Raw genomic sequence first — 55,183 nt, 5'->3', positions numbered from 1 at the left:
AGCCCCATCATCGCGCCGTAGTGACGCGGCTCGCGCTTCAGCGCCTCGCCGATGTCGAGCATCGAGCGGATCGGATCGCCGGCGAGGAAGAGCGCGCTGGCGCGCTGGTTCCAGCCCTCGGCCCAGTCGGGTTCGAGGCTGACGACGCGGTCGAGCAGTTCGATCGCGATCTCGGTCTGCTTCTGGCGCAGCGCCGTCTGGGCGCGGGTCATCAGCAGGTCGGCCGTATCTGAGCCCGAGCGGGCCCAGCGGCGCTGGATCAGGTTGGCGATGCCCTTGGCCTCCTCCGCGGTCTTGGCGGCGGCGAGGCGCTCGAACAGCCGGTCGAGCGTGGCGGCGGGCGAACGCGGCGCGGCGGGCGCGGGCGTCGCCGGGTTGTCGTCCCTGTCGGCGGGCGGAACGATACCCTGGCGCGGCGGCGGGGCGTCCTGCGCGTAAGCAGGGCTCAGCCCCTGCACCGCCGAGGCGGCCAGCGCGAGCGCGACGACTCTCGAAAGGAAGCGTGCGGTCATCATGCCGCAAGAGTGTCACGCGCCGCCCGCCGGCGTCAATTCACGGGGAGGCGAGCGCTTGACGCAAAAAGGCGGGCGCGCCCGAAAGCGCCCCGCCTGACGGACAAGTTCCGGACCGGGTTCCGCGCCGACCGCAAGGCCGGCGCGAAAAACCTCAGCCCTGGCGCGCCTTGAAGCGCTTCTGGACCTTGTTGATGATGTAGACGCGGCCCTTGCGGCGCACGAGCTGGTTGTCGCGATGGCGCGCGCGCAGCGACTTCAGCGAATTGCGGATCTTCATGGTCGTCAACTCCATCGATCCGCATTCCGGCGAATCGGTCGAAAATGTGCCGCCGCGATGCCGACCGGACTCCGGGCCTCATCACCCACGCGAATGGTGCGGTCGGTGCGATGCCGGCTGTATACGGATTTTTGCGCGGATCGCAAGGGCGACGCGCCGTTCGCAGGCCGTATTCGCGGCACGCCGCCCCGCTTCGTCCAGCCGTCCAGCGCTCCCGCGCGGCGTGAGAGGGAACCTGACGCGTCTCGACACGTTGTCCCGCCACACACTTATCGGGGATAGCATCATGAAACTCGTCACCTTCGGCCTTCTCGCGGCTTCCGCCCTGGCGCTCGGCGCCTGCGGCAACACCACCGAGCAGCGCATCGGCGGCGCGGCCGTCGGCGCGGGAACGGGCGCGGTCGTCGCCGGTCCGGTCGGGGCCGTGGTCGGCGGAGCGGCCGGCGCCGTGACCGCGCCGACCGTCGTCCGCGAGACGCGCCGCGCCACGCGCTGACCCGGCCGAACCCACGGCAGACAAAAGAAAAGGCCACCCGCGAGGGTGGCCTTTTCGCGTCCGGTCTCCCGGAGAAATGGTGGGCGCGACAGGGATCGAACCTGTGACCCCTACGATGTCAACGTAGTGCTCTCCCGCTGAGCTACGCGCCCCTTTGCCCTATCGTGCGAGCCGATCCGGCAGACGGAACCGGCCGTGAGCCCGAAGGCCAGCGACCAGGTTGCGAGGTGAGCGGCTATAGCCGCTCGGGACCTGGCATGCAAGGTGGTTTCGGCGGAGCGCTTGCGCGGTTCGCGGGATCAGGCCGCCAGCAGCTTCTCGACCTCGTTCACGAGTTCGCGCAGGTGGAAGGGCTTGGAGAGCACCTTGGCGTCCTTGGGCGTCTGCGAATCGGGATTCAGCGCCACGGCGGCGAAGCCCGTGATGAACATCACCTTGATGTCGGGGTCGAGCTCGGTGGCGCGGCGCGCCAGCTCGATGCCGTCCATCTCGGGCATGACGATGTCGGTCAGGAGCAGCTCGAACGGCTCCTCGCGCAGCCGGTTATAGGCCGAGAGCCCGTTGTCGAAGGAGGCCACGTCGTAGCCCGCGTTCTGCAGGGCCTTGACCAGGAAGCGGCGCATGTCGTTGTCGTCTTCGGCGAGAAGTATCTTCGTCATGGGCCTGCTGTGTCCGTCCCGAAAGGCCTGTCACAAGGCCGCGCCCGCCCCCGAGGGCAGCCACGGCCATTCGTCGAATCGCGCCGTGGCGCGCAGTGCGGCGGCAGGGTTATCGGCCCGCCCGCCGGCATGGAACAAAGTCGTTCTATAAGGCACCATCATGGTAAACAATGGATGAATCGCATCATGGTTTCCGGCTGGCGCCGGTAACGCTTCTACAGCGCCGGTTTGTGTGCTTTCCTGCCATGACATGAGCGTGCCACCCGGCTTTTCCCCGCCCGATCCGCTGAGCGTCGTCGCCGAGGTCGAGCGGCCCTTCACGCTGCATCAGCCCATGCTGCAGATCGTGCCGGTGGCGGTCGACGTGCCCCATGCCGGCCGGCGCTATCCGCGCGCCTTCGTCGAGGCGGCCCGGCTGCCGCTGCAGGCGCTGCGCCGCTCCGAGGACGCCTATGTCGACCGGCTGTTTTCGGCCTGCGTCGATCTCGGCGCGCCCTTGCTCGTCGCCGAGTTCCCGCGCGCCTTCCTCGATGTCAATCGCGAGCCCTACGAGCTCGATCCCCGCATGTTCGACGGGCGGCTGCCGGCCTTCGCCAACACGCGTTCGATGCGGGTTGCAGGCGGGCTCGGCACGATCCCGCGCATCGTCGGCGACGCGCACGAGATCTATTTCGGCCGCATCCCGGTCGAGGAGGCGCTGGCGCGCATCGACGCCCTGTACCGGCCCTATCACGCCGGCCTGCGCGGCCTGATCCAGCGCACGCAGGCCTCCTTCGGCACCTGCATCCTCGTCGACGCGCATTCGATGCCCTCGACCGGGCTCGATCGCGACGGGCTCGCCAAGGCCGACGTCATCCTGGGGGACCGCTTCGGCACCAGCGCCGCGGGCTACGTCATCGATATCGCCGAGGAGGCGTTCCGCCGGCTCGGCCTGACCGTGACGCGCAACCGCCCCTACGCGGGCGGCTTCATCACCGAGCATTACGGCGCGCCGACATCGGGCGTGCACGCCATTCAGATCGAGATCAACCGCGCGCTCTACATGAACGAGGCGACGCTCGCGCCGCATTCCGGCTTCGCCGAGCTGGAGCAGGCGGTCGGACGCGCGATGGCGGACTGCTTCGCGCGCTGGAGCGGCTGGATCGAGGAATGGCGCGAGGCGGCGGAATAGCGGCCCGTCCGGCGCAAGCCGACATTTCCTTGCCGACGCAACCAAAAAAAGGGCCGCGCACTTGCGTGGCGGCCCAAGTCTAGGGAGGAAACGCCCAAGGAGGGCAACGAAGGCTTGAGGTCATCTCCCCTTCGCACTGCACAATGTAAATGTGCAGCGCAAAAACGCAAGGGGATTCGTCGCAAATCTTATGGGGTATGCACGCCGCGCAAGCCTCGGCGCGAAAAGCGGCGTTACGCCTTGTTATCCGGCAGGCCGGCGCGCAACAACGCGGATCGCGACAGGGCGCTTCCGATCTGGAATGCTGCGCAGCGAAAGCGACCGGGGAGACTGGTATATGAGCGTCGTGGATTTCGCCGCCTTCGTCGCGGAACTGGCGACCGAGTCGGGCAAGGCGATCCTGCCCTTCTTCCGGGCGCATCACACCGCCGACGACAAGTCGCATGGCGGCGTGTTCGATCCGGTCACCGAGGGGGACAGGGCCGGCGAGGCGATCATGCGCCACCTGATCCAGCGCCAGTTTCCCGAACATGGCGTGCTCGGCGAGGAGTTCGGCGCGGAGAACACGCAGGCCGAATATGTCTGGGTGCTCGATCCGATCGACGGCACCCGCGCCTTCATCTCGGGCCTGCCGGTCTGGGGCACGCTGATCGGGCTCATGCGCGACGGCGTGCCGGTCTACGGCATGATGCACCAGCCCTTCACCGGCGAGCGCTTTTCGGGCGACGGGCGGCAGGCGCGGTATGAGGGGCCGGGCGGTTCCAAGACCCTGCGCACCCGCGATAACGTCGACCTCGCGGCCGCGACGCTGATGACGACGTCGCCAGCCCTGTTCAAGGGCGCGGAGGCCAAGGCCTATGCCGGCGTCGAAAGCAAGGTGCGGATGGCCCGCTATGGCTGCGACTGCTACGCCTATTGCATGCTGGCGGCCGGCCATGTCGATCTGGTGATCGAGTCGGGGCTGAACCCCTACGACATCGTCGCGCTGATTCCGATCATCGAGGGCGCGGGCGGGATCGTCACCTCATGGGACGGCGGCAGCGCCGCCGGAGGCGGCACGATCCTCGCCGCCGGCAGCAAGGCGCTGCATCAGGCCGCGCTCGGGCTTCTCGCCGGCTGAGCCCGCGGGGCGGTTGTCCTCGCCGGGCACGAAGGCGTCGAACGCCGCCCAGAACTGGTTCCGGATCGCGTCGCTCTCCATCAGGATCTCGTGGCGCGCGCTGGCCAGCACCAGCGCCTGGCCGGTCTTGAGCCGGGCGGCGAAGCGCTCGATCGCCGGCGTCGAGACGACCGGATCCTGACCGGCTGCGATGATCAGGGTCGGCACGCGAACGTCGGTCGCGGCCGAAGGCGCGTTCAGCCGCGCCATAAGCTGGAAGGCGGTGCGGGCCCAGCCGATTGTCGGATCGCCGATCGACAGGTGCCGCGCCTCCGACGAGAGCAGGCTGTTGCGGGCATAGCGCACGGCGTCGCCGGTCAGGCGGTTGCCCTCGAAGGGCCGCGTCGCCAGCGCCGTCTCGCCGCCGCCCGGCACGAAGCTCTTGCCGAGCCCGAGCCAGAACAGGAGGCTCGCCAACCGGCGCGCGGCGTCGGGCTTCTCGACGATGGTGAGGCCGATCATCGGCGCGAGGGCGACCAGGCGCGAGACCGGCAGGGCGTCGCGACGGGCCGCGTCGAGGCAGACCGCCGCGCCCATCGAATGGGCCAGCACGAAATAGGGACCGGGCAGGGTCTCGCGCATCCGCGCCATCGCGAGCGCGAGGTCGGCCTCGTAGTGCCTGAGCCAGCCGACATGGCCTTTGCGGTCGCGCCGTACGAATCGCTGCGAGCCGCCCTGGCCGCGCCAGTCGAAGGCCATGACGTGAAAGCCGCGCCGGCGCAGGTCGGCGACGGTTTCGCTGTAGCGTTCGATGAACTCGGCCCTGCCCTGCACCAGCGCGACCGTGCCGCGCACGGGCCGCACCGTCGGACGCCAGCTGGCGAAACGCAGCCGCGCGCCGTCGCGCGTCGCCGCGAACCAGGCCTTGCCATGGCCCGGCAGGGGATAGCCTGGATGGGCGAAGAGTTCGGCTTCGGCCAGGATCTGGGCCATGGCGGACTTTCGAATCGGGCGCCGGCCACGTGGTGGCGCGAGGTTGTTATGCCTCTCGGAAAGACCTCTTGAAAAGCCGAAAACCGGCTCCCAACTGATGTCTGCGCAGGCCGGAGACCGGCTGCGCAGGACTGAACCGGGCTCGCGCTCATTCCGAGGCGGGCTGGACCACATTGTCGCTTCTCTGGAGGACACCATGCGTCATTTCGATCTTTCCCCGCTCTATCGCTCGACCGTCGGCTTCGACCGGCTGTTCTCGCTGCTCGACCAGGCCACCGCCGCCGAGGCGGCCCCGAGTTATCCGCCCTACAACATCGAGCGCACGGCCGAGAACGCCTATCGCATCACCATCGCGGTCGCGGGCTTCGGCGAGGCCGACCTTGCCATCGAGAGCAAGGAGAACACGCTCAGCGTGAAGGGCGAGAAGCAGGCCAGCGACCAGGCCGAGAAGCGTGAGGTCCTGCATCAGGGCATCGCCGCGCGCGCCTTCGAGCGCCGCTTCCAGCTCGCCGACTATGTGCAGGTCACCGGCGCCAGCCTCGAGAACGGGCTGCTCCATATCGACCTCGTGCGCGAGATCCCCGAGGCCAAGAAGCCGCGCCAGATCGCGATCGGCGGCAGCAAGGCCAAGGTGCTCGAAGCCAAGGTCGAGACCGCCAGGGCCGCGTAGGCGCCACGGCGCGGTCGCCCGACATGCCGAGGGCGTCTCCGGAAACGGAGACGCCCTTTTCGCGTTTGCAGCCGCCTGAAAGGCTCAATCCATCGGCGCGACCGGCACCTCCGGCGTCGCCGGCTTCGGGTTGGCGGTCGACATGTCCTGGCTCTGCACCGGAGGCAGCTGCACGGCCGGCGGGGCGACGATGGCGGGCTGTTCGGCCGTCGCCAGCGGCGGCTTGCGCTCCTGCCCCTCGGCGCCGCGCACATCCCGCGGATTGACCAGGGCCGGCTTGCCGGCGTCGGTCGGACCGGGCGTCGGCGCGGCCGGCCGCGCGGGGGCCTCGGGAACGGTCGTCGCGGGCGCGCTGGCCGAGGCCGGCGGCCTTTCGACAGGCCTTTGCGGCTCGGGCGGGCGGGCGGGCGTCGTCGAGACGGGTGGAACGACGGTCGCGGGCGCGCTGGCCTGGCCCGGTGGTTTCAGGGCGGCCGGGCGTTCGGGCGGACGCGGCACGATGCGCTGGGCCGGCGCCTGTTCGGGCTCGCCCGGATCGACGCGCGCGACGCGCGGCGTCGGCTGGCGGCCGGTTCCCCGCAGGACGATCCGGTCGACCAGCGCGCCGCTATAGCTGTCGAAGATCAGCCGGACGCGGGCGCCGTCGGGCCTGCGGCCGTCGACGATGGTCGAGCCCTGCGTGCGCACCGTCCGCTCGATCTCGGCGAGCCCGTAGTCGCGGGCCGAGACGCGGGCGACGCGGCGGGGCGGGCGCGGCGCGTCATAGTAGTAGTCGCGATAGCCGTAGCCATAGGCCGGGCCGTAGCCATAGCCGTCATCGTCGTAGATGTAATACTGCGCCGCGGCCGGGCCGGCGGCGCCCGTCAAGGCGCCGGCGCAAGCCAGGCCGATCAGCGCGGTGCGCGTCTGACGTTTCGCGAGGGTCTCGAGAATCGAAACAAGCTGCATGGCGTCATCCTCTGGGAGACTGATCCGTGCTTCAGTCTTCGTTAGGGATTGCGGCGTGCGTGGGGCGCAAATCGGGGCGCAATTCAGCGAGCGGCGCCTGCGATGAGCGCGACGAGCCTTTCGACATCGGAGCCTTGAGTCGCAAACGACAGCACGAACCGCCCGATGATCTCGCCCCCCGCGAGGGCCGAGCCCATCGGGAGCGCCCTGTCCGACCAGGCGAGGTAGCCGACGCCGGCCACTGCCAGCCGCTGCTGCAGGTCCGGCGACAAGACCAGAAACACTTCGTTCGCCTGGCAGGGCCAGGCGAGACGGGCGCTCCCATGGCCTTCGACCGCGTCCGCCAGACGCCGCGCCAGCCCGTTCGCGCGGCGGGCGAGATCGAGCCAATGGCCGCCGCCGAGCAATCCCTCGAACTGCGCTCCGATCAGCCGGCCCTTGGACAGGGTATGGCCGGCGCGCTTGCGCCGCCATTTCATCTCGCCGGCCTGCGCCGGATCGAAGAAGACCACGGCCTCGGCCGCCCAGGCGCCGTTCTTGGTGCCGCCGAACGAAAGCACATCGACGCCGGCCTTCCAGGTGACCTCGGCCGGCGTGCAGCCCAGCGTCACCAGCGCGTTGGCGAAGCGCGCGCCGTCCATGTGCAGCTTGAGGCCGCGCGGCGTCGCCGCCTCCTTCAGCGCCCGGACCTCGGCGGGGGTGTAGATCGTGCCGCATTCGGTCGCCTGCGTGATCGAGATCGCCTGGGGCTGGACCTGGTGCAGAGCGCCCTCGCGGAAGCGGGCGAGAACCTGCGTGACGGCTTCGGGCGAAATCTTGTTGCCCTCGCCCGGCAGTCCGATCAGCTTCGCCCCGTCGCTGAAGAATTCCGGCGCGCCGCATTCGTCGTCGGCGACATGGCTCTCCTCATGCGTGATCACCGCGCCCCAGGGCCGCGTCAGGCTCGCCAGCGCCAACGCGTTCGCCGCCGTGCCGCTGGCCACGAGGAAGACCGCGACCTCGCGCTCGAAAATGTCCGCGAACAGCGCCTCGACGCGTTTCGTCCAGGCGTCGGCTCCATAGGCGGAAGCGTTGCCGTCATTGGCCGCGGCGATCGCCGCCATCACCGGCGCGCTGGCGCCGGCGGTGTTGTCGCTGATGAAGTTCATGAAGCCAGCGATAGCGGGCGGCGGCGGCCCCGCCAAGCGGCTCTCCGCGCATGGCGGGCCTGTCCGCGATCTGCCAAAGGCGTCCGACACATCACGTGCGATGGCGGCAAGATGTATGCGCAACGAGGATGTCGCCATGCGTGAAATGTCGGCAAACCGCGCGACATCGCAATTTCATTCCAAAATCATCCGAAATCGCCTCTTGTGCCCAGATTGGAATTCTGGCAAATTTATCGCAATAGGACAGTGATGCTGTCCTATTTTCAACCGCGCCGGCCGCGGACCTGCACAGGGTCCCGGCCGGTCGCTTGCGACGGAGCGGACCGATGACGAGGGGGATGGCCGGCAACGCCAAAACCGATCGCACGCGCGCCGCCCGCGAAGCGGCGGCTTAGACGGGCGCGGCAGGGCGAGAAGCCTTAAAGCGCCTGCGGAGGACGCGGGCGCCCCCCAACACAGCGCAAGCACCTCCAGCGAGACGAACGGCCGGGTTGGCCCCGTCCTTGCTGTCGATCCCGGTCGGATCGATGGCGGGCCCGCCCACCGCCAGACGAGTGGACTCGAGGGCCCGTGTCGGCGGAAGCTGTCGCGGACCTGCAAGCGGGGTTTGACGATGAGCGAGATCAGCAAGTCGAGCGCGGCGGCGGCTTTCCCGGCGGTGCGCGATCCGGCGATGCCGGGCCGGCAGGGCCTCTACGACCCGTCCTATGAGAAGGATTCCTGCGGCGTCGGCTTCATCGCCGACATGAAGAACCGCAAGACCCATGCGATCGTCGCGCAGGGGCTGCGGATCCTGCACAATCTCGACCATCGCGGCGCCGTCGGGGCCGATCCCAAGCTCGGCGACGGCTGCGGCATCCTCACCCAGATCCCGCACCGCTTCTTCGTCGAGGAATGCGCCAGGATCGGCATCGACCTGCCCGAACCCGGCCATTACGCCATCGGCCAGTTCTTCATGCCGCAGGATGCGGCGGCCCGGGCCGTCTGCGAGGACATCGTCGCCCAGACGATCGAGGAGGAGGGCCAAACCTTCCTCGGCTGGCGCGACGTGCCGGTCGATTCGTCGGATCTCGGCGCGGCGGTGAGGGAAAGCGAGCCGCGGCATCGCCAGCTCTTCATCGGCCGCGGGCCCGGCGTCACCGACGCCGACGATTTCGAGCGCAAGATCTTCGTGCTGCGCAAGTCCGTGTCGAACAAGGTCTACAAGCAGCAGGACCGCTCGACCGCGACCTACTACCCGGTCTCGATGTCGGCCCGCACCATCGTCTACAAGGGCATGGTGCTGGTCACGCAGCTCGGCTCCTATTTCAGGGATCTGACCGACGAACGCTTCGAGAGCGCGATCGCGCTCGTGCATCAGCGCTTCGCCACCAACACCTTCCCGTCCTGGCGGCTCGCCCACCCCTACCGGATGGTCGCCCATAACGGCGAGATCAACACGCTGCGCGGCAACGTCAACTGGATGGCGGCGCGGCAGGCCAGCGTCGACTCCGAGCTCTTCGGGGCGGACATCTCGAAGCTCTGGCCGATCTCATACGAGGGCCAGTCCGACACCGCCTGCTTCGACAACGCGCTCGAATTCCTGGTCCAGGGCGGCTATTCGCTGGCCCACGCCATGATGATGCTGGTGCCCGAGGCCTGGGCCGGCAATCCGCTGATGGACGAGGAGCGGCGCGCCTTCTACGAGTATCACGCCGCGCTGATGGAACCCTGGGACGGGCCGGCCGCGATCGCCTTCACCGATGGCCGCCAGATCGGCGCGACGCTCGACCGCAACGGCTTGAGGCCGGCGCGCTATCTCGTCACGGATGACGGCATCGTCGTGCTGGCGTCCGAGTTCGGCGTGCTGCCGATCCCGGAGGAGAAGATCGTCCAGAAGTGGCGGCTGCAGCCCGGCAAGATGCTGCTGATCGACCTCGACCAGGGCCGCATCATCTCCGACGACGAGATCAAGACCTCGCTCTGCCTCGCCAACCCCTACAAGGACTGGCTCAAGCGCACCCAGATCGTGCTGGAAGAGCTGCCGCCGGTCGAGGCGCGGGCGCAGCGCACCGACGTGCCGCTGCTCGATCGCCAGCAGGCCTTCGGCTACACGCAGGAAGACACCAAGATCCTGATGGCGCCGATGGCCGTGACCGGGCAGGAAGCCGTCGGCTCGATGGGCACCGACACGCCGATCTCGGCGCTCTCCTCGAAGTCGAAACTGCTCTACACCTATTTCAAGCAGAACTTCGCGCAGGTCACCAACCCGCCGATCGACCCGATCCGCGAGGAGCTGGTGATGAGCCTGCTCTCCTTCATCGGGCCGCGGCCGAACATCCTCGATCTGGAGGGGACCTCGCGGCGCAAGCGGCTCGAGGTGCGCCAGCCGATCCTGACCAATGACGATCTCGAGAAGATCCGCTGCATCGGCCATTACGAGGACCGCTTCGACACCAAGACGATCGACGTGACCTATCCGGCGCGCGAGGGCGCGGCCGGCATGGAGGGCGCGATCGCCCGTCTCTGCGAGCGCGCCGAGGCCGCCGTCCATGGCGGCTACAACATCATCATCCTGTCGGACCGGCAGGTCTCCGCCGAGCGCATCCCGATCCCGGCGCTGCTGGCGACGGCGGCCGTGCATCATCACCTGATCCGCAAGGGCCTGCGCACCTCGGTCGGCCTCGTGGTCGAGTCGGGCGAGCCGCGCGAGATCCACCATTTCGCCTGCCTCGCCGGTTTCGGCGCCGAGGCCATCAACCCCTATCTCGCCTTCGAGACGCTGGAGGCTCTCTACGAGGCCGGCGAGTTCCCCAAGGAGGTCGACCGCCACGAGGTGGTGAAGCGCTTCATCAAGTCGGTCGGCAAGGGCATGCTCAAGGTCATGTCCAAGATGGGCATCTCGACCTACCAGTCCTATTGCGGCGCGCAGATCTTCGACGCGGTCGGGCTGCGCAGCGACCTGATCGAGACCTATTTCACCGGCACGATCTCGTCGATCGAAGGCGTCGGTCTCGCCGAGATCGCCGAGGAATCGGTGCGCCGCCATCGCGACGCCTTCGGCGACTCGCCGATCTACCGGGATTCTCTCGACATCGGCGGCGAATACGCCTTCCGCCTGCGCGGCGAGGACCATGCCTGGACGCCGGAGAACATCGCGCTGCTCCAGCACGCGGTGCGCGGCAACGCCCAGGACAAGTTCAAGGCCTATTCCGATCTCGTCAACGACCAGAGCTCGCGCTTCTCGACGATCCGCGGCCTGTTCGCGATCAAGGACGCCGGCGACATCGGCCGCAAGCCGATCCCGCTCGATCGGGTCGAGCCGGCCGTCGACATCGTCAAGCGCTTCTCGACCGGGGCGATGTCCTTCGGCTCGATCAGCCACGAGGCGCATTCGACGCTCGCCATCGCGATGAACCAGATCGGCGGCAAGTCCAACACGGGCGAGGGCGGCGAGGAGCCCGAGCGCTTCGTGCCGATGGCGGACGGGCGCTCGATGCGCTCGGCGATCAAGCAGGTCGCCTCGGGCCGCTTCGGCGTCACCACCGAATATCTCGTCAACTCGGCGATGATGCAGATCAAGATCTCTCAAGGAGCGAAACCCGGCGAGGGCGGGCAGTTGCCCGGTCACAAGGTCGATGCGCGCATCGCCAAGGTGCGGCATTCGACGCCCGGCGTCGGCCTGATCTCGCCGCCGCCGCATCACGACATCTATTCGATCGAGGACATCGCCCAGCTCATCTTCGACCTGAAGAACGTCAATCCGGCGGCCGACGTCTCGGTCAAGCTCGTCTCGGAGCTCGGCGTCGGCACGGTCGCGGCCGGCGTCGCCAAGGCGCGCGCCGACCACATCACCATCTCCGGCTACGAGGGCGGCACGGGCGCCTCGCCCCTGACCTCGATCAAGCATGCCGGCTCGCCCTGGGAGATCGGCCTCGCCGAGACCCACCAGATCCTGGTGATGAACAAACTGCGCGGCCGCATCGCGTTGCAGGTCGACGGCGGCCTGCGCACCGGCCGCGACATCGTCATCGGCGCGCTGCTCGGGGCCGACGAGTTCGGCTTCGCCACCGCGCCGCTGATCGCGGCCGGCTGCATCATGATGCGCAAGTGCCATCTCAACACCTGCCCGGTCGGAGTCGCGACGCAGGACCCGGTGCTGCGCAAGCGTTTCAAGGGCGCGCCCGAGCACGTCGTCAACTTCTTCTTCTTCCTCGCCGAGGACGTGCGCGAGATCATGGCCTCGCTCGGCGTCGCCAGGTTCGACGATCTCGTCGGCCGCTCCGACTGGCTCGACAAGAAGCAGGCGATCGCGCACTGGAAGGCCAAGGGGCTCGACTTCACCCGCATCTTCCACAAGCCGGAGATGGGTCCCGACGTCGCGATCCGCCATGTCGAGCTGCAGCGGCATCCGATCGAGGCCGTGCTCGACCGGACGCTGATCGCACAGTCGCAGAACGCGATCGAAACCGGCGCGGCGGTGGTGATCGAGAGCCCGATCAACAATGTCGACCGCTCGACCGGCGCGATGCTGTCGGGCCAGGTCGCCAAGCGCCATGGCTATGCCGGCCTGCCCGAGGACACCATCACGGTGAAGCTGACCGGCACCGCCGGCCAGAGCTTCGGCGCCTGGGTCGTCAACGGCGTCACGCTCGATCTGACGGGCCAGGCCAACGACTATGTCGGCAAGGGCCTGTCGGGCGGCAAGCTGATCATCAAGCCCTCGCCCGACGCGAAAGCGGCGGCGCATCAGTCGATCATCGTCGGCAACACCGTGCTCTACGGCGCGATCTCGGGCGAGTGCTATTTCCGCGGCGTCGCCGGCGAGCGCTTCGCGGTCAGGAATTCCGGCGCGATCGCGGTGGTCGAGGGCACCGGCGACCATGGCTGCGAATACATGACCGGCGGCGTCGTCGTCGTGCTCGGCCAGACGGGGCGCAACTTCGCGGCCGGCATGTCGGGCGGCATCGCCTATGTGCTCGACGAGGACAGGAGCTTCGCCAAGCGCTGCAACCTGTCGATGGTCGATCTCGAGCCGGTGCCGGAGGAGGAGGAGCTGACCCAGCGCCTCTACCACCATGGTGGCGACATGGAGACCAAGGGCCGCATCGACGTGATGGCCAACATGTCGGGCTACGACGCCGAGCGGCTGCACCAGCTCATCGCCGACCATCACGAGTACACCGGCTCGGAGCGGGCCAGGGAGATCCTCGACAACTGGGCCGACTATTTGCCCAAATTCGTCAAGGTCATGCCGGTGGAATACCGCCGCGCGCTTCAGGAAATCGAGCAGGCGCAGGCCGGCCTATCGGTCGCGGCGGAGTAAGTTCATGGGCAAGGTGACAGGCTTCCTCGAGATCGACCGGCGCGACCGGAAGTATCTTCCGGCCTCCGACCGGATCAGGAACTACAAGGAGTTCGTGATCCCGCTGGGCGCAGAAGCGACGCGCGACCAGGCGGCGCGCTGCATGAATTGCGGCATCCCCTACTGCCACAACGGCTGCCCGGTGAACAACCAGATCCCGGACTGGAACGACCTCGTCTACAACGACAGGTGGCGCGAGGCGCTGACCAACCTGCACTCGACCAACAACTTCCCGGAGTTCACCGGCCGCGTCTGCCCCGCGCCCTGCGAGGCGTCCTGTACGCTGAACCTCGAGGACACGCCGGTCACGATCAAGTCGATCGAGTGCGCCATCGTCGACAAGGGCTGGGCCGAGGGCTGGATCCATCCCGAGCCGCCCAAGGTCAAGACCGGCAAGTCGATCGGCATCATCGGCTCTGGCCCAGCCGGGCTCGCCGCCGCGCAGCAGCTCGCGCGCGCCGGCCACGAGGTTCATGTCTACGAACGTCAGAACCGTGCCGGCGGCCTGCTGCGCTACGGCATCCCCGACTTCAAGATGGAAAAGGCGCAGGTCGAGCGCCGTGTCCGCCAGATGGAGGCCGAAGGCGTCGTCTTCCATTACGGCGTCAATGTCGGCGTCGATCTCGATCCGGCCGAGCTCCTGGACCGGCACGACGCGATCGGCCTGACCGGCGGCGCCGAGAAGCCACGCGATTTGCCGATCGAGGGCCGAGACCTCGCCGGCATCCAGTTCGCCATGGACTTCCTGCCGCAGCAGAACCGGCGCAACGGCGGCGAGCCGGCGACGCTCGCCAACTCGCAGCCGGTCTTGGCCGGGGGCAAGCATGTCGTCGTCATCGGCGGCGGCGACACCGGCTCCGACTGCATCGGCACCTCGGTTCGCCAGGGCGCGCTCTCAGTGACGCAGATCGAGATCATGCCCGAGCCTCCCGCCAGGGAGAACAAGCAGCTGACCTGGCCGAACTGGCCGCTCAAGCTGCGCACCTCGTCGAGCCATGAGGAGGGCGCCGAACGCGACTTCGCCATCGGAACGGTCAAGTTCACCGGCGAGAACGGCCATGTCCGCAAGCTGCGTTGCGCCAAAGTCGACGGCTCGTTCAAGCCGATCGAGGGCACCGAGTTCGACCTCAAGGCCGATCTCGTGCTGCTCGCCATGGGCTTCGTCTCGCCGGTGCATGAGGGGCTGATCGAGAAGCTCGGCGTCAAGCTCGACGGGCGCGGCAATGTCGAGGCCAACCAGGTCGCCTACAAGACCACGGTCGAGAAGGTCTTCGCCGCCGGCGACATGCGGCGCGGCCAGTCCTTGGTGGTCTGGGCGATCCGCGAGGGCCGCCAGATGGCGCATGCGATCGACAGGCACCTGATGGGCGAAACCATTTTGCCGAGGTAAGAGTCCGCACCGGAACCTCTCCCTTCATCCCGGATCGGCGCGGCTGCGCCGCTTGCCCGGGATGACGGGGTGGTTCCGAGCATACTTAGGATGCCTTCGCCACCGCCTGCCTCAGGCGCGCCAGCGCCTCCGTCGCGCCCGCCTTCAGCGCGAGGTCGGGCGCGCCTGCATCCTTCTCCAGCGTCTCGATCAGCGCGGCGACCGAGGGTTCCGCCCCTGACGCGACGAGCCGCAGCACGGAGTTGGCCATGACGTTCGGCCAATAGGCCGCCGCGCCCTTGGCCAGGCCCTTGGCCTTGCGCCCCTCGAATTCCTGCGCGAGCTGCTCGGGCGTCTTCCTCGCCATGGTCAGGCCTTTCCGTCAAATGCGCCGCCCCCGGCTCGCCACCAGCGCGCCGACGACGATCAGCACGCAAGCCGCCGCCAGAAGCCAGCTCGGCGCGGCATAGCCGGCCAGCACGAGGATGATGGTCGAGAGCACGGGCGCGGCGTAGGAGGCGACGCCGAGCAGCGCGACATCGCCCTGCTTCATGCCGATGTCCCAGGCCACGAAGGCGAGCCCGATCGAGCCCAGCCCCAGGCCGAGCACGCCGCCCCATTCGATCGCTGTCAACGACCAGAGCGTCGACTCGAAGGCGAGGTGGCAGGCGAGCGCCAGTACGGCGCAGCCGAGCAGGGTGACGCCGAGGCTCTCCGAGGGCACGCCGGCGAAGCGCCGCGAAAACACCGAATAGCTCGCCCAGACGAAGGCCCCCAGCGCCGCCAGCAGATGCCCGAGCCGCAGGCCGCCGCCTGTGCCGAGTCCGCCCGAGACCAACAGCGCGGTGGCCGCCAGCCCGATCAGCGCGCCGACGAGATGGCGCGGCTTCAGGCTCCCGCCCGGCAGCAGCGCGGCGAACAGCACGATCAGCAGCGGCCAGAGATAATGGATCAGGTTGGCTTCCGCCGCCGGGGCGGCCTTCACCGCGGCGTAGTAGAGAAACGTGTCGCCGAACGGCCCGTAGAGCCCGAGCGCGAAGGAGGCCGGCGTCGGCATGATCGAGCCGAGCCTGCCGCGCGCGGCTGAGATCGCCAGGATCATCAGCCCGCCGATGACGAAGGTCATGAAGACGAGCTGGAACGGCGGCACCCGCCCCGACATGGCGGTGAACAGCGCCAGCGTCGACCAGAGCAGGATGGCGAGCGATCCGATGACGGTGGCGGTGGGGGATGTCATGGGCGGGCGATAGCAGAGCCGCAACCGCCTGCCCAGCCGTCTCCCGCGGCCCTCTTCCCGAGGAGCCGCGTCAGCGGCGTCTCGAAGGATGAGGGCTTTGGAAAGCCGTAAGCGAGACTTAAGGGAAACCGCCGCAACTGATCGGGACGCCATGATGACCGCAAGCTACTCGCCACCGCCCGCCGGCCAGGACTGGGCCGATGCCCTACCGTCCGAAGCCGGCTTCGACGCCGCTGCGCTCGACGCCGCGATCGTCTTCGCCAAGGCGCACGAGAGCCAGTGGCCGCGCAGCCTGTACTACCCGGACGGGCGATATGTCGGGAATGTCGAGTGGAACGAGACCGGGCCATGGTGCGTGATCGTCGGCCGCGTCGCCGGGCGCGGCGGCCCGGCCGGGCTGATCCTGAAGGGCGGCAGGCTCGTCGCCGAATGGGGCGAAACCGACCGCGCCGACATGACCTTTTCGATCGCCAAGAGCTATCTCTCGGTGCTCGCGGGCCTCGCCGTCGATGACGGGCTGATCGCCGACATCGACGAGCCCGTGGGTCGCTCGGTCGATGGCCCCTGGTTCGAGAGCGCGCAGAACCGCACGATCACATGGCGGCACCTGCTGACGCAGGCGAGCGAATGGCGCGGCGAGATCTTCGGCAAGTCCGACCAGGTCGATCACAATCGCCAGATCGGGCCCGGCGCCGACAACAGCCGCAAGGGCCAGCTTCGCGAGATGCGCGCGCCCGGCTCCTTCTACGAATACAACGACGTGCGCGTGAACCTGCTCGGCTACTGCCTGCTGCGGCGCTTCCGCCGGCCGCTGCCGGATATCCTGCGCGAGCGCGTCTTGGACCCGATCGGAGCTTCGCGGGACTGGCGCTGGGAGGGCTACGAAACCTCCTGGGTCGAGATCGACGGGCAGCGCGTGCAGTCGGTTCCCGGCGGAGGGCACTGGGGCGGAGGGCTGTTCATCGGCGCGCGCGACCATGCCCGCTTCGGTCTGCTGATCGCGCGGGGCGGGGCCTGGGATGGCCGGCAGCTGCTGTCGCGGCAATGGGTCGAGACCATGCTGACGCCCTCGCCGACGCTCGCCAACTACGGGCTGCTGTGGTGGCTGAACCGGGGGCCGGCGGCGCGACCGGGCGTGCCTGATACGGCCGTCTTTGCGTTGGGAGCCGGCGCCAATGCGATCTGGCTCGACCCGGCGCAGGACCTCGTCGCGGTGCTACGCTGGATCGACGGCGCCTCGCTCGACGGCTTCGTCGACAGGATGCTGGCGGCGCGCAGATGATGCCCCATGCCGACCTGCTCTGGACCGGCATCCTCGGCATCGTCATCAGCCTGATCGTGGCGAGCGCCTTCTCGTCGCACCGTGTCGGCCTCGTCGGCGGCCTGTTCCACGGCCTGTCCTTCGGCTCGGCGGCGTCGCGGCGGCGGGGCCTGGCGCGCTCGCCGACAGGGTCGGCATCGTGCGGGTGTTCCGGCTCCGCGCGTAGCTGCCGGCGCTGGGGCTGATGACCTTCCTGCCGCCGCGGCATCGGCGCGCGCATTGACCGGCATTGACCGGCATTCGCCGGCGCGTCGGCGCGCGGCCGAGACGGTCGGCGCGATGCCTTCATTCTTCTACAGCGCATGCAGCCCGGCAAACAGCTTTTTCCCGGTCGGATTGCCCGTCGGCCCGTGCATGCGCATCAGGCTCCTGGACGGCGTGCCGGTCTGATCGCCAATGGCTCGAAGCCGATCGCCACATCGATCGGGTTTCGGAACACCGCCTTGATGGTCTGGACGTCGCAGGCGGCCGGCAATGCGTCGCGGAATTCAGGCCCCCGCGCGGCCCGCGCCGCGACGATATCTAAAACGTCCGAAGGGCTGCCGGTCGGTTCAAGCGATCTTCAGCAATCCGTCTTTCGACCATTCTTTGATTTTTTCATCGGAGACTTCAAAATGCATTGAATCGTGGAAGGCGATCCCGGAGAACCACCCCCCCTTGTTGAAGTAGGGCAGCATCAGTGCGACAAATCTCGGAATCTTGTTGCCGGTATTGCCGGGCGCGTCATAGCCGACGATGTTGAAGTCGAGCGCCGTCCCCCACGAATGGTTGCTGATCTTCGTGCTTGTCGCGCCACTGGTAGGCTTCCGATAGCGAACGCACAACATCCCCTGTGTCCTCAAGAAAGACCTGATTTCCGGAATGTCCTGAAAGACATCGTTGAGTATTGTCTTGAGGCTGTCGACACTCGGTTGAATCCCGGTCACGCGAAGATTGTCGCTGATCTTCTGCGTCGTCTTCAGCTTGGCGACGAGCGGTGACGCCTTCGCATTCTGGCAATCGGTCGTGAGGGGAAGCCGCGGTGATCCGAGAATCGAAACCATCGCAGCTTCGGTCGTTGCCGTCAGCCCGACATTGATGGGCAGATAGTCGACGAGCGGCATGTCCTGCATGAAAAACGCAGCGTCTTTCGCAGGCATATCGCGACACTCCCTTGCAACGGGCTATCGAAAGCGTCGACGATATCTAAACCTTGGGCTGAATCGAAGCCCCGATTTGAATTCCATCGAAAATCACCTTTTGGCATCGTGATGTCAATCACGCCATGTACTGCCCGCCATTGAGCGCGAACGTCGCCCCCGTGGCGAAGGAGCCGTGCTCGGAGGCGAGGAAGACCACCATCGCGGCGATTTCCTCGGGCTTGCCGAGGCGTCCGGCCGGGATGCCGGCGACGACGCGCTTCAGCGCCTCTTCCGGCATGGCCGCGACCATGTCGGTGCCGATATAGCCCGGCGTGATCGCGTTCACGGTGATGTTCTTGTTGGCGTTCTCCTGCGCCAGAGCCTTGACGAAGCCGATGTCGCCGGCCTTGGCGGCGGAGTAGTTGACCTGCCCCATCTGGCCCTTCTGGCCGTTGATCGAGGAGATCACGACGATGCGCCCGAAACTGCGGGCGCGCATGCCCTCGATCACGGGCCGCGTCATGTTGAACAGCGAGTCGAGATTGGTGCGGATGACGGCCGACCACTGGTCCCGGGTCATCTTGTGGAAGAAGCCGTCGCGCGTGATGCCGGCGTTGTTGACCAGGATGTCGATCGGCCCGAGATCGGCCTCGACCTTGGCGACGCCGGCGGAGCAGGCCTCGTAGTCGCCGACATCCCATTTGAACACCGGGATGCCGGTCTCGGCCTGGAACTTGGCCGCCGCCTCGTCATTGCCGGCATAGCTGGCGGCGACCCTGTGGCCGGCCTCCTGCAACGCCTTGCTGATCGCCGCGCCGATGCCGCGCGTGCCCCCCGTCACCAACGCCACCTTCGTCATAGCTGTCCTCCCTGTCGGCGGCGTTGCGCCGCGCTATTGTTCTGAAAGATTGAGATCGGGCGCATAGGCGCCGCCGACATCCTTGATGATCGCCTGGCCGGCGGAGAGGCGCGTTGCTCATTCGCGTCGAAGGTCAGCGTCGGGCGCCCGTGGAGCACACGTCCCTTCGACAGCGCTTCCGAGGCCCGATCACAGAACCAGGCGTCGTCGGGGCCGGCGAGATGGCGGTAGAGCGTCGTCCGCCGCGCCATCGGGTCAGCCGCGCTCGATGGCCATGGCGACGCCCATGCCGCCGCCGATGCAGAGCGTGGCGAGGCCCTTCTTGGCGTCGCGCTTCTCCATCTCGTGCAGCAGCGTCACCAGCACGCGCGCGCCGGAGGCGCCGATCGGATGGCCGATCGCGATCGCCCCGCCGTTGACGTTGACGATGTCGGCGTTCCAGCCGAGATCCTTGTTGACCGCCATCGCCTGCGCCGCGAAGGCTTCGTTCGCCTCGACGAGTTCGAGGTCCGAAACGCTCCAGCCGGCCTTCTCCAGCGCCTTGCGCGTCGCCGGGATCGGGCCCGAGCCCATGATCGCCGGGTCGACGCCGGCCGTCGCCCAGGAGGCGACGCGGGCGAGCGGCTTCAAACCGCGCTTCTGCGCCTCCCTGGCGCTCATCAGCACGAGGGCCGCCGCGCCGTCGTTGATGCCGGAGGCGTTGCCGGCGGTGACGGTGCCGTCCTTGGAGAAGGCGGGCTTCAGCTTGGCCATCGCCTCGACCGTCGCGCCGTGGCGCGGATATTCGTCGGCGTCGACCACGATGTCGCCCTTGCGGGTCGAGACGGTGAAGGGGACGATCTCGTCCTTGAACTTCCCGGCCTTCTGCGCGGCTTCCGCCTTGTTCTGCGAGGCGGTCGCGAACCTGTCCTGCTCTTCGCGGCTGATCTGCCACTTGGTCGCGACGTTCTCGGCCGTGGTGCCCATGTGGTAGCCGTGGAAGGCGTCCCAGAGGCCGTCCTTCAGCATGGTGTCGACGAACTTCAGGTCGCCCATCTTGGTGCCGTTGCGCAGATGCGCGCCGTGCTGCGACATCGACATCGATTCCTGGCCGCCGGCGACGATGATGTCGGCGTCGCCACTGGCGATCTGCTGCAGGCCGATCGCGACGGCGCGAAGCCCCGAGCCGCAGAGCTGGTTCAGGCCCCAGGCGGTGGCCTCCTGCGGGATGCCGGCCTTCATGGCCGCCTGCCGGGCCGGGTTCTGGCCCTGACCCGCGGTCAGGATCTGGCCCATGATGACCTCGTCGACATCGGCGGGATCGACCCTGGCGCGGCTGAGCGCCTCCTTGATCGCGGCGGCTCCGAGATCATGGGCCGGCGTGTTGGCGAAGACGCCGTTGAAGGCGCCGACCGCCGTGCGCGCCGCGCCGACGATGACGATATCGGTATCAGCCATGGGAGAGTTCCTCTGTTGTCGCGACGGCCCGCTCTCGCGCCGGACCGGGCATGTTTCGAGCGCCACCTTTCAGGGCCGTCGCGGCCGCGTCAAGTGATCCGAAAGATGCGGGCTGCCTGCGATACCCCGCGCCGCAGGAGAGGAAATTGCCCGAAAGCCGGGCATGTTCAGCCTCCGTTCAGGCAGGTTTTTGCGCTGCACGCTCAAAAAACTTGCGGCACGCCGCCGACAGGCTATCGTCAGGCACGGGAAGACCGTTTCGCCCGGCGCTGCCGCGATATTCGCAGGCGGCGCGCGGACCAACGTCATGCAGGATTCTGATGGCCACCGACAAAGAACCGACCGTCATCAAGAAATACGCCAATCGCCGCCTCTACCATACCGGAACGAGCTCCTACGTGACGCTGGAAGACCTCGCGGGACTGGTCCGCGGCGGCGAGGACTTCGTGGTCTACGATGCGAAGTCGGGCGAGGACATCACCCGCTCCGTGCTCGCCCAGATCATCTTCGACGAGGAGGGCAAGGAGGGGCAGAACCTGCTGCCGATCACCTTCCTGCGCCAGTTGATCCGCTTCTACGGCGACAGCATGCAGGCGCTGGTGCCGCGCTATCTCGAATTCTCGATGGACAATCTGACCAGGGACCAGGGCCAGTTCCGCGAGCAGATGGCCAAGGCCTTTTCCGGCGGGGCCTTCGGCGGTCCGGCGATGGATGCGATCCAGCAGCAGACGCGCGCCAACATGGCGCTGTTCACCGACGCCTTCCGGATGTTCAACCCCTTCGCCGCGATGGCCGCGGCCAAGGCCAAGGAAGAGGCCGGCGCGCCGCCGGCCAAGGGCGACGATCTCGGCGAGATGAAGCGCGAGCTCAACGAGATGCGCGAGCGGCTGGACAAGCTGTCGAAGGGGAAGTGAGCGGCGGTGAGGGTTTCAGACCGCCGCGCGCTCGCGCCGGATCGGCGCGGCCACCGGCCATAGCTGCGCCTTGCCGACCAGATGGCCCTGCAGATAGGTGACGCCCCAGTCTGCGAGCATGCTCGCCTGCAGGTCGTCGTCGACCCATTCGGCCACGGTCTCGACGGCGAGATGCCGGGCGAGGTCGATCAGCGTGCGGACGTAGAAGCGGTCGTCGGTCGAGCGGCGCAGGTTCTGGGTGAAGGCGCCGTCGAGCTTGAGGATGTCGATCGGGAAGGCGCGCAGGTGCCTGAGCGAGGTGTGGCCCGCGCCGAAATCGTCGATCGCGATGCGCGCGCCCTGATCCTTGATCTGGCCGAGCAGCCTGGCGACGCGGGCCGGGTCCTCGATCGTCGCGGTCTCGGTCACCTCGACGACGAGGCGTTGGGCGACACCGCGCGCACCATTCGTGCAGGCGAGGAAGGCGTCGAGCCATTCGGGGTCGGACAGCGAGCGTGGCGAGACGTTGACCGAAAGCGACAGCGCCGGGTCGGCGGCCAGAAGCTCGACGGCGAGTTCGAGCACGCGATGGTCGAACAGCCTGACCAGCCCGCGCCGCTCCAGCAGCGGGATCAGCTCGGCCGGGGCGAAGAACAGTCCGGCCGGGCCCTGACCAACGCGCAGCAGCGCCTCGTGGAAGGCGACCTCGCGGCCCCTGGCGCGCACGATCGGCTGCAAAGCGAGCTGGACGCGGCGTTCGTTCAGGGCGGCGACCGCCCGCAGGTCGAGCCCCGGCCCGTCGCTCGGCGCTTCCCGGTTGTCGCGGCGGCGCGCGACCACGGCCGAATCGACCGCGCCCGCGCGGGCGCTCGCCAGCGCGTTCTCGGCCGCGGCGACCAGCGTGCCGGCGTGGCTGGAGAGATCGGGCGCGAGCGCCGCGCCGACCCGCAACCTTGCCAGCGCGATGCCGCGCCCGGTCTCGATCGCCGAATGCGCGACCGCCTTGATGAAGCGCCGCGCCGCCGCCTCGACCTGGTTCCTCGGGCAGCCGGTGAGCAGGATGGCGAAGCGGTTGCCGGAATAGCGCACGAGATGGTCGCGCCGGCGCATCACCGAGCGCAGCCGCTCCTGCACCACGCCGATGATCTCGTCGGTCGCCTCATGGCCGAAATCGTCGTTGAGCCGGGTCAGCTCGTCGATCGCGGCGACCAGCACCACGACCATGCGCTCGGCCGGGAGATGTTCCGACAGGGCCAGCTCGACCCGCTCGACCAGCGCATGGCGGTCGCTCATCTCGCTCGAGCAGACGGCGAGCTCGTCGGGCTTCACCGCCCGCTCGATCCTGAGCACGCCGCGCGCCGAGGCCGGGCGGCCGTCGAGACCGGCGAACCAGCGCCCGGCATCCTCGACCCACATCGTCCGCCCGGCGAGGGCCGCGGCATAGCGGGTGCGGTAGACCACGCCCTCGCCCTCGTCATGGCCGGTCGAGGAGAAGATCGCGTCATAGCGGCTGCGGCCGCTGCCGGGCTCGACCAGGCCGGCGAAAGCCAGGCCGCGCGACATCGCCGCGTCCGGGATCGGCCCGAGAACCTCGGCCGCGTTCGGTCCCCAGCTCAGGGCGTCGCCCTTGATCTCCCAGTTATAGACCACCTCGCCGATCGAGGAGAGCAGGTTGCGCGGATCGCCGAGGCCGTCGGTGCGAGAGCTTAGGATCGACGGCGCGGGCATCGTGGCGGGCCTCGGAGGCTGGGCGGCCGGACGATGTGCGACGGCACTGTCCCATCCTGGCCTGATGATGCGGAAACTGTCCCGGAACGATGCGGGTTTTGGCGTTAACGGCGGGTTAACTCCGGCCGCCCGTTTGCAACGACGGGAACGCTGAAACGACGCGTTCCGGAGTGAGACATGGCCGGCCCCGAGCAGACGAGCGACACCGCCAGCCGCGCCGCGATGCTGCTGCTGCAGCTTGCCGCGAGCCAGGCGGAGATCGGCCCCTTCGCGAGCCGCGCGCTGGAGACGCCGCGGGCGGCGGCGCGGTTCTACGAGACGGCGACCCGCCGGCAGCTCCGCCGGCTTGCCCGATTCGCCTGAGCGACGGCCGGCGCAACCAGGTCCGTCAAAGAAAAAGCCGGCCTCGCGGCCGGCGTTTCAGCGGCGCCCGAAGGCGTCGGCAGACGCAAAGGCCGCTCAGGCCTCGGTTTTGGCCTTCAGCACCTGGCGGCCGCGATACATGCCCGACTTCAGGTCGACATGGTGCGGGCGGCGCAGTTCGCCGGAATTCTTGTCCTCGATATAGGCGGGCTGCTTCAGCGCGTCGGCCGAGCGGCGCATGCCGCGCTTCGACGGCGACGTCTTTCTCTTCGGAACGGCCATGCTACTTCTCCATCGTGCCTTCGCCCGGAAGCGCGTGAGGCCTTAGCCAGCGCGACCGCCACGACGACGTCATCAATATCGTGAGGCGTTGCCCATACACGCTCGGGCGCGGCATGGCTAGTGTCGGATGCGCAGAAATCCGCGTTTCCGCCAGACACCGTCCGACGACAAACTCAGCCCGGCACGGCGCAATCTCCCAAGGGGCCGAGCTGCCCGACGCGGCGCTGGATGCGGCCGGTCGCCGATTGCAGGCCGCGCGTCGGCCGGTCGGGGTTGCGCAGGATCGGGTTGGGCAAGGCGCCGGCCAGCCGCGCCGCTTCCGCCGGTGTCAGCCGCGCCGCCGGCTTGCGGAAATAGCGCTGCGAGGCGGCCTCCGCGCCGTAGAGCCCGTCGCCCCATTCGGCGACGTTGAGATAGACCTCGATGATGCGCTGCTTCGGCCAGGCGAGGTCGATCGCCATGGCCAGCGGCAGTTCCAGCCCTTTTCGGACATAGGAGCGGCCCGGCCAGAGGAAGAGGTTCTTGGCGGTCTGCATGGTCAGGGTCGAGGCGCCGCGGCTCGGCCCGTCCTCGTCCTCCAGCACGCTGTTGAGCTCGACCCAGTCGATGCCGGCATGCTCGCAGAAGCGCTGGTCCTCGGCCGCGATCACGGCGCGGATCAGGTTCGGCGAGATCTGCGCGAGCGGCACCCATTGGCGTTCGACCGGCTGGAAGGTGGCCCAGCGCCCGAGCATCAGCGTCGAGGGCGCGGGGAGGAAGCGGAACAGCAGCAGGCCGAGCAGCAGCAGCGCCGTCAGCGCCAGCACGGCAAGGCCGATCCAGCGCAGCATGCGCGCCGGCAACCCGGCTCGCCTCGTTCCGTCGGCCATCGCTTCCCCCGCCGCCGCTTGACGACGCCTTCCGGCTCCGGCAAGTCCGCCCCGTCAGAGCATGATGCCGAAAGGTGGTCGCCGGTTTTCGGAAGACACCATGCTCTCGCTTATTGTTTAGAGACGGATTCAGACATGAAAGCGGCTCGTTTTGCGAACCGTTCCCCTGTCATCCGGCTCCATGGAACGCGAGATCGCCTCATGAGTTCCGCCCCGGACGCCAGCGCCGCTCTGCCCCGTAGGCTCGCGGAAACCGCCGACGCCGTTGAGAGCCTGCTCGATACGCTGCTGTCGTCCACGCCGGTCGAAGGCGAGATCGCCCGGCCGCCACGCCTGCTCGACGCCATGCGCCATGGCGCGCTCGGCGGCGGCAAGCGCTTGCGGCCCTTCCTCACCGTCGAGACGGCGCGGCTGTTCGATGTCGCGCCGGCAAACGCCCTGCGCGCGGGCGCCGCGGTCGAGCTCGTGCACTGCTATTCGCTGGTCCATGACGATCTGCCCGCGATGGACGACGACGACACCCGCCGCGGCCGCCCGACCGTGCACAAGGCCTATGACGACGCGACCGCGATTTTGGCCGGAGACAGCCTGCTGACGCTCGCCTTCGAGGTGATGGCAAGTCCCGAGACCCATTCCTCCGGAGAGGTGCGCGCCGGGCTCGTGCTGGCGCTCGCCCGCGCCTCCGGGCTCGGCGGCATGGCGGGCGGCCAGATGCTCGATCTCGCCGCGGAGGGGCGTTTCGGCGACGTCGCGGCCGGCGGACTGGGCGAGCCGGAGATCCGCCGGCTCCAGGCGATGAAGACCGGCGCGCTGCTGGCGGCCAGCGTCGAGATCGGCGCGCTGCTGGGTCAGGCCTCGGCAAGCGAGAGCGCGGCGCTGCTGGCCTATGGCAAGGCGCTGGGCGCGGCCTTCCAGGTCGCGGACGACATCCTCGACGTCGAGGCGACGCCGGAACAGCTCGGCAAGGCGACCGCCAAGGACGAGGGCAAGGGCAAGGCCACGCTGGTCTCGGCGCTCGGGCTGGACGGAGCCAAGCGCGAGCGCGACCGCCTGAGCGAGAAGGCGATCGCGGCCCTGGGGGCGTTCGGCGAGCGGGCGGGAGCGCTGAAGGCCGCGGCAAGGTTCGCGGCGGAACGGCGGAACTGACCAGACGGCCCGTCACCTGCGGAACAGCGCCGCATCGTCACGGTCTAGGGTCAAGTCATCGGCGAACGGATCGCCGCCAACCCGCGGGAGATCATCATGTTCGCCAAGTCTCTGGCCGCCGCCTTCGCCGTCGTCGGCGTCGCTGGCGCTTCAATCGCCCCGGTCTCCCCCTCCGATCGCGGTTTCGAGGTCAAGCCGGTCCGCAAGGTCAACTAGTCGGCTCTCGCGATCGGCGCTCCGGTCGGACTCGACGGCGCCCTGCTCGGCGCGGCCGCCGCCAGAAGCCAGCCGAGCTACGCCGACGAAGGCTACGGCCCGCGGGGCCCGGTTCGCTTCGTCGATCAGAACGACGAGGACTGCTTCGAGAAGCGATCAAGCGCTTCGACCGTTACCTGGGCGAGATGATCGTGACGGGCCGTTTTCCAGCGCCTTGGTCTCAGGTCGGCTGTCCCATCATCGTGCGGACGCGCGCCGCGAGCGATTCCATCGCGAAGGGTTTCGCGATCACCTGCATGCCCGGCCCGAGCTGGCCGTTGCCGAGCACCGCGTTCTCGGCATAGCCGGTGATGAACAGCACTTTCAGATCGGGCCGCACGGCGCGCGCCGCATCAGCGAGCTGGCGTCCGTTCAGGCCGCCGGGCAGCCCGACATCGGTGACCAGCAGGTCGATGCGCGCATCCGACTGCAGGATCTTCAGCGCGGAGGGGCCGTCCCAGGCGTCGAGCGCCGTATAGCCTTCATCCTCCAGGACCTCGACGGCGAGCATGCGGATGGTCGGTTCGTCGTCGACGACGAGGATGGTCTCGCCGGCTGCGGCCTGGCCTTCCCGGTCCGGCGCGGCTTCGCTCACCATCTTTTCCTCCTCGCCGTAGTGGCGAGGCAGATAAAGGCACATCGTCGTGCCCTGGCCAATCTCGGAATAGATCCGGACCTGCCCGCCCGATTGCCGCACGAAGCCGTAGACCATCGACAGGCCGAGACCTGTCCCCTGCCCGATCGGCTTCGTGGTGAAGAACGGGTCGAAGGCGCGCGCGACGACATCGGGCGCCATGCCGCTGCCGGTATCTGTGACGCAAACCGAGAGATATTGGCCGGGCGGCACGTCGCGCTTGTCGGCCTCGCGCTCGTCGAGCCATTTGTTGGCGGTCTCGATGGTGATGCGCCCGCCGTCGGGCATGGCGTCGCGGGCATTGATGCACAGGTTCAGCAGCGCGTTCTCGAGCTGCGGCGGGTCGATCAGCGTCGGCCACAGGCCGGCGGCTGTGACGACCTCGATCCCGACCTGGGGGCCGACGCTGCGGCGGATCATATCCTCCATGCCAACGATCAGGCGGTTGACGTCGGTCGGCTTGGGGTCGAGCGTCTGGCGGCGCGAGAAAGCGAGCAGGCGATGCGTCAGCGAGGCCGCGCGCCGCGCCGCGCCCTGCGCCGCGCTGACATAGCGGTCGACCTCGCCGAAGCGGCCCTGCCGGACGCGGGACTGCAGCATCTCCAGCGAGCCGGTGATGCCCGTCAGCAGGTTGTTGAAGTCGTGCGCGAGACCGCCGGTGAGCTGGCCGACCGCCTCCATCTTCTGGGCCTGGCGCAGCGCCTCCTCGGTGTCGAGCAGACGCTTCTGCGCCTCCATCCGCTCAGTCACGTCATAGACGAACTGGTAGGCGCCGATCATCTCGCCGGCCGCGTCGCGCAACGAGCTGAAATGCATCTCGTAGTGTCGCTGGCTCAGCTCGGGCGGGCCGAACCTGCCGATCTCGACGAACTCCTCGCCCGCCAGGGCTCGCGTCCAGACCGCCTGCATGGCCGCCCGCTGCTCCGGCTTGTCTTCCAGCAGGTCGAGCATCCGGTCGCCCGCCTTTGGCCTGACGCCGAAGATGCGGGCGAACTCGTTGGCCGAGGCGCTGTTGATGGCGAGCCAGCGGAAATCCCTGTCGACGACCTGGACGAAGGCGCTGGTGCCCTCGACGATGTCGGCCAGGATCTGGCGCTCGGCGACCGCCTCGGCGATGCGCAGCTCCAGCGTCTCGTTGAGGCGCTGCAGCGCGGCTTCCGCCGTCTTGCGGGCCGTGATGTCCTGGAACAGAACCGCGACCTGCCGCGCCTCCGGCGGCTCGATGCGGAAGGCGGCGAGTTCGAGATGGCGTCCGGTCGCGACCAGCTCGCGCTCGAAACGGATCGGCCGGCCGGTGCTCAGCACGCCGCCATACAGATCGATCCAGCCCTGAGCTTCCGCGCCGACCATCGCGCGGACCTCCTGCCCGACGACGTTCTGGATGCCGGCATGGGTGGCGTAGGCCGGGTTGGCCTCGACATGGACGTAGTCGCTCAAGGGACCATGCGGGCCATCGAAGAACTCGATGATGCAGAAGCCTTCGTCGATGATGTCGAACAGCGTGCGGTAGCGATCCTCGCTGCGGATCATCGCCTCGCGGGCGGCGCGCTGTTCGGTGATGTCGCGCGAGATCGCCAGCAGCCGCTCGGGCTTGCCGTGCACGCCAAGAATCGGCCTGACCCTGACGTCCCACCAGCGCGGCGTGCCCTTCAGGGTCGGGCAGAAACCCTGGAAATGGCCGGTGCCGCCGGCGAGCGCGGTCTCGACCGCGGCCTTGGCCTGGTCGTGGACCGGTCCGTTCCAGAAGTCCGGCCAGCTACAGCCCTCGATCGCGGGAAAATCCTCGACCTCCATGACGCGCATGCCGCCTTCGCTCATGAAGGCGAGCGTCCCGTCGAGGTTCAGCACCTTGATGCAGTCGTCGGAAGCGGCGAGCACGCTCCACATCAGGCGCGCATCGCGTTCGGCTTGTGTCGGCAAATGCTCTTCCCTCGGGCCCCGACGCGCAACTGTCAGCACGAGCCGGACGATCGACGTTGTCAATATACTTCAACGCATTGAAGCCATGATGGTTGCGTGATCGGCAGCAAGTCGCGAGCCAGCCGTCTAGCGCCAGCGTCCGAATGCATCGGTCAGCGTCTGGCTGCCCGAGATGCCCTTCTCGAAGGTGATGATCCCGCGCCGCCCGCTGGCGAAACGGATCGGCACGTCGATCCAGAGCCGGTTCAGGATCAGGTCGAGATTGCGCTCGACCTCGACCGGCACGTTCGACAGCGCCGCGACGAAGAGGTTGTCGCCGAGCGCCGAATTGATCGCCGAGAGCGGCGCGCCACGCTCGCCTTCCTCCAGCTTGAACTGCGGCACGCCGACCTCGCGCACCGCGTTCTGGGTCGGGTCGCCGGCCGGGGTGAAGCGCAGGCCGATGATGTGGGAGGCCGGAAAGGCCGGGTCGGTGTTGCGGCGGACGGTGAAATCGAGACTTAAGCCCGCCTCCGCCACCTCGATCGTGGCGCGGACGATCGTCTCGACCGGGCGGCCCTGGCCGGCGCTCTCGCTGTCGAGCCGCCAGAAGACGCGGCCCTGGATCGCGCGCGGCTGCTGAGGGTTGGCCGGATCCTCCGTGTAGAGGATGGCGCGCTGCGCCACCGCGACCTCGCCGCCCTGGGTCGCGGTCGGGGCGCCGCCGCCCGGCCTCGGCGCATTGGCATTGCCGGCCTCGCCGACGCGGTCGCCGAGCTTGCCGGCGCTGTCCGGCTGGCTCGCGGGGGCGGCATGCTCGGCGCGCGGACGCGTCGTGGCGTCGGGCGGGGCGACCTTGTTGACGTAATAGGCGGCGCTGGCGATCGCCAGCACGGCGAGCGCGACGCCCCCGCCGACGATCATGGTGCGGACATGGCTGGCCGCGACCCGCTTCTCGCGCGGCGGCGCGATCCGCGGCCGTATCGGCTGCGTTTCCGGAAGGTCGGACGGTGGTCCGTCCGCGGCGTCGGGCGGGGACGCGGGAGGCTCGTACGGCGCGAAAGACGGCACCGCCTCGCGGACAGGCTCCGGGGGGGCCGCCGGCGGCGCTGGCTGCACCCCGGACAGCGGCGTCGGGGCCGGGGCCGTGTCGCCATGCTCGGCCTCGATGCGCGCCATCGCCTCGTCGAGCGCAAGCCGCTCGCGCATGATCTCGGCCTCGCCGAGCGGCGGGTCGAGGCTGCGCAACTGCGCCAGCAGCGCTGTGCGCGCCCGCTCATGGATGGCGCGCCGCGCCTCCGGCGAGGGATCGGTCAGCCCGGCGACCGCGCGCGCCAGGATGGGATAGAAGTCGGCCATTGGCCTCACTTGTCGATCTTGAGGGGGTGCGTCAACCCTCGAACGGGTTCTGCACCAGAATCGTGTCGTCGCGCTCGGGGCTGGTCGAGAGCACGGCGACCGGCGCGCCGATCAGTTCCTCGATGCGCCGGACGTATTTGATCGCCTGCGCCGGCAGCTCGGCCCAGGAGCGGGCGTTCGCCGTCGAGCCCTCCCAGCCCTCGATCGTCTCGTAGATCGGCTCGACCCTTCCCTGATCGCTCTGCCCGGCCGGCAGGTGCTCGAGCACCGTCCCGTCGAGTCGGTAGCCGGTACAGACCCTGATCTCCTCGAAGCCGTCGAGGATGTCGAGCTTGGTCAGGGCGATGCCGTCGATGCCGGAGGTCTTCACGGTCTGGCGCACCAGGCAGGCGTCGAACCAGCCGCAGCGGCGCTTGCGCCCCGTGACGACGCCGAACTCCTTGCCCTTGCGGCCGATCAGCTCGCCGGTCTCGTCGAACAGCTCGGTCGGGAAGGGACCTTCGCCGACGCGCGTCGTATAGGCTTTCGCGATGCCGAGCACGTAACCGACCGCCGACGGGCCGAGGCCCGAGCCGGTCGCGGCCTGGCCGGCGACGATGTTGGACGAGGTCACGAAGGGATAGGTGCCGTGGTCGACATCCAGCAGCGCGCCCTGCGCGCCCTCGAACAGGATGCGTTTTCCCGCGCGGCGCTCGCCGTCGAGCAGCGCCCAGACCGTGTCGGCATAGGGCAGCACCTCTGCGGCGACGGCGGTGAGCTGGCCGAGCAGCTCGGCGCCGTCGACCTCGCCGATGCCCAGCCCCCGGCGCAGCGCGTTGTGATGCGCCAGCAGCCGCTCGATCTTGGCCTCCAGGATCGCGGGGTCCTTGAGGTCGATGACGCGGATGGCGCGGCGGCCGGCCTTGTCCTCATAGGCCGGGCCGATGCCGCGCTTGGTCGTGCCGATCTTGAGGCCGATATTGGAGGTCTCGCGGAAATGATCCAGTTCGCGATGCAGCGGCAGGATCAGCGTGGCGTTGTCGGCGATGCGCAGGTTCTCAGGCGAGATCGCGACGCCCTGCGCGCGCAGGCGGGCGATCTCCTCGACGAGATGCCAGGGATCGACGACGACGCCGTTGCCGATGACCGATAGCTTTCCGGTCCGCACGATTCCGGACGGCAGCAGCGAGAGCTTGTAGACGACGCCGTCGATGACGAGCGTGTGTCCGGCATTGTGGCCGCCCTGGAAACGGACCACGACATCGGCCTGGCTGGAGAGCCAGTCGACGATCTTGCCCTTGCCCTCGTCGCCCCACTGGGCGCCGACCACAACAACATTGCCCATGGCTCAGGGTTCCTGCCTGTCTTCGCTCTGAAGAGGTTCTTGCCTCGATGCCTCGCGCAAGCGCCACGCACATGAAAAACCCCGGTGCAAGACCGGGGTTTCGAGAGCAGGTTCTTGCAGGCCCTCTTGGGCCAACATGGCGGCGAGGTCAAGTTTCCGCTTCGTCGCGCCGGCAGGGCAGTCCTTGCCTCCATGGACATTGCCGCGGGTGGCGCGCGCCTGTAAGCGATGCGCGCCCCGAACCGCGCCCTGACGGTATCCCGATGAAATCCATCGCCATTTCGACCCTCACCATCTGCGGCATCGAGGAACTGGCCTCCCATAGCGAAAGCCGCGTCACGCATGTCCTGTCGCTGCTCGACCCCGACCGGGCGGAGCTCGACGAGTTCGGCGCCTATGGCGAGCACCGCCGCACGACCCTGCGCTTCCACGACATCATCGACCCGGCCGACGGCAAGGTCCACCCGCGGTCCGACCATGTCGCCGAGATCCTGCGCTTCGGCGAGACGCTGAAGGAGGGTCTGGAAGAGCGCGTCGAGGGCCATCTCCTCGTCCACTGCCATATGGGCATCTCGCGCTCGACGGCGGCGATGCTGATGCTGATGGCGCAGAACGACGCCGACGAGACGGCCGACGCTCTCTTCGCCCGCCTGCGCGAGGTCCGGCCGAAGGCCTGGCCGAACTCGGTGATGATCGGCTTCGCCGACGAACAGCTCGGCCAGCGGGGCCGCCTCACCGCCGCGCTGCGGCGGCACTACGCCCATCAGCTCGTCCACCAGCCCCGATATCGCGACTGGATGGCGCAGCTCGGCCGGGGCCGCGAAGTCGAGATGGCTCGGCAGTTCCTCACCGCAACGGTCTCGGCTCGAAACTGAGCTCCCTGTCGCCCGGCCATTTGATCCGGTAGGCGAGCCTGATCTCCTTCTCCGCGCTGGGAGCCAGGTCGAAGCTCCAGGCCATCACGCCGCGCTTGTCGCCGACCTGCTTTTCGGTCGGGGGGGTGGTCTGCGGCAGGGTCTCGATCGTGATCGCGCTCGATTCCGAGAAGGGGATGCGCTCGCTCAGCGTCACCTTCACGGGCTGCGCATGCAGGCTCTTCACCACGGTTTTGAACTCGCGGAGATCCGTGCGGGTCTGCCCGAGCCAGCTCGGGTCGTTCTCGCGCCGGCGCACGGGCGCGCGCGTCACCTTGAGCTTGTCGTCGGCGCCGAAACCGAGCTCGACCTTGTCGCCGGGCGCGACGAGCCCGAGCCGGCCCTTGCCGATATAGGCGCCGTCGCGATGCAGGAAGACCTCGCCCGGCAGCAGCGGGGCCTCCTGCTCATGGGTGAAGGCGGCCTCGAGATAGGCGCGCTCCTCCAGCTCGGGCGCGATCCTGGCGCTCAGCGCGGGCGCGACCTTGCCCTGGCTCAGAACAACGGTCCGCGAGGAGCCGTCCTGCGGGACGCTGACGCGGCCGGGGACCTCGAAGCTCGCCTGATAGGCCCCGGCCTCGATCCGCGCGGTCTGCACCTCGGCCTGGCGCGGCTCGGCCTGGCTACGAGCGAGGCCCGCATCGGCTTCGGCCTTGGCGGCGGGAGCGGGCGCGGCTTGCGGAGCCATGCGCTGGCGGGTCTCGTAGATGACGGGCGGCTCGAAGAAGGCGACCTGCATCGGCGGCAGGTCGGGCGCGCGGGTGCCTCCGGCGGTGCGGGTCGTCGAGAGCGTCACCGCGACGTCGCCCCAGTCCTCGCCGCTGCGCTGGCGCAGCTCGGCCCGGCGCACGAACAGGATCTCGGGCTTGGTCGTGGCGCCGCCGGTCGAGAGCCTGGCCTCGTAGCCCGGCGCCCAGTTCGCGCCGGAGACGCGGTAGCTGACGCTGATCTCGGCGGCGAGCGGCGCCTGAGCCTCGACCGCGATGGCGACGTCGCGCCGCGGCGCGCCCGGGCGGCCTGGCTGCGGGCGGGCGCGCTCCAGCGCCGCGATCTCGGCCTCGACCTCGGTGGCGCGGCCGCGCACGCCGCGCAGTTCCTCATGGACCTTGACCAGCGCGGCGCCGATCGCGTCGAACACCGCCGGCCATTCGGCGAGCGGCAGGGCCTTGCCGTCGGGGCCGAGCTTGTCGGGGCCGGCCTGGCCGAAGCGCTCGATCGTGGCGCGCTTGGCCTCGATCGCGCTGGCGCGACCCTCCAGCATCGCCTTTTCCTCGCGCAGCGTCTTGAGCTTGCCCTCGATCGCCGGGTCGAGCCCGGTCCGGACCTCGCCCGGCACGATCCGGATATCGACCGCGCCGATCGCGAAGACGCCGTCGCCTTTCCCCTCGACGCGGATCGAGGCCGGATCGACGCTCGCCGGCAGGCCGCGCAGCACGATCTGCGAGGCTCCGCCGATCAGCTCCGCCTTGCCCAGCCGCGTCACCACCGCCCCGTCCGGATAGACCGTGACCCGGTCGATGCGCGAGGACAGCTCGATCTCGGCCGCGCCGGCGATGCCTGAGGTCAGCAATCCCGGCGTCAGGATCAGCGCCGCGGCGAGAGGGTTGAGGCGTCGGCTCGTCATGGTGCTATCCCCGGTTGATCACGCGAGCGTGATAGGCGGGGCGGATTCCGGCGCGGCGAAGGCGGGATTGGGGTGGAATCGGGAAGGCGACACGATCCCGGGCTCGCGACCTTCGGGGCATAAACCCTCGAGGCCGCGAGCCTGTCGTCTCGCGCAACGGTGGTTGGCTTATCAGCCGGCGATGAAGGGCCTGACCGCCGCGAGCACCCGCTGCTTCGTCATCGGCTTGTCGTTCGCGCCCGTCCACGGCTTCACGCCGCGCACGAGCCGCACCTCGGCTGCGTGCCTTGCCTCGACCGAGTGGATGCGCAGCGCGGTCGTCAGCGCCGCCGTGCCCATCAGGGCCGGAGCCTGGCCGGCATAGGCGGCGACTCCGGTGTCCTCGAAGGTCTGCGCCAAGGTGGTGAAAGTCCTGAAGTCACGGAAGACGTTGGCATATTTGCCGCCGGCGGTGAAGTCGAAGCCCGGCTTGGCGACCGCGCCCGCGCCGAGCGTCGAGGCCAGCAGTGTGACATGCGCCTGCTCGTGCTCGCTGATTTGCCTGAAGACCACCGAGAAACGGTCGGGCACCACACCGGCGCGCAGGCCCTGGCTGTAGAACTCGGCCTCTAGATATTCGAGCGTCAGCGCGAAGTTCAGCACCTCCGCGACCTGACCGGGCATGCCCTGTCCGAGCGCCTGGCTGGAGACGGCGGCGAGCACGACCGGCGCCGACGCGACCGCGCCGAGCTTCATGGATACGGAGCGGAACAGGTCACGACGCGACGCGATCGCGCCGGCGAGATCGGGATCGAGCGTTGAAAGCAGCATTTCGTTTGTCATGGCGATGTCTCTCAGTTGGGGGTCGAACCGGCTGCGCTCAGGGGAGCTGCGAGGCGGTGACCGGCGTGGCGATGAAGGGACCGGCGGCGCGCAGGACGGCCGAGGGCGGGTTCGAGACGTCGACGCCGCCGCGCGAGATCACGTCGTCGCCGGCGAAATATTCGGTGAAGGGCCGCAGCATGTCGCGGATCGTCGCGGCATGGCGCGCCTCGACCGAGACGATCGAGCCTGCCGCGGCGAGAATGCGCGGGCTCTGGATCGCCGCGCCGCCGCCGTTATAGGCGGAGACGCCGAGATCCTCGAAGGTCATCGCCGTCTTGAGCACGCTCATGCGGTCGCCGAAATCGACCGCCGAGAAGTTGACGGCCAGATCGGGGATGCGGTTCTGGCCGAGCGCCTTCCTGAAGAACTCGCGATGCGAGATTTCGTGATTGCGGATGTCGGTGAGCAGCGTCCGCTCATAGGCGTTCATGCCGGCATAGGGGGTGGCGAGAACCTGCGTGTAATAGGCCGCCTCGAGCTGCTCCAGCGCGTAGGCATAGTTCAGCACGCCGACATCGCCTCCGCCGAGGTCGACGGCGCGGGATTGCGCGAAGGCCTGGCCGAGCTTGAGGCCGGGCACATCGACGCCGAATGCGACGGCGGCGGTGGCGGCAGCCGCCGACCACTTCAGAAATGAGCGGCGCGCAAGAGTTCGCCGGTCGTGCGGCAGTTGAATGTCGGATTTCATCGTTAGCCTCCGTTTCAGGATATGGCTAAGGAACGATGAACATCTGTTTCTGTTCCGGTGAATGTTGTTGATTTGCAAGTAAAATATAAATAAATCTGAAAAAAGCGCGCAAAATTTCTGAGCAAGTTTGCACTCTCGCCGGCCTTCTGCTCGCATGCGTGTCGGAAATTCTATCCGTGCCCTTTACTATCCGTCCGCGGTTTGAGATTGAGGGCTCGCGCGAAGGGCCGAGTTGACCGCGGCGACGAGATCGGAAGCCGGCGCAGGCTTTTCGAGCCATGCGCTGCCCAGGAATATGGGATCGATCGTCTTCTCGCAGCGTGCGCTGCTCGAGAACACCACGAGCGGGATGGCCCGATCGACGAGCCGGCGGGCGACCTCCAAACTCGTGCCGTCTCGCAGTTCGATGTCGAGCACCACGACATCCGGCACATTCCTGTCCAGCCAGGCGAGCGCCTCAGCGGCGCTTATGGCGCTGGCCGCGATGTCGAAACCGGCATCGGCCAGTATATTCTCTATGTCCATGGCGATGATAGCCTCGTCCTCGAGCACCAGAACGGTCTTGGCCTTGGATTGGACGGCCATCTGCATGCGTTGCCTGATCGGGAGGCTCCCGCCACCGACATCGGAACGGGTATGGGCCGTTCCGGTCATCTAGCATGCGCGCAATTCCGAATATTTATCATATGACACACGGAACTGCGATTTGAGGACTGTTGTGTTTTAAATAATTCGTAATCCAAGCTCCCGTAGCTTAGTTCGCCAATAGATTTCGTGATTTTGATTTTTAAGAGAATAATCTTAATATCTTCGGTTCGACAAGTCGTTAAAAATCAAATCCTTGGAAATTTGTCGAATGACGAATTCAATGAGGTTTTTGACATGCTTGACTTTGTCGGACTTCCCCGGCGGATGGCGCTGTCGCAGGCTAACGAGACGGACGGATACAGTTACTTTCCCGAGTCAGGTGTTGCTTCGATGATCGCTGTTTCTCCAAAAGGTCTGCGCGTCGATGTCGGTTTGTTCGGCAGGGATGGCATGACCCCGTCTGCATTGCCGATAGACGCTGGTTCTGTTCCTTGTGAATTTATTATGCATATATCTGGCGATGGTTACCGGATACAGACCAAAATACTGGCCCGGATACTTTCCGAGCGCCAAGATCTGCTCATGCACTGGCGGTGCGGACCGCTTTTACGGCCCTGTCCAACGCCGTCCATTCGGTCGACGAGCGGCTCGCACGCCTGATCCTGAGTGTCACGACAGGTCGGACGGGTTCGGCGTGCCGTTGACGCACGGCTTTCTCGCCGTTCTTCTGGCGGTCCGCCGGCCGAGCGTGACGAAATCCGTGCATGCTCTCGAAGGGCGCAAGCTCATCCTGGCCGAGCGGGGCTGATCACGATCGTCGACAGGGCGGGACTGGCCGCATTCGCCGCCGACGCCTACGGCGTGCCCGAGAAGGTCTATGACCGCCTGCTTGCGGACCCGGCATAAGCCTGTCTGTCCGTAATCCCCGTCCCCACAACCCCGTGCCGGAGGAAATGGCGCTCCGGGGCCGGCGACGCGCGATCCATCGCCGCGCCACCATGTTCTGCGACCCGGTTTCGGAACATCCACGCCGCGCTGTCGTTCGGCCTGGGAGCAGAGGAACCAGATGCAGCCAGTCTCACCCACCCCATCGATGCAACCCGCGCTGCCGGCAATGACGGCGCCGTCGCGCCGCGACGCGGTGACGGCGCTGCTGTCCTCGGTCGCGCTCGGCCTCGCCGCGCGGCCGGTCCTGGCCCAGAACGCGGCCTCGAAGCGCCGCTTCGGCTATGAGGACGTCGTCGCGCAGGCGCAGGCGCTGGGCGAGAGGCCCTTCGACGCCGATTCCGCGAAAATCCCCGAGGAGCTCTCGAAGCTGACCTATGACAGCTACCGCGAGATCCGCTTCCGGCGCGACCGGGCCTTCTGGCGCGAGGGCGGCTCGGATTTCCGGCTGATGCCGTTCCATCTCGGCTTCCTCCACGACAAGCCGGTGCAGGTGCATGTCGTCCGCGACGGGCTGGCGCTGCCGATCCCGTTCCAGACCTCGCTGTTCGAATACGGCAAGGTGCCCACGCCGAAACAGCTCTCGCCCTCGCTCGGCTTCGCCGGTTTCGCGGTGACCACGACCCTGAACAGCCCGGCCGTGCAGGACGAGGTGATCTCGTTCCTGGGCGCGAGCTATTTCCGGCTGATCGGGCGCGGCCAGCGCTACGGGCTCTCGGCCCGGTCGCTGTCGCTCGATGTCGGCGGCCCGCAGGACGAGGAGTTCCCGTTCTTCCGGGCGCTCTGGCTGGAGGAGCCGTCGCGGGAGGCGACGCAGCTCGTCATCCATGCCCTGCTCGATTCGCCCTCGGTCGCCGGCGCCTATCGCTACGTCGTGACGCCCGGCCCGACGACCAGCGTCGAGGTCACCGCGACGATCGTGCCGCGCAAGGAATTGCGCCGCGTCGGTTTCGCGCCGTTGACCTCGATGTTCCTGGCCGGCGAGGGCGATCTCGGCCAGCGCACCGATTTCCGGCCCGAAATCCACGATTCCGACGGGCTGATGCTGCGCACCGGCGCGGGCGAATGGATCTGGCGGCCGATCAAGAACCCGAAGGCGCTGCGCGTCTCCAGCTTCAGCGACGAGAACCCGCGCGGCTTCGGGCTGATGCAGCGCGACCGCGAATTCGGCCATTACCAGGATCTGGAGGCGAACTACCACGCGCGCCCGGGCTACTGGGTCGAGCCGCTGGGCGAATGGGGCAAGGGCCGCGTCGAGCTCGCCGAGATCCCGACCGACAACGAGGCCTTCGACAACATCGTCGCCTTCTGGACGCCGGAGGCGCCGCCGCCCGTCGGCAGGCCGACCGAGTTCGCCTACCGGATGACGGCGCTCTCGACCACCGAGCGGCTCCACCCCTACGGCCAGACCCGAAACAGCTTCTCCGGCTCCGACAACCAGGACAGCAAGGCCGACGGCCAAGGAAAAGCCGAAGGCCGCAAGCGCTTCATCGTCGATTTCGCCGAGGGCGACCTCGCCTTCTGGCTCGCCGACCCGAGCCGCGTCGAGGTTGTCGCCACCACCACGCTCGGCGCCGTCGCCTCGAGCATCCTGATGCCCAACCCCAACGTGAAAGGGTTTCGCGTGATCGTCGACGCGACCCTGCCGGATGGCGAGACGGCCGATCTGCGCATCTTCCTGAAATCGAAGGGGCGGACGTTGACCGAGACCTGGACGAGCACCTGGTCGGCAAGGGGATAGGGGACGATCGTCCCGCGTTCGCCCGACGCTGGCTCTTAAGCCCGCCCTCTCGCGCCCATGCCCGCCTTCACCCGCATCTCCATGAAGTTCCGCAACTCCGTCACGCGCCGCGCCTCGTCAAGCACCTCCTCGTCGAGGCCATGCGCCCAGGCGAGATCGTGGCGGGTCGGGTCTGCGTCGAGCGCCTCGATCTCGTCGAGCCAGCGGCCGGCCTGCGCCTCGTCGCGGCGGAAGCCTTCCTCGATCAGCAGCGGCGTCATGCGGCGCAGGATCGAGGCGACCTGGCGGAGCGGGAACTCGGGATGGTACTGCACGCCCCAGAAGACGCCGCCGTCATGGACTATTTCGGCCGCTTGGACCGCGCTGTGGGCGTTGGAGGCGAGAACGGTGGCGCCCGGTGGCGGCGAGGCTATGGTGTCGAGATGGATCGCGGGCGCATCGAAGGCGAGCGGTCGGCCCGCGAGCAGCGGGTGCGTTCGGCCGGCCTTTGTCAGGGCGATGCGGCGGGCGACGCCGATCTCGCGACCCTTCGGGTTCTGGATAACCGCGCCGCCGGCCGCGACCGCGCCGACCTGGATGCCCCAGCACGAACCGAAGCAGGGCGTGCCGCTGGCATAGATCGCGCGCATCAGCTCGATCTGGCGCGTCACCGCGGGGTCCGCCTTGTAGATGTGAAGCGAGGAGCCGGTCAGGAAGATGCCGTCATAGGATTGCACACCCGCACCGTCCGGCAGGTTCGCGCCGTCGTCCGCCGGCAGGCAGATGTCGGTGAGCGCGCCCGGCGCGATCGCCGTGAGCACCTGCGCATAGGCTTGCGCCGGAGAGAGGCCGCCATAGCCCGCCGCATGGGCCTCGCGCTGGTCGCGCGTATTGCCTTCGACGATCAGGAGGCGCGGGGGGCGGGGTGAAATCTGTAGCATGGCGTGCCCAGGCAATGCGCGGCGCGACGGGGGACCCTGCGCCTCCTCGCATAGGATGCGGGGGCCGGGCAAGGCTATAGGAGGAACTCGGACCCGCGCGCATCGCCCGGTTCAGGCTTCCTTTCCTTGAGACCAGGCCATCCCTTGCCCCTGTCCCTGCCGCAACGCCTCTGGGCCAACGCCTATCTGCTTCTGATCGTGACCACGCTGATGTGGGGCGGGAACGCGGTCGCGAGCCGGGCGGCGGTCGGCGAGATCTCCCCGATGGCGCTGACCTCGCTACGCTGGGTCCTGGTCTGCGCGGTGCTGCCCTGGCTGATGCGGCGCGAGCTCATTGCCTACTGGCCGGTGCTGAAGGCGCGCTGGCTTTTCGTCCTCGCCATGGGCACGGTCGGCTTCACCGCATTCAACGCGCTGATGTATCTCGCCGCCTATTCGACCAGCGCGATCAACATCGGCATCCTGCAGGGCGCGATCCCGGTCTTCGTGCTGCTCGGCGCCTTCGCGGCCCATCGCACGCCGATCGGCCCGCTGCAGGCGCTCGGCGTCGCGGTCACGCTGCTCGGCGTCGCGGTGACGGCGAGCCGCGGCGACGTCGCGGTGCTGGCGAACCTCGCCTTCGTCGCAGGCGATCTCTGGATGATCCTGGCCTGCGTCTTCTATGCCGGCTACACGGTCGCGATCCGCAGCCGGCCGGCGATGCCCGGCCTCGTCTTCTTCACCGCGATCGCCTGCGTCGCCTGCGTCATCTCGTTGCCGCTGCTGGCGCTCGAGGTCGCGACCGGCAACGTCGTCTGGCCGACGCAGAAGGGCTGGCTGATCCTGGCTTTCGTCGTGATCGGCCCCTCGATCCTGTCGCAGCTCAGCTTTCTGCGCGCCGTCGAGCTGATCGGCCCCGGCCGCGCCGGCGTCTTCGTCAACCTCGTGCCGGTCTTCGCGCCGCTGCTCGCCGTGCTGATCATCGGCGAGCCGTTCGGGCTCTACCACGCGCTGGCTCTGGCCCTGGTGCTGGGCGGCATCTTCATCGCCGAGCGGCTGGGCAAGCCGAAGGGCTGAGCTTCAGCGCAACGCCTCGCCTGGCGGCCGCGCCGGCGTCTTCGTCGGCCCGGCGCCGGTCCGGGACCCGATCCTCGCCGTGGCAGCGAAGATTGACCGGCGATCGGGCGGTTCATCGCCATATTATGCGGTAGGTTCTGCTCGTTGCCCTTTTGACAGCGAAAGCAGCGCCGATGACTGGCAGGATACCGACGCTCGTTGTCGCGGGCATCGTCGCCATGACCGCGACGGGTGAAGCGGCGGCGGAGATGATCGTCAGTTACAAGGCCGCGAGCGCCAGCCCGCCGTTCGAGATCGGGCCGGGCGTGAAATCATGGAAGATCGCGTGGAAGTGGGACCTCGGCCAGGTGCAGTTCAACATCGTGCCCTTCTCGCTCACGAACCCCGATCACGGCGCCCTGCGCGATGCGTTCATGTCGACATCGGCATCCGGCGAAGGTTCCGTGGTTCGCACCGACAGGCTCAGGTTCAGGATCGACACCAACAAGAACCTGTGTGACGTGACGGTTTCGACGATCGGCTGAGGCCGCTCCGCAGGACCGGACGCAAGGAACGGCCGCACCGCTGCCGGTACCGGAGCCGACCGCTCCCGGCGCATGGGTGGCGTGCCTCGCGGCCGGACGTTCCGCGAGCCTACCGCAACGTGGCCACCGCCAGCCGGGCCACCGCCGCGTGCGCCGCCTCGCGCTGCTCGGGCGCGGCGGTCGAGCCGGCGAGATAGACCGCGATCGCGAAGATGCGCCCGTCCGGCAGCGTCACGATGCCGATGTCGTTGGTGGCGTGGTTGAGGCCGGCGGCGCTCGGGCCGAGCCCGGTCTTGTGGGCGAAGCGCGCGCCCTTGGGCAGGCCGGCGCGGATGCGGTCCTTCCCGGTCGCCGCGGCGGCGGCGATCCCCTCGATCCAGCGGCCATGGGCCGGCTCGCGCAACCAGCCGCCCTTGGCGAAAGTCTCCAGGAAGACGATGGAGGCCTCGGGCGTCGCGGCGTCGCGCGTGTCCGTCAGCGCCGCCTCCAGCCGCTTGCGGCGATCGGCGGCCGGGATGGCGGCGATCCTGTCGCGAAACGCCTTCGCGTCGATCGCCTCGTCCCAGGAATAGCCCGGCAGGCCGAGGATTTCCGGCTGGAAGACGCGCTCGTAGCGGTCGACCGACATGCCGGCGACGCCGCCCTGTTTCAGCATGGCGGTGATCGTCCGCGGGCCGCCGATCAGCCGCAGCAGCAGGTCGGCCGCGGTGTTGTCGCTTTCGGCCGCCGCAAGCCGGACGAGCTCGCACAGCGGCACGTCCTGGCGCTCGCCCCTGAAGCGCGCGGCGAGCGGGCTGCGATAAAGCGACAGGTCCTTGCGCGTCACCGCGACCGGCTGGTCGAGCTCGAGCTTCCCGGCCTCGACGGCCTGCAGCACCGCGACCGCGAGAGGCAGCTTGAACACGCTCTGCATCGGAAAGCGTTCTGAGCCGCGATGCGACCAGCTCGCGCGGTCCTTCAGGTCGAGCAGCGCGACGCCGAGCCGGCCCTTCGAGTCGCGCTCGATCGCGCCGATCTCGCGGTCGAGCCTTGCCTTGTCCCAGTCGGCGAAGGCAGGCGTGGCAATGAGGCAGGCGAGGGCGAAAGCGGCGAAGCGAAGCATGGGCGTTTCCCGTGGGGCCGCGCACAGGAGGAAGCGATTGGGGCGGGGATGGGGCGTGTCAGAACGCCTTGGGCAGGCCGGCGTCTTTCATGATCTTGTTGGCGGTGTGCCGCGACTTTATCTTCGAGTCGACTGGGATCGTGATCCGCTTGACGGGTGCCGCCAGACCTCGTGGTCGCCCTTCCCAGACCGAATTCGTTCAAAGCCTGCTGCTGCAAGCTTTTCTCGTACGGCTGGGGTGAAGTTGTTCATGTCCAGCGTCAGCAGTGCTTCGTTGGCCGACTCACCCTCTATCCAGTTGAGTCCACAAGTGCCGTGAACCAGTTACGCCCGTTATTGGCGTTATCCACACAATGCACCGGCCTGAGGCCGTTGCTGAGACATCAGGCAGCGGTGCTGACACGCTCATGCGTATGCGCAATTATATCCAGTTCGATCGTATCCGGACGATCCGCCGCATCTTCAAGGAGATCGGGAATGAGGTCGCGAATTCGCTGGCGTAAACCTTCCAGGGTGTCGCTTTCCGTCGAGAGGCCGGGAATATCGGCCTCTTCCACATACCAGACCGAAGCCTCGTCATCCCAAGCCGCTCTGACGACAGCGTGCCGTTTCATGTTGATGCCCTGACCATATGCCCCAGCGAATCATGCGTGATGATCCGCCTGGTTCCAAGAGGTTTCTGGACCAGCCTCAGAACCTCAGCCTTCTCGCCCGCTTCACCATCGGGATCTCGTGGATCTTCGCCAAGAGCGCGTCCGAGATCGGCTCGTCGACCGCGACGTAGCAGATCGCGTCGCCGCCGGGCCTGTCGCGGCCGAGCGAGAAGGTCGCGACGTTGACGCCGGCCTCGCCGAGCAGCGAGCCGAAGGCGCCGATGAAGCCCGGCTTGTCGGCGTTGCGGACATAGAGCATGTGCGGCGCGAATTCCGCGTCGACCTGGATGTCGCGGATCTCGACGATGCGCGGCTTGCCGTCCTGGAACACCGTGCCCGAGGCGTGCCGGGCCATGTCCTCGGCCTCGACGACGATGCGGATGACGCTCTCCAGATTGCCGGCGACCTCGCGGGTCAGCTCCTCGACGACGATGCCCTTCTCCTTCGCCACCATGGCGGAATTGACCATGTTGATCTCGGGCAGGAAGGGCCGCAGCACGCCGGTGATGGCGGCCGCCGAGATCGCCTTGAGGTTGAGATGCGCGACCGCGCCCTCGTACTCGATCCGGATGCCCTTGACCGGCGCTTCCGTCAGCTGGCCGAGGAACGAGCCGAGCTTCTCGGCCAGCGCCACGAAGGGCCTGATCCGCGGCGCTTCCTCGGCCGAGATCGAGGGGAAGTTGACCGCATTGGTGATCGCGCCCTTCAGCAGATAATCCGACATCTGCTCGGCGACCTGCAGCGCGACGTTCTCCTGCGCCTCGTTCGTGCTCGCGCCGAGATGCGGCGTGCACACGACGTTCTCCAGCCCGAACAGCGGGTTGCTCTCCGCCGGCTCCTGCGAGAACACGTCGAAGGCCGCGCCCGCGACATGGCCGCTCTTGATCAGCGCGGCCAGCGCCGCCTCGTCGACCAGCCCGCCGCGCGCGCAGTTGACGATGCGCACGCCCTTCTTGGTCTTGGCCAAGTTTTCGGCCGAGAGGATGTTCCTGGTCTTCTCGGTCATCGGCACGTGCAGGGTGATGAAGTCGGCGCGCTTCAAAAGCTCGTCGAGCTCGACCTTCTCGACGCCCAGCGCCACCGCCCGCTCGGGAGAGAGGTAGGGGTCATAGGCGATCACCCGCATCTTCAGGCCGACGCCGCGCTCGGCGACGATCGCGCCGATATTGCCGCAGCCGATCAGCCCGAGCGTCTTGGCGGTGATCTCGACGCCCATGAAGCGGTTCTTCTCCCACTTGCCCGCTTGCGTCGAGACGTCGGCCGAGGGGATTTGCCGGGCCAGCGCGAACATCATCGCGATGGCGTGTTCGGCGGTGGTGATCGAATTGCCGAAGGGCGTGTTCATCACGATGATGCCGCGCGCGGTCGCGGCCGGGATCTCGACATTGTCGACGCCGATGCCGGCGCGGCCGATCACCTTGAGGCTCTTCGCGGCCTCCAGCAGCTTCGCGGTCGCCTTGGTCGCCGAGCGGATGGCGAGGCCGTCATAGTCGCCGATGATGGCGGCGAGCCTGTCCTTGTCCTTGCCGAGCGCCGGATCGAAGGTCACGTCGATGCCGCGATCCTTGAAGATCTGCACGGCGGCGGGGGAGAGCGCGTCGGAGATCAGGACGCGGGGGGCGGTGGTCATGGGGGTGGCTCCGGTAGCGCGAGGGCTCGCGAAAGGGGGATAGCGCCCCCCGCCTGTCGTTCCGGGGCGGCGCGAGGCGCCGAACCCGGAACCCATGACGGGACGCGACGGTATGGCCGGTGGCGGCAGAAAGGGGCTCGCCCGGTCGTGGGTTCCCGGTTCGCGGGCATTCGTCCGCGCCCCGGAATGACAAGGGAGGCGACCTACGCCGCCTTCTTGCCCAACCCGGCCTTCGCTTCCGCGAAGGCATAGGCGATCCACGGCAGCAGCGCCTTGAGATCGCGGCTCTGCACGGTCGCGCCGCACCAGATGCGCAGACCGGGAGGGGCGTCGCGGTAATGGCCGAGGTCGAAGCCGGCGCCGGCCTTCTCGATGATGCCGACGACCTGCTTGGCGAACGCCGCCTGCGCATCCGGCGACAGCGCCGTCACCGCCGGATCGGTAAACCTCAGGCACACGCTCGTATTCGAGCGCGTCTTCGGCTTCACCGCCAGAAAATCGATCCAGGCGTTCTCGCGCACGAATCTCGAGAGCATGCGCAGATTGCCGTCGGCCCGCTTCACCAGCCCGTCGAGCCCGCCGACCTTCTTGGCCCAGGCCAGCGCATCGAGATAATCCTCGACCGCGAGCATGGAGGGCGTGTTGATCGTCTCGCCGGCGAAGATGCCCTCCGAGAGCTTGCCGCCCGAGGTCATGCGAAAGATCTTCGGCAGCGGCCAGGCCGGCTTGTAGGTCACTAGCCGCTCGACCGCGCGCGGCGAGAGCACGATCATGCCATGCGCCGCCTCGCCGCCCAGCGCCTTCTGCCAGGAGAAGGTCGTAACGTCGAGCTTTGGCCAGTCGAGGCGCTGGGCGAACGCCGCCGAGGTCGCGTCGCAGATCGTCAGCCCCTCGCGGTCGGCAGCGATCCAGCTCGCATCCGGCACGCGCACCCCTGACGTCGTGCCGTTCCATGTGAAGACGACGTCGCGCCTCTTCGTGTCGACCTGTTTGAGGTTCGGCAACTCGCCGTAAGGCGCGGTGATGATGCGCACGTCCGCGAGCTTGAGCTGCTTGACCACATCGGTGACCCAGCCCTCGCCGAAGCTCTCCCAGGCGAGCATGTCGACGCCGCGCGCCCCGAGCAGCGACCACATCGCCATCTCGACCGCGCCGGTGTCGGAAGCCGGCACGATGCCGATGCGGTAATCCGCCGGCATCTGCAGCACCTCGCGCGTCAGGTCGATCGCGGCTTTGAGCTTGTCCTTGCCGATCTTGGCGCGGTGCGAGCGGCCGAGCGCGGCGTCGCCGAGCGCCTTGAGTGACCAGCCGGGGCGCTTGGCGCAGGGGCCGGACGAGAAATGCGGCACGCGCGGACGCGTGGCCGGAACGGTATTCGCCATCGATGTCTCCATCCTTGCAGATGGGCGCGCCGCGTTGGGGCGGCGTGTCCCGGCGACGGGGGTATGGCGAGAGGGGTGGGCGAGTCAAGCCGGTGGGACGGCAAAAACCGAGGAAGCTGGACGCGCGTCTGTCGTATCGCGTCCACGACCTCTTCGAGCCTCGGCTGGCGCGCCAGAGCGGCGCGGCCGCGCCGCTTGTCCGGGATGACGGGGTCGTTTCCGGCCGGAGCGGAATCCGGGCCGCGTCAGGCTTCCGCCTCAGGCATACTGCCCGTGGCAATGCTTGTACTTCTTGCCCGAACCGCAGGGGCAGGGTTCGTTGCGGCCGACCTTGCCCCAGCTGCCGGGGTCGGTCGGGTTGCGGTCGAGCAGCGCGACGTCGCCCTCGCTCGCGGCGTATTGCAGGCCCGATGATTCGCCATAGTCGCCGAAGGTTGGCGGCGGCGGCGCGTCCTGCGGCGGCTGGCCGCCCTCCTCGGGCGCGTCGAAGCGGACCTCGATCCGCATCAGGTTGCCGGTGACCTGCTCGCGCAGGCGGCCGATCAGCCCGTCGAACAGCTCGAAGGCTTCCTGCTTGTATTCGTTCAGCGGGTCGCGCTGGGCATAGCCGCGCCAGCCGATCACCTGGCGCAGGTGGTCGAGCGTGACGAGATGTTCGCGCCAGAGATGGTCGAGCGTCTGCAGCAGGACCTGCTTCTCGACATAGACCATCACCTCCTCGGTGTTGCGCGCGATGCGGGCGGCATAGTCCTCGTCGGCGATCTTGCGGATGCGTTCGCGCAGCTCCGCATCGGCGATGCCCTCTTCCTTGGCCCACTCATCGATCGGCAGATCGAGGTTGAGGAACTGCAGCACGCCTTCCTTCAGCGCGGCGGTGTCCCATTGCTCGGGATAGGCCTCTTCCGGGATGTGGCGGGCGACCTGGTCCTCGCAGACGCCGTGGCGCATGTCGTCGATGGTTTCGCGCACGCTCGCCTGACGCATGAAGTCGCGGCGCTGTTCGAACACGACCTTGCGCTGGTCGTTCATCACGTCGTCGTATTTGAGGATGTTCTTGCGGATGTCGAAATTGCGCGCCTCGACCTTGCCTTGCGCCTTCTCGACCGCCTTGTTGATCCAGGGATGGACGATCGCCTCGTCCTCCTTCAGGCCGAGCTTGGTCAGCATGCCGTCCATCCGGTCGGAACCGAAGATGCGCATCAGGTCGTCCTGCAGCGACAGGAAGAATTTCGAGCGGCCGGGATCCCCCTGGCGGCCGGCGCGGCCGCGAAGCTGGTTGTCGATGCGCCGGCTCTCGTGCCGCTCGGTGCCGACGATGTAGAGCCCGCCCGCCTTGATCACGCGCTGCTTGAAATCGGCGACCTCGGCGCGGATCTCGGCCTCGCGGCGCGTGCGCTCCTCGCCCTCCGGCATGTCGCCGAGATCGTGCCTGATGCGCATCTCGGCATTGCCGCCGAGCTGTATGTCGGTGCCGCGGCCGGCCATGTTGGTGGCGATGGTGATGGCGCCGGGCGCGCCGGCCTGGGCGACGATATAGGCCTCCTGCTCGTGGAAGCGCGCGTTCAGCACGGCGAAATGGTTCGACGGCTTGCCCTGCCGGGCCGCCTCGTAGATCGGCTCCAGCGCGTTCGGGGCCGTGAAGTCGATCTGCTGGAAGCCGTCCTTCTGCAGCATCTCGGCGACGAGCTCGGAGCGCTCGATCGAGGTCGTGCCGACCAGCATGGGCTGGCCGAGCGTCTGGGCTTCCTTGATCTCGCGGATCACGCCGCGGACCTTCTCCTCGAAGGTGCGGTAGACCTCGTCGTCCTCGTCCTTGCGCGCGACCGGGACGTTGGTCGGGATCTCGACGACCTCGAGCTTGTAGATCTGGAAGAACTCGTCGGCCTCGGTCGCCGCCGTGCCGGTCATGCCGGCGAGCTTCTTGTAAAGGCGGAAATAGTTCTGGAAGGTGATCGAGGCCAGCGTCGCGTTCTCGGGCTGGACGGTGACGCGCTCCTTGGCTTCCAGCGCCTGATGGAGGCCTTCCGAATAGCGCCGGCCCGGCATCATGCGGCCGGTGAACTCGTCGATGATCACGACCTCGTCGTTGCGGACGATGTAGTCCTTGTCGCGCGTGAACAGCGAATGCGCCCTGAGCGCCTGGTTGACGTGGTGCACCAGCGTGACGTTGTGGGCGTCGTAGAGATCGCCCTCCTTGAGCAGGCCGGCCTCGCGCAGCAGCTCCTCGATACGCTCGTTGCCGGCTTCCGTCAGCGAGACGGCGCGCTGCTTCTCGTCGACCTCGTAATCGGTCTTGGCCAGGCCCGGCAGCACCTTGTCGATCTGGACGTAGAGGTCCGACTTGTCGTCGAGCGGGCCGGAGATGATCAGCGGCGTGCGCGCCTCGTCGACCAGGATCGAGTCGACCTCGTCGACGATCGCGAAATGGTGGCCGCGCTGCGACATCTGCGCGACGTCGTATTTCATGTTGTCGCGCAGATAGTCGAAGCCGAACTCGTTGTTGGTGCCGTAGGTGATGTCGCAGGCATAGGCGCGCTGACGCTCGTCGTCGTCGATGCCGTGCACGATGATGCCGACGCTCAGGCCGAGGAAATTGTAGAGCTTGCCCATCCACTCGGCGTCGCGGCGGGCCAGGTAGTCGTTGACCGTGACGACGTGGACGCCCTTGCCTTCGAGAGCGTTGAGATAGGTCGGCAGCGTCGCGACCAGCGTCTTGCCCTCGCCGGTCTTCATCTCCGAGATCGCGCCCTCGTGCAGCACCATGCCGCCGACGAGCTGGACGTCGTAGGGGCGCTGGCCGAGCACGCGCTTGGCCGCCTCGCGCACCGTGGCGAAGGCCGGCACGAGCAGGTCGTCGAGCTTCGCCCCCTTCGCGATCTGCTCGCGGAACTGGGCGGTGCGGGCCTGCAGGGCCTCGTCGCTCAGCGCGGAGACCTCTTTCTCCAGCGCGTTGATCGCAGCCACGCGCGGATCGTAGCCTTTCACGCGCCGCGAATTGGCCGAGCCGAAGAGTTTCTTTGCGAGCGCGCCAAGCATGGTGGGCCTTTCGGGTGGTTAGGCCCGCCGGCCGCGCCGGACGAAGCCCGACAGCGGCGCGAAGCCTGAATTCGAATGCGATCGCGTGTTTAGACGCGTGCGTGTGCGGGGTCCAGCGCAGCCTTCGGCCGGCTCCGCGGTTAAATCCTCGCGGATGTGGGGTTTTCGCGGCCGCCTTCCAAGGCCTTCCGCGCACCGGACGGCGCGAGCAGCGACCGATGCGCACAAAGCTGCGTGAGGACGGCGCCCGGGTGGCTCGGCCGCCTTGCCTTCGCCGCGTTCAACTGGCAGGGAGCCGCTCTGATCGTCCAAGGCACAAGCCCCTGCGAAAGGCTCACATCATGACGCTTACCCGCCTAGCCGCCGCCACTCTCGGTCTTGCGCTCTTCGCCGCGCAGCCGGCCTCTGCGCAGGCCGACAAGATCGTCGCCCGGGTGAACGGTCTCGCCATCACCGAGCGCGAGGTCGGGCTGGCGACCGAGGATCTTGGCGAGCGCCTCGCCCAGATCCCCGAGGCGCGCAAGCGCGACGAGGTGATCAACTATCTCGTCGACCTCAAGCTCGGCGCCAAGGCGGCTGCCGACGCCAAGATCGGCGACGGACCGGACTTCGCCGCCCGCCTCGCCTACAACCGCGACAAGGTCCTGCTCGACACCTATCTCGCCGCCGAGGCGAAGAAGGCGGCGACGCCGGAGGCCGCGAAGAAGCTCTTCGACGACACCGTCAAGTCGATGACGCCAGAGGAGGAGATCAATGCCCGCCATATCCTCGTCGAGGAGGAGGCGCAGGCCAAGACCGTGCTCGATCGTCTGAAGAAGGGCGAGGACTTCGCCAAGGTCGCGGGCGAGATCTCCAAGGATCCCGGCTCCGGCAAGGAAGGCGGCTCGCTCGGCTGGTTCTCCAAGGAGCGCATGGTGCCTGAATTCGCCGAAGCCGCCTTCAAGCTGACCAAGGGCCAGATCTCGGAGCCGGTGAAGAGCCAGTTCGGCTGGCACGTGATCAAGCTGGAGGACCGCCGCACCAAGCCGGCGCCGGACTTCGCCTCGGTGAAGCCGCAGATCGACCAGTATCTCGAGCGCAAGGCCCAGCAGGACATCATCGTGGCGCTGCGCGACAACGCCAAGGTCGAGCGGCTCGACCAGCCGGCGACGCCGGCGGTTCCCGCGCCGGCCGAGCCGAAGAAGCCCTGAGGGCGTCCGGCCGATGCAGGAAGGGCGGCGGCGATGCCGCCCTTCTTGTTTTCGTCCTCTGGCTGCGGCACATCACCCTCCCGCACAGGAGGCGCCCCGATGGCAGGCAAGGATGTTCCCGTTTCCCCGCTCGCGCCGAAGCGCCAGCCCAGGGTGCCCGCCGTGCCCGGCGTGCGCTTCGCCACGGCGGAAGCCGGCATCCGCTACAAGGGCCGCACCGACGTCGTGCTGATGCTGCTCGACGAGGGCGCGCAGGCCGCCGGCGTCTTCACCCGTTCGAAATGCCCCTCCGCCCCGGTCGACTGGTGCCGCGAGAACCTGAAGCAGGGTTTTGCGCGCGCCGTTGTGGTCAATTCCGGCAACGCCAACGCCTTCACCGGCCTGAAAGGTCGCGACTCGGTCAAGCTGACCGCGCAGATCGCGGCAAAGGCCGCCGGCTGCGAGCCCGAGCAGGTCTTCATCGCCTCGACCGGCGTGATCGGCGAGCCGCTGGACGCGACCAAGTTCGAGGGCGTGCTGAAGGACTGTGCCGCGCGCGCCGCCGACGGTCCCTGGATCGACGCCGCCAGGGCGATCATGACCACCGACACCTTCCCCAAGGCGCTTGCCCGCAAGGCCAGGATCGACGGCCATGAGGTCGTGCTCGCCGGCATCGCCAAGGGCGCCGGCATGATCGCGCCGGACATGGCGACGATGCTGTCCTTCGTCTTCACCGACGCGCCGATCGCCGCCCCGGTGCTGCAGGCGCTGCTGTCGAAGGGCGTCAGGGGCTCCTTCAACGCCGTCACCATCGACAGCGACACCTCGACCTCCGACACGCTGATGCTGTTCGCGACGGCCAAGGCGAAGGACCGGGGCGTTCCCGCGATCACCGAGGTCAACGATCCCCGCCTCTCCGGCTTCAGGCGCGCGCTGAACGCGCTGCTTCTCGAGCTCGCCCATCTCGTCTGCAAGGATGGCGAGGGCGCGCGAAAGTTCGTCGAGGTGCGGGTCGCGGGCGCGGCCTCCTCGCGCTCGGCCAAGCGCGTCGCGCTCTCGATCGCGAACTCGCCGCTGGTCAAGACCGCCATCGCCGGCGAGGACGCCAACTGGGGCCGGGTCGTCATGGCGGTCGGCAAGGCCGGCGAGCCGGCCGACCGCGACAGGCTCGACATCTCCTTCGGCGACATCATGGTCGCAAAGCAGGGCGCGCGCGCGCCGTCCTATGACGAGGCCGCCGTCTCCGCCTACATGACCGGCGAGCACATCGTCATCACCGCCGATCTCGGCCTCGGACGCGGAAAGTCCACCGTCTGGACCTGCGACCTGACCAAGGCCTATGTCGAGATCAATGGCGATTATCGCTCCTGAGATCGCCTCGCCCGCCGGCCCGAGCCGCGCCTTCGTCGCGGGCCATTTGCTGGTCTGCTCGATCTTCTGGGGCTGCAGCTTCCTGTTCATCAAGCTGATGGCCGGCGAGATCTCGCCGCTGGCCGTCGCGGCCGGGCGCGGCCTGCTCGGTGCGGGGGCGCTGGCGCTCTGGGTCATCTGGCTCGGCCAGAGCCCGATCCCGCGCCGAGGCGAGATCCGGCACTGGTTCGTGCTCGGCGCCACCAATGGCTGGGTGCCGAACGTGCTCGTCGCCTATGCGCTGATCCAGCTCGCCAGCGGCCCCGCCGCGATGATCCAGGCGGCCGGGCCTCTGGTGACGGCCGTCTTCGCTCATTTCCTGTTCGCCGAGGAGCGCATGGGCCCGCGCCGGCTCGCCGGCATCCTGCTCGGCATGGCCGGGGTCGCGCTCCTGATCGGCCCGCGCCTCGTCGAGGGCGGCGGCAACGCGCTCGGCGTCCTCGCCATGGTCGGCGTGATGCTGAGCTACAGCGCCGGCAATCTCTATGTCCGCGCGGTGCCGGCGACCGCAGGCGATCCGGCCAGGCTGGCGCTCGGCCAGCAGGTGTTTTCCGGCCTCGTCGCACTGATCCTGACGCTCGTCTTCGCCGGCCCCTCCGCCTTCACACCGATGACGGGGCATATCCCAGCCCTGCTGGCGCTCGGCCTGCTCGCGACCGCGATCCCGATGGCGATCTTCATGCGGCTGATCCGCGCCGCCGGGCCGACGCGCGCGGCGATGACCGGCTATCTCGTCCCGACCGTCGCGACGGTCATGGGCATCATCGTGCTCGGCGAGACGCCGGAGTTGCGGCAGCTTATCGGAGGTTGCATCATCCTCGCCGGCGTCTTCCTGGTCACGACGTCGGGGCGGTTGGCGAGGGCGGCATGAAGCTGGTTCTGGGTGTCTGCGCGGCAGTTCTGCTGGGCGCTTGCGTCGATCGCCAGCCGACGGCGGCGCAGTTCTCCGTCGACGAGGTCGCCTTCATCAAGAAGCCCGGCAAGGGCGTCGTCGTCGGCCATGCCTTCCTGACCAAGTCGACCGGCGTCGTGGTCAATGCGGCGGGGCAGGTCGTGCGGCTCATCCCGGCGACGCCGTTCTCGCGCGAGCGCTTCGCGCAGCTCTACGGCAAGGGCAAATACGTGCCCCAGTCCGCTTATCCGCGCGATGACAACCCCGATCCGCGCTATGGCGAATACAGCCGCACCACCAAAGCCGAGGCCAATGGCCGCTTCGCCTTCGAGAACGTGCCGCCGGGCGAATACTTCATCACGACGCAGGTGATCTGGGGCGACGAGGACGCGCTGTTCCGCGAGGGCGGCTCGATCTATGACACGGTCACGCTGACCGGCAAGGAGACCGAGCCGGTCAATGTCGTGCTGTCCCGGTATTGAGAGCGTTCAGCAATATTGCGAGGAAACATCCCGTCATCCCGGACAAGCCGCGAGAGCGGCGCAGCTTCGGGATCCATCATGGACCGGCGTCGTGTTTTACGATGGACCCCGGAGCTCCGCTTCGCTGCGTCCGGGATGACGGCGGTGTGTCCAAGTGGATATCACCCATAGGCTCCATGTGAAACTTCTCCTCGTCGTCGCCTGCGCCCTGATCGATGCCGACAACCGCGTCCTCGTCGCCCAGCGCCCGGCAGGCAAGCCGCTGGCCGGCTTGTGGGAGTTTCCCGGCGGCAAGCTGGAAGCCGGCGAGCGGCCGGAGCCGGCGCTGATCCGCGAGCTGGCCGAAGAGCTCGGCATCACGGTGAAGGAGGATTGCCTCGCGCCGCTGACCTTCGCCAGTTTCGCTTATCCCGACTTCCACCTGCTCATGCCGCTTTATATCTGCCGGCGCTGGCAGGGGCAGATCTCCTCGCGCGAGGGCCAGCCGCTGAAATGGGTCCGGCCCGGCAAGCTCAGGGAGCTGGCGATGCCGCCGGCCGACGAGCCGCTGATCCCGCATCTGATCGACCTGCTGGGCGCCTGAGGCTCACCCCGCGAGCAGCGGAAAGGTCACGCCGATCGCCCAGGCGAAGGCGACCGCGTTGGCGACGCCAGCGACCCATGGGTGCCCGGTGCGCCGGTAGAGCCAGCGGCTGAACAGGCCGTAGACCAAGAGGAACGGCACGATCACCGGCACGATCATGGCGAGGAAGAACAGCCGCTGGAAATCCAGTGCGACCGCCAAAGCGAGCGATGCGAGAAAGGCGATCTGCGCCACGAGATAGCCGCCACGCGCCGCCCCCTCCCCGCTCAGCAGCCATTCGCTGGCCAAGAAATAGCTCAGCGTGCCGACCAGCAGCGCCAGGATCAGCGGCAGCCGGGCGGAACCGGGCGCGAAGGAGGTGACGAAGCCGTCGATGGCGAGGCCGAGCCCGCCGAGACAGATCACGGCGGCGAATCCGATCGCCAGCAGGAGCGGTCCTTTTGGCGGACAGGGCGGCGTCCTCGGATCGGCCGATAGCCAGCGCAGGCACAGCCAGGTCAGCACGCCATAGAGCGCGAAATGCGCCGCGAGATAGTCGCCGACCAGCACGGGCAGGAACCGCGTCGGCACGACGCGCAGGATCAGCGGCGTCGCAATGGCGGGGATGAGCAGGGCCGGCCACAGCCTGCGCCAGCCGAGGCCTGCGCCGAGCGGCCGTTCGCTGACGACCGGCGGCAGCCGGCTGAGCGGCAGCACCGCCAGCACGAGCCCCGCCAGCAGCAGCGCGATCCAGCCGCCGCGCCCGTCGCGGTAGACCGGGCTCGTTCGCGCGATGCCGAAGGCCCCGTCGAGCCAGGCCTGCGCTTCGCCCATGCTGACGGCGCTGTAGAGCACGCTGACATGCTCGGCGCCCTCCGCGATGGCGACGCGACGGGCATCCCCAGTGGCGAAGCTGCCATAGGTCACGCCTTCCCGCGCCGGCTCCGGCGCGGAGACCTGCCCCGCGAGCCTGAGCGCCTCGGCCCGCAGGCGGCCCTCCCAGCCGCCCGCGACGAGCAGCAGGTTGCGCGGGCTGTCCTTGGTCACGACGGGAGAGAACGCCGAGACCGCGATCGTGGCCGAGATGTCCGGCGAGCCTTGCGCCGCCCGGATGACGATGTCCGACGCCATCGAATGCCCGAGGATCGCCAGCCTGCCGTCGCCCAGTCTGCGGGCGAAATCGATGACCGCGTTCGTCTGCGCCACGAGATTGCGGGTCGCGCCGCTGAGTTCGGTGATGCTGCCGGCGAGCGGCCTCGGATTGCGGCCATGGCCGAGGAAATCGAAGGTCAGCGCGATGAAGCCGTTGCGCGCGAACGTGTGCGCGAAGGCCTGCATCAATTGCTGCGAGCCGGCGAAGCCGTGGGCGATCACGACGACGGGAGCGGGCGCGCCCGGGGCCGGCCGATAGATCGTCGCCGGCGTCTCGCCGATCGTGACGCGCTCGATCGAGAGGCCGGAGCGGGTGGCGCCGAGCTGGAAAAGCGAGACCCCGACCGCAAGCGCCGCGAGGATGGCCGAGAGAGCGACGACCGGCCGCGACGAGGTCCGGGTTGCCGTCAAGACGATGTCATCCTCCAAGCTG

At 68.2% G+C, this 55,183-nt stretch carries 52 protein-coding genes and 1 tRNA gene (2 of these 53 cut by a window edge); 22 read left to right on the top strand and 31 right to left on the bottom strand.

Features of this window, described 5'->3' with window-relative positions:
- A protein-coding gene (locus AC1RRW_RS18475; protein ID WP_492902606.1) for a tetratricopeptide repeat protein crosses the window boundary here: on the bottom strand, nt 1-515 show its 5' portion. Its footprint begins 142 nt before the window's first position; only the first 515 of its 657 coding nucleotides appear in the window; its start codon is at nt 513-515; its stop codon lies beyond the left edge, outside the window.
- A 151-nt stretch (nt 516-666) separates the two neighbouring features.
- Nucleotides 667-792 carry a type B 50S ribosomal protein L36 gene (ykgO, locus tag AC1RRW_RS18470; protein ID WP_038363015.1) on the bottom strand — a complete coding sequence of 42 codons (126 nt, stop codon included), beginning with the start codon at nt 790-792 and terminating at the stop codon, nt 667-669.
- Nucleotides 793-1,078: 286 nt separating this feature from the next.
- Between ykgO and AC1RRW_RS18465 the strand changes: the two genes are divergently transcribed.
- A complete protein-coding gene (locus AC1RRW_RS18465; RefSeq protein ID WP_492902604.1) occupies nt 1,079-1,288 on the top strand; it encodes a hypothetical protein in 210 nt (69 codons plus the stop codon).
- 77 nt (nt 1,289-1,365) lie between these two features.
- On the opposite strand, the gene AC1RRW_RS18460 is transcribed toward AC1RRW_RS18465, so the two are convergent.
- A tRNA-Val gene (locus AC1RRW_RS18460) sits at nt 1,366-1,440 on the bottom strand.
- 147 nt (nt 1,441-1,587) lie between these two features.
- The gene (cpdR, locus tag AC1RRW_RS18455) at nt 1,588-1,947 is read right to left on the bottom strand and encodes a cell cycle two-component system response regulator CpdR (RefSeq protein ID WP_038363805.1); all 360 of its coding nucleotides are present in this window, start codon (nt 1,945-1,947) and stop codon (nt 1,588-1,590) included.
- Nucleotides 1,948-2,197: 250 nt separating this feature from the next.
- Here cpdR and AC1RRW_RS18450 point away from each other — a divergent pair, with 250 nt between their 5' ends.
- A complete protein-coding gene (locus AC1RRW_RS18450; RefSeq protein ID WP_492902602.1) occupies nt 2,198-3,118 on the top strand; it encodes an N-formylglutamate amidohydrolase in 921 nt (306 codons plus the stop codon).
- A gap of 337 nt (nt 3,119-3,455) precedes the next feature.
- Nucleotides 3,456-4,238: a histidinol-phosphatase gene (gene hisN, locus AC1RRW_RS18445; protein WP_492902601.1), complete on the top strand. Its 783-nt coding sequence runs from the start codon at nt 3,456-3,458 to the stop codon at nt 4,236-4,238.
- Here hisN and AC1RRW_RS18440 read toward each other — a convergent pair.
- A complete protein-coding gene (locus tag AC1RRW_RS18440; RefSeq protein ID WP_492902600.1) occupies nt 4,143-5,210 on the bottom strand; it encodes an alpha/beta fold hydrolase in 1,068 nt (355 codons plus the stop codon). The genes hisN and AC1RRW_RS18440 overlap by 96 nt on opposite strands.
- Nucleotides 5,211-5,406: 196 nt before the next feature.
- Here AC1RRW_RS18440 and AC1RRW_RS18435 point away from each other — a divergent pair, with 196 nt between their 5' ends.
- Nucleotides 5,407-5,880: an Hsp20 family protein gene (locus tag AC1RRW_RS18435; RefSeq protein ID WP_492902599.1), complete on the top strand. Its 474-nt coding sequence runs from the start codon at nt 5,407-5,409 to the stop codon at nt 5,878-5,880.
- Between the two features lie 84 nt (nt 5,881-5,964).
- Here the strand turns inward: AC1RRW_RS18435 and AC1RRW_RS18430 are convergent, their stop codons facing one another.
- Complete coding sequence (locus tag AC1RRW_RS18430; RefSeq protein ID WP_492902598.1) at nt 5,965-6,828, bottom strand: hypothetical protein; 864 nt, start codon at nt 6,826-6,828, stop codon at nt 5,965-5,967.
- A gap of 83 nt (nt 6,829-6,911) precedes the next feature.
- A complete protein-coding gene (locus AC1RRW_RS18425; RefSeq protein ID WP_492902597.1) occupies nt 6,912-7,976 on the bottom strand; it encodes a threonine aldolase family protein in 1,065 nt (354 codons plus the stop codon).
- A 613-nt stretch (nt 7,977-8,589) separates the two neighbouring features.
- Between AC1RRW_RS18425 and gltB the strand changes: the two genes are divergently transcribed.
- Complete coding sequence (gltB, locus tag AC1RRW_RS18420) at nt 8,590-13,281, top strand: glutamate synthase large subunit (protein WP_492902596.1); 4,692 nt, start codon at nt 8,590-8,592, stop codon at nt 13,279-13,281.
- A gap of 4 nt (nt 13,282-13,285) precedes the next feature.
- Entirely contained in the window at nt 13,286-14,710 is a 1,425-nt protein-coding gene (locus AC1RRW_RS18415; protein WP_492902595.1) for a glutamate synthase subunit beta, read from the top strand.
- Nucleotides 14,711-14,795: 85 nt separating this feature from the next.
- On the opposite strand, the gene AC1RRW_RS18410 is transcribed toward AC1RRW_RS18415, so the two are convergent.
- Nucleotides 14,796-15,056 carry a hypothetical protein gene (locus AC1RRW_RS18410; RefSeq protein ID WP_492902594.1) on the bottom strand — a complete coding sequence of 87 codons (261 nt, stop codon included), beginning with the start codon at nt 15,054-15,056 and terminating at the stop codon, nt 14,796-14,798.
- Between the two features lie 15 nt (nt 15,057-15,071).
- Complete coding sequence (yddG, locus tag AC1RRW_RS18405; protein WP_492902593.1) at nt 15,072-15,926, bottom strand: aromatic amino acid exporter YddG; 855 nt, start codon at nt 15,924-15,926, stop codon at nt 15,072-15,074.
- A 154-nt stretch (nt 15,927-16,080) separates the two neighbouring features.
- Between yddG and AC1RRW_RS18400 the strand changes: the two genes are divergently transcribed.
- Genes AC1RRW_RS18400 through AC1RRW_RS18390 form a run of 3 tightly spaced genes read left to right on the top strand, consistent with a single transcriptional unit; the run spans nt 16,081 to nt 17,637 of the window.
- Entirely contained in the window at nt 16,081-17,208 is a 1,128-nt protein-coding gene (locus AC1RRW_RS18400; RefSeq protein WP_492902592.1) for a serine hydrolase domain-containing protein, read from the top strand.
- Complete coding sequence (locus AC1RRW_RS18395) at nt 17,205-17,432, top strand: hypothetical protein (RefSeq protein WP_492902591.1); 228 nt, start codon at nt 17,205-17,207, stop codon at nt 17,430-17,432. Before AC1RRW_RS18400 ends, AC1RRW_RS18395 begins: the two co-directional genes overlap by 4 nt.
- Before the next feature lie 34 nt (nt 17,433-17,466).
- Nucleotides 17,467-17,637, top strand: a complete 171-nt coding sequence (locus AC1RRW_RS18390) for a hypothetical protein (protein WP_492902590.1) — start codon at nt 17,467-17,469, stop codon at nt 17,635-17,637.
- A gap of 161 nt (nt 17,638-17,798) precedes the next feature.
- Here AC1RRW_RS18390 and AC1RRW_RS18385 read toward each other — a convergent pair whose 3' ends face one another.
- The 4 genes from AC1RRW_RS18385 to AC1RRW_RS18370 all read right to left on the bottom strand — a co-directional run bounded on the left by AC1RRW_RS18385 (nt 17,799) and on the right by AC1RRW_RS18370 (nt 20,664).
- On the bottom strand, nt 17,799-18,386 hold the full coding sequence (locus AC1RRW_RS18385; protein WP_492902589.1) for a M15 family metallopeptidase: 588 nt from the start codon (nt 18,384-18,386) through the stop codon (nt 17,799-17,801).
- 118 nt (nt 18,387-18,504) lie between these two features.
- Complete coding sequence (gene phbB / locus AC1RRW_RS18380) at nt 18,505-19,227, bottom strand: acetoacetyl-CoA reductase (RefSeq protein WP_492902588.1); 723 nt, start codon at nt 19,225-19,227, stop codon at nt 18,505-18,507.
- Nucleotides 19,224-19,478, bottom strand: coding sequence for a DUF1737 domain-containing protein (locus AC1RRW_RS18375; protein ID WP_492902587.1), 255 nt, complete (start codon nt 19,476-19,478; stop codon nt 19,224-19,226). The genes phbB and AC1RRW_RS18375 overlap by 4 nt, the downstream gene beginning before the upstream one ends.
- Before the next feature lie 4 nt (nt 19,479-19,482).
- Entirely contained in the window at nt 19,483-20,664 is a 1,182-nt protein-coding gene (locus AC1RRW_RS18370) for an acetyl-CoA C-acetyltransferase (protein WP_492902586.1), read from the bottom strand.
- Nucleotides 20,665-20,984: 320 nt separating this feature from the next.
- Between AC1RRW_RS18370 and phaR the strand changes: the two genes are divergently transcribed.
- On the top strand, nt 20,985-21,578 hold the full coding sequence (gene phaR, locus AC1RRW_RS18365; RefSeq protein ID WP_492902585.1) for a polyhydroxyalkanoate synthesis repressor PhaR: 594 nt from the start codon (nt 20,985-20,987) through the stop codon (nt 21,576-21,578).
- A 15-nt stretch (nt 21,579-21,593) separates the two neighbouring features.
- On the opposite strand, the gene AC1RRW_RS18360 is transcribed toward phaR, so the two are convergent.
- A complete protein-coding gene (locus tag AC1RRW_RS18360) occupies nt 21,594-23,285 on the bottom strand; it encodes an EAL domain-containing protein (RefSeq protein ID WP_492902584.1) in 1,692 nt (563 codons plus the stop codon).
- A gap of 177 nt (nt 23,286-23,462) precedes the next feature.
- On the opposite strand from AC1RRW_RS18360, the gene AC1RRW_RS18355 reads away from it, so the two are divergent.
- Nucleotides 23,463-23,648, top strand: a complete 186-nt coding sequence (locus AC1RRW_RS18355; protein ID WP_492902582.1) for a hypothetical protein — start codon at nt 23,463-23,465, stop codon at nt 23,646-23,648.
- 96 nt (nt 23,649-23,744) lie between these two features.
- On the opposite strand, the gene rpmF is transcribed toward AC1RRW_RS18355, so the two are convergent.
- Together rpmF and mtgA are read right to left on the bottom strand one after the other, a co-directional pair.
- Nucleotides 23,745-23,930: a 50S ribosomal protein L32 gene (gene rpmF, locus AC1RRW_RS18350; protein ID WP_291638998.1), complete on the bottom strand. Its 186-nt coding sequence runs from the start codon at nt 23,928-23,930 to the stop codon at nt 23,745-23,747.
- 173 nt (nt 23,931-24,103) lie between these two features.
- On the bottom strand, nt 24,104-24,799 hold the full coding sequence (gene mtgA, locus AC1RRW_RS18345; protein WP_492902580.1) for a monofunctional biosynthetic peptidoglycan transglycosylase: 696 nt from the start codon (nt 24,797-24,799) through the stop codon (nt 24,104-24,106).
- Between the two features lie 201 nt (nt 24,800-25,000).
- Between mtgA and AC1RRW_RS18340 the strand changes: the two genes are divergently transcribed.
- Complete coding sequence (locus AC1RRW_RS18340) at nt 25,001-25,945, top strand: polyprenyl synthetase family protein (RefSeq protein ID WP_492902579.1); 945 nt, start codon at nt 25,001-25,003, stop codon at nt 25,943-25,945.
- Nucleotides 25,946-26,381: 436 nt separating this feature from the next.
- Here AC1RRW_RS18340 and AC1RRW_RS18335 read toward each other — a convergent pair whose 3' ends face one another.
- The 3 genes from AC1RRW_RS18335 to AC1RRW_RS18325 form a co-directional block, all read right to left on the bottom strand.
- A complete protein-coding gene (locus tag AC1RRW_RS18335) occupies nt 26,382-28,754 on the bottom strand; it encodes a PAS domain-containing protein (protein WP_492902578.1) in 2,373 nt (790 codons plus the stop codon).
- Nucleotides 28,755-28,880: 126 nt separating this feature from the next.
- On the bottom strand, nt 28,881-30,092 hold the full coding sequence (locus AC1RRW_RS18330) for a histidine kinase (RefSeq protein WP_492902576.1): 1,212 nt from the start codon (nt 30,090-30,092) through the stop codon (nt 28,881-28,883).
- Between the two features lie 31 nt (nt 30,093-30,123).
- Nucleotides 30,124-31,416, bottom strand: a complete 1,293-nt coding sequence (locus tag AC1RRW_RS18325) for an adenylosuccinate synthase (protein WP_492902574.1) — start codon at nt 31,414-31,416, stop codon at nt 30,124-30,126.
- Nucleotides 31,417-31,679: 263 nt separating this feature from the next.
- Between AC1RRW_RS18325 and AC1RRW_RS18320 the strand changes: the two genes are divergently transcribed.
- Nucleotides 31,680-32,291 carry a tyrosine phosphatase family protein gene (locus tag AC1RRW_RS18320; RefSeq protein ID WP_492902573.1) on the top strand — a complete coding sequence of 204 codons (612 nt, stop codon included), beginning with the start codon at nt 31,680-31,682 and terminating at the stop codon, nt 32,289-32,291.
- Here the strand turns inward: AC1RRW_RS18320 and AC1RRW_RS18315 are convergent.
- The 4 genes from AC1RRW_RS18315 to AC1RRW_RS18300 form a co-directional block, all read right to left on the bottom strand.
- Nucleotides 32,263-33,954, bottom strand: coding sequence for a mucoidy inhibitor MuiA family protein (locus AC1RRW_RS18315; protein ID WP_492902572.1), 1,692 nt, complete (start codon nt 33,952-33,954; stop codon nt 32,263-32,265). The two genes, AC1RRW_RS18320 and AC1RRW_RS18315, sit on opposite strands and share 29 nt — an antisense overlap.
- Before the next feature lie 171 nt (nt 33,955-34,125).
- Entirely contained in the window at nt 34,126-34,764 is a 639-nt protein-coding gene (locus AC1RRW_RS18310; protein ID WP_492902571.1) for a ferritin-like domain-containing protein, read from the bottom strand.
- Nucleotides 34,765-34,813: 49 nt separating this feature from the next.
- Complete coding sequence (locus AC1RRW_RS18305; protein WP_492902569.1) at nt 34,814-35,506, bottom strand: ferritin-like domain-containing protein; 693 nt, start codon at nt 35,504-35,506, stop codon at nt 34,814-34,816.
- Between the two features lie 186 nt (nt 35,507-35,692).
- Nucleotides 35,693-36,097, bottom strand: a complete 405-nt coding sequence (locus tag AC1RRW_RS18300) for a response regulator (protein ID WP_492902567.1) — start codon at nt 36,095-36,097, stop codon at nt 35,693-35,695.
- Nucleotides 36,098-36,280: 183 nt separating this feature from the next.
- On the opposite strand from AC1RRW_RS18300, the gene AC1RRW_RS18295 reads away from it, so the two are divergent.
- Together AC1RRW_RS18295 and AC1RRW_RS18290 are read left to right on the top strand one after the other, a co-directional pair.
- Entirely contained in the window at nt 36,281-36,754 is a 474-nt protein-coding gene (locus AC1RRW_RS18295; RefSeq protein ID WP_492902566.1) for a hypothetical protein, read from the top strand.
- A gap of 454 nt (nt 36,755-37,208) precedes the next feature.
- Nucleotides 37,209-38,780, top strand: coding sequence for an OpgD/OpgG family glucan biosynthesis protein (locus AC1RRW_RS18290; RefSeq protein ID WP_492902565.1), 1,572 nt, complete (start codon nt 37,209-37,211; stop codon nt 38,778-38,780).
- 35 nt (nt 38,781-38,815) lie between these two features.
- Here AC1RRW_RS18290 and AC1RRW_RS18285 read toward each other — a convergent pair whose 3' ends face one another.
- Nucleotides 38,816-39,700 (bottom strand): type 1 glutamine amidotransferase, encoded by an 885-nt coding sequence (locus tag AC1RRW_RS18285; RefSeq protein WP_492902563.1) that lies wholly within the window; start codon nt 39,698-39,700, stop codon nt 38,816-38,818.
- Nucleotides 39,701-39,844: 144 nt separating this feature from the next.
- On the opposite strand from AC1RRW_RS18285, the gene AC1RRW_RS18280 reads away from it, so the two are divergent.
- The gene (locus AC1RRW_RS18280) at nt 39,845-40,756 is read left to right on the top strand and encodes a DMT family transporter (RefSeq protein ID WP_492902561.1); all 912 of its coding nucleotides are present in this window, start codon (nt 39,845-39,847) and stop codon (nt 40,754-40,756) included.
- A 218-nt stretch (nt 40,757-40,974) separates the two neighbouring features.
- Complete coding sequence (locus AC1RRW_RS18275) at nt 40,975-41,280, top strand: hypothetical protein (RefSeq protein WP_492902559.1); 306 nt, start codon at nt 40,975-40,977, stop codon at nt 41,278-41,280.
- A 109-nt stretch (nt 41,281-41,389) separates the two neighbouring features.
- Here AC1RRW_RS18275 and bla read toward each other — a convergent pair whose 3' ends face one another.
- The 5 genes from bla to secA all read right to left on the bottom strand — a co-directional run bounded on the left by bla (nt 41,390) and on the right by secA (nt 49,083).
- Nucleotides 41,390-42,382 carry a class A beta-lactamase gene (gene bla / locus AC1RRW_RS18270; protein ID WP_492902557.1) on the bottom strand — a complete coding sequence of 331 codons (993 nt, stop codon included), beginning with the start codon at nt 42,380-42,382 and terminating at the stop codon, nt 41,390-41,392.
- A gap of 383 nt (nt 42,383-42,765) precedes the next feature.
- Nucleotides 42,766-42,996: a DUF1902 domain-containing protein gene (locus tag AC1RRW_RS18265; protein ID WP_492902555.1), complete on the bottom strand. Its 231-nt coding sequence runs from the start codon at nt 42,994-42,996 to the stop codon at nt 42,766-42,768.
- 76 nt (nt 42,997-43,072) lie between these two features.
- Nucleotides 43,073-44,665 (bottom strand): phosphoglycerate dehydrogenase, encoded by a 1,593-nt coding sequence (gene serA, locus AC1RRW_RS18260; protein WP_492902553.1) that lies wholly within the window; start codon nt 44,663-44,665, stop codon nt 43,073-43,075.
- Between the two features lie 203 nt (nt 44,666-44,868).
- Nucleotides 44,869-46,047, bottom strand: coding sequence for a phosphoserine transaminase (locus AC1RRW_RS18255; protein WP_492902552.1), 1,179 nt, complete (start codon nt 46,045-46,047; stop codon nt 44,869-44,871).
- A gap of 258 nt (nt 46,048-46,305) precedes the next feature.
- The gene (gene secA, locus AC1RRW_RS18250; protein ID WP_492902550.1) at nt 46,306-49,083 is read right to left on the bottom strand and encodes a preprotein translocase subunit SecA; all 2,778 of its coding nucleotides are present in this window, start codon (nt 49,081-49,083) and stop codon (nt 46,306-46,308) included.
- Between the two features lie 341 nt (nt 49,084-49,424).
- Here secA and AC1RRW_RS18245 point away from each other — a divergent pair, with 341 nt between their 5' ends.
- From AC1RRW_RS18245 to mutT, 5 genes are all read left to right on the top strand, one after another.
- On the top strand, nt 49,425-50,273 hold the full coding sequence (locus tag AC1RRW_RS18245; protein WP_492902548.1) for a peptidylprolyl isomerase: 849 nt from the start codon (nt 49,425-49,427) through the stop codon (nt 50,271-50,273).
- 99 nt (nt 50,274-50,372) lie between these two features.
- Nucleotides 50,373-51,623 (top strand): bifunctional glutamate N-acetyltransferase/amino-acid acetyltransferase ArgJ, encoded by a 1,251-nt coding sequence (gene argJ / locus AC1RRW_RS18240; RefSeq protein WP_492902546.1) that lies wholly within the window; start codon nt 50,373-50,375, stop codon nt 51,621-51,623.
- Nucleotides 51,604-52,533, top strand: coding sequence for a DMT family transporter (locus tag AC1RRW_RS18235; RefSeq protein WP_492902544.1), 930 nt, complete (start codon nt 51,604-51,606; stop codon nt 52,531-52,533). Before argJ ends, AC1RRW_RS18235 begins: the two co-directional genes overlap by 20 nt.
- Complete coding sequence (locus AC1RRW_RS18230) at nt 52,530-53,036, top strand: carboxypeptidase regulatory-like domain-containing protein (protein ID WP_492902542.1); 507 nt, start codon at nt 52,530-52,532, stop codon at nt 53,034-53,036. Before AC1RRW_RS18235 ends, AC1RRW_RS18230 begins: the two co-directional genes overlap by 4 nt.
- 178 nt (nt 53,037-53,214) lie before the next feature.
- Nucleotides 53,215-53,619, top strand: a complete 405-nt coding sequence (gene mutT, locus AC1RRW_RS18225; protein ID WP_492902628.1) for an 8-oxo-dGTP diphosphatase MutT — start codon at nt 53,215-53,217, stop codon at nt 53,617-53,619.
- A 3-nt stretch (nt 53,620-53,622) separates the two neighbouring features.
- Here mutT and AC1RRW_RS18220 read toward each other — a convergent pair whose 3' ends face one another.
- Together AC1RRW_RS18220 and AC1RRW_RS18215 are read right to left on the bottom strand one after the other, a co-directional pair.
- Nucleotides 53,623-55,161, bottom strand: a complete 1,539-nt coding sequence (locus AC1RRW_RS18220) for an alpha/beta hydrolase (protein WP_492902540.1) — start codon at nt 55,159-55,161, stop codon at nt 53,623-53,625.
- A gap of 7 nt (nt 55,162-55,168) precedes the next feature.
- Nucleotides 55,169-55,183, bottom strand: the final stretch of a protein-coding gene (locus AC1RRW_RS18215; protein ID WP_492902539.1) for a winged helix-turn-helix domain-containing protein. The gene runs 1,146 nt beyond the window's last position; 15 of the gene's 1,161 nt are visible here — the last part of the coding sequence; its start codon lies beyond the right edge, outside the window; the stop codon is at nt 55,169-55,171.

It is taken from the genome of Allobosea sp. GW821-FHT12C12, from assembly GCF_058807355.1.
Note: the sequence above shows the minus strand (reverse complement) of the source record. Positions and strands in the feature narration are given on the sequence as shown.

Bases quoted from the DNA above. Each gene is read 5' to 3' on its own strand.
- argJ (WP_492902546.1), top strand. From the start codon at position 50,373: ATGGCAGGCAAGGATGTTCCCGTTTCCCCGCTCGCGCCGAAGCGCCAG.
- AC1RRW_RS18450 (WP_492902602.1), top strand. From the start codon at position 2,198: ATGAGCGTGCCACCCGGCTTTTCCCCGCCCGATCCGCTGAGCGTCGTC.
- AC1RRW_RS18425 (WP_492902597.1), bottom strand. From the start codon at position 7,976: ATGAACTTCATCAGCGACAACACCGCCGGCGCCAGCGCGCCGGTGATG.
- mtgA (WP_492902580.1), bottom strand. From the start codon at position 24,799: ATGGCCGACGGAACGAGGCGAGCCGGGTTGCCGGCGCGCATGCTGCGC.
- AC1RRW_RS18330 (WP_492902576.1), bottom strand. From the start codon at position 30,092: ATGGCCGACTTCTATCCCATCCTGGCGCGCGCGGTCGCCGGGCTGACC.
- AC1RRW_RS18360 (WP_492902584.1), bottom strand. From the start codon at position 23,285: ATGCCCGCGCCGTCGATCCTAAGCTCTCGCACCGACGGCCTCGGCGAT.
- AC1RRW_RS18415 (WP_492902595.1), top strand. From the start codon at position 13,286: ATGGGCAAGGTGACAGGCTTCCTCGAGATCGACCGGCGCGACCGGAAG.
- AC1RRW_RS18300 (WP_492902567.1), bottom strand. From the start codon at position 36,097: ATGCAGATGGCCGTCCAATCCAAGGCCAAGACCGTTCTGGTGCTCGAG.
- AC1RRW_RS18355 (WP_492902582.1), top strand. From the start codon at position 23,463: ATGGCCGGCCCCGAGCAGACGAGCGACACCGCCAGCCGCGCCGCGATG.
- hisN (WP_492902601.1), top strand. From the start codon at position 3,456: ATGAGCGTCGTGGATTTCGCCGCCTTCGTCGCGGAACTGGCGACCGAG.
- AC1RRW_RS18385 (WP_492902589.1), bottom strand. From the start codon at position 18,386: ATGCCTGCGAAAGACGCTGCGTTTTTCATGCAGGACATGCCGCTCGTC.
- AC1RRW_RS18465 (WP_492902604.1), top strand. From the start codon at position 1,079: ATGAAACTCGTCACCTTCGGCCTTCTCGCGGCTTCCGCCCTGGCGCTC.
- yddG (WP_492902593.1), bottom strand. From the start codon at position 15,926: ATGACATCCCCCACCGCCACCGTCATCGGATCGCTCGCCATCCTGCTC.
- AC1RRW_RS18235 (WP_492902544.1), top strand. From the start codon at position 51,604: ATGGCGATTATCGCTCCTGAGATCGCCTCGCCCGCCGGCCCGAGCCGC.
- cpdR (WP_038363805.1), bottom strand. From the start codon at position 1,947: ATGACGAAGATACTTCTCGCCGAAGACGACAACGACATGCGCCGCTTC.
- AC1RRW_RS18440 (WP_492902600.1), bottom strand. From the start codon at position 5,210: ATGGCCCAGATCCTGGCCGAAGCCGAACTCTTCGCCCATCCAGGCTAT.
- AC1RRW_RS18370 (WP_492902586.1), bottom strand. From the start codon at position 20,664: ATGGCTGATACCGATATCGTCATCGTCGGCGCGGCGCGCACGGCGGTC.
- phbB (WP_492902588.1), bottom strand. From the start codon at position 19,227: ATGACGAAGGTGGCGTTGGTGACGGGGGGCACGCGCGGCATCGGCGCG.
- AC1RRW_RS18435 (WP_492902599.1), top strand. From the start codon at position 5,407: ATGCGTCATTTCGATCTTTCCCCGCTCTATCGCTCGACCGTCGGCTTC.
- AC1RRW_RS18230 (WP_492902542.1), top strand. From the start codon at position 52,530: ATGAAGCTGGTTCTGGGTGTCTGCGCGGCAGTTCTGCTGGGCGCTTGC.
- AC1RRW_RS18315 (WP_492902572.1), bottom strand. From the start codon at position 33,954: ATGACGAGCCGACGCCTCAACCCTCTCGCCGCGGCGCTGATCCTGACG.
- AC1RRW_RS18325 (WP_492902574.1), bottom strand. From the start codon at position 31,416: ATGGGCAATGTTGTTGTGGTCGGCGCCCAGTGGGGCGACGAGGGCAAG.
- AC1RRW_RS18430 (WP_492902598.1), bottom strand. From the start codon at position 6,828: ATGCAGCTTGTTTCGATTCTCGAGACCCTCGCGAAACGTCAGACGCGC.
- AC1RRW_RS18245 (WP_492902548.1), top strand. From the start codon at position 49,425: ATGACGCTTACCCGCCTAGCCGCCGCCACTCTCGGTCTTGCGCTCTTC.
- bla (WP_492902557.1), bottom strand. From the start codon at position 42,382: ATGCTTCGCTTCGCCGCTTTCGCCCTCGCCTGCCTCATTGCCACGCCT.
- AC1RRW_RS18320 (WP_492902573.1), top strand. From the start codon at position 31,680: ATGAAATCCATCGCCATTTCGACCCTCACCATCTGCGGCATCGAGGAA.
- AC1RRW_RS18275 (WP_492902559.1), top strand. From the start codon at position 40,975: ATGACCGCGACGGGTGAAGCGGCGGCGGAGATGATCGTCAGTTACAAG.
- AC1RRW_RS18305 (WP_492902569.1), bottom strand. From the start codon at position 35,506: ATGAAATCCGACATTCAACTGCCGCACGACCGGCGAACTCTTGCGCGC.
- AC1RRW_RS18400 (WP_492902592.1), top strand. From the start codon at position 16,081: ATGACCGCAAGCTACTCGCCACCGCCCGCCGGCCAGGACTGGGCCGAT.
- AC1RRW_RS18255 (WP_492902552.1), bottom strand. From the start codon at position 46,047: ATGGCGAATACCGTTCCGGCCACGCGTCCGCGCGTGCCGCATTTCTCG.
- AC1RRW_RS18340 (WP_492902579.1), top strand. From the start codon at position 25,001: ATGAGTTCCGCCCCGGACGCCAGCGCCGCTCTGCCCCGTAGGCTCGCG.
- AC1RRW_RS18395 (WP_492902591.1), top strand. From the start codon at position 17,205: ATGATGCCCCATGCCGACCTGCTCTGGACCGGCATCCTCGGCATCGTC.
- ykgO (WP_038363015.1), bottom strand. From the start codon at position 792: ATGAAGATCCGCAATTCGCTGAAGTCGCTGCGCGCGCGCCATCGCGAC.
- AC1RRW_RS18290 (WP_492902565.1), top strand. From the start codon at position 37,209: ATGACGGCGCCGTCGCGCCGCGACGCGGTGACGGCGCTGCTGTCCTCG.
- AC1RRW_RS18410 (WP_492902594.1), bottom strand. From the start codon at position 15,056: ATGGCGAGGAAGACGCCCGAGCAGCTCGCGCAGGAATTCGAGGGGCGC.
- secA (WP_492902550.1), bottom strand. From the start codon at position 49,083: ATGCTTGGCGCGCTCGCAAAGAAACTCTTCGGCTCGGCCAATTCGCGG.
- AC1RRW_RS18265 (WP_492902555.1), bottom strand. From the start codon at position 42,996: ATGAAACGGCACGCTGTCGTCAGAGCGGCTTGGGATGACGAGGCTTCG.
- rpmF (WP_291638998.1), bottom strand. From the start codon at position 23,930: ATGGCCGTTCCGAAGAGAAAGACGTCGCCGTCGAAGCGCGGCATGCGC.
- AC1RRW_RS18285 (WP_492902563.1), bottom strand. From the start codon at position 39,700: ATGCTACAGATTTCACCCCGCCCCCCGCGCCTCCTGATCGTCGAAGGC.
- serA (WP_492902553.1), bottom strand. From the start codon at position 44,665: ATGACCACCGCCCCCCGCGTCCTGATCTCCGACGCGCTCTCCCCCGCC.
- AC1RRW_RS18375 (WP_492902587.1), bottom strand. From the start codon at position 19,478: ATGGCGCGGCGGACGACGCTCTACCGCCATCTCGCCGGCCCCGACGAC.
- AC1RRW_RS18310 (WP_492902571.1), bottom strand. From the start codon at position 34,764: ATGCTGCTTTCAACGCTCGATCCCGATCTCGCCGGCGCGATCGCGTCG.
- gltB (WP_492902596.1), top strand. From the start codon at position 8,590: ATGAGCGAGATCAGCAAGTCGAGCGCGGCGGCGGCTTTCCCGGCGGTG.
- phaR (WP_492902585.1), top strand. From the start codon at position 20,985: ATGGCCACCGACAAAGAACCGACCGTCATCAAGAAATACGCCAATCGC.